47 protein-coding genes, 7 pseudogenes and 1 other annotated feature (2 of these 55 running past the window's edge) are annotated in these 57671 nt (G+C 54.3%); of the genes and pseudogenes, 15 read left to right on the plus strand and 39 right to left on the minus strand.

The window, feature by feature from the left end; translation table 11 throughout:
- The 5 genes from OCY70_RS19175 to OCY70_RS19195 all read right to left on the minus strand — a co-directional run.
- Window positions 1-996: the 5' portion of an amidohydrolase gene (locus OCY70_RS19175; protein WP_213428977.1), read on the minus strand. 294 nt of this gene lie to the left of the window's left edge; the window shows 996 of its 1290 coding nt (coding positions 1-996); its start codon is at window positions 994-996; its stop codon lies off the left edge, out of view.
- A gap of 75 nt (window positions 997-1071) precedes the next feature.
- The gene (locus OCY70_RS19180) at window positions 1072-2109 is read right to left on the minus strand and encodes a UDP-N-acetylmuramate dehydrogenase (RefSeq protein WP_213428978.1); all 1038 of its coding nucleotides are present in this window, start codon (window positions 2107-2109) and stop codon (window positions 1072-1074) included.
- Window positions 2110-2409: 300 nt separating this feature from the next.
- Window positions 2410-2754: a four-helix bundle copper-binding protein gene (locus OCY70_RS19185; RefSeq protein ID WP_213428999.1), complete on the minus strand. Its 345-nt coding sequence runs from the start codon at window positions 2752-2754 to the stop codon at window positions 2410-2412.
- A 183-nt stretch (window positions 2755-2937) separates the two neighbouring features.
- A complete protein-coding gene (locus OCY70_RS19190; RefSeq protein WP_213428979.1) occupies window positions 2938-3261 on the minus strand; it encodes a hypothetical protein in 324 nt (107 codons plus the stop codon).
- A 110-nt stretch (window positions 3262-3371) separates the two neighbouring features.
- The gene (locus OCY70_RS19195) at window positions 3372-4685 is read right to left on the minus strand and encodes a S1C family serine protease (protein ID WP_261945103.1); all 1314 of its coding nucleotides are present in this window, start codon (window positions 4683-4685) and stop codon (window positions 3372-3374) included.
- 226 nt (window positions 4686-4911) lie between these two features.
- On the opposite strand from OCY70_RS19195, the gene OCY70_RS19200 reads away from it, so the two are divergent.
- Together OCY70_RS19200 and OCY70_RS19205 are read left to right on the plus strand one after the other, a co-directional pair.
- Entirely contained in the window at window positions 4912-5358 is a 447-nt protein-coding gene (locus OCY70_RS19200; protein ID WP_213428981.1) for a response regulator transcription factor, read from the plus strand.
- Window positions 5355-6848: a sensor histidine kinase gene (locus OCY70_RS19205; RefSeq protein ID WP_213428982.1), complete on the plus strand. Its 1494-nt coding sequence runs from the start codon at window positions 5355-5357 to the stop codon at window positions 6846-6848. The genes OCY70_RS19200 and OCY70_RS19205 overlap by 4 nt, the downstream gene beginning before the upstream one ends.
- Before the next feature lie 84 nt (window positions 6849-6932).
- Here OCY70_RS19205 and OCY70_RS19210 read toward each other — a convergent pair whose 3' ends face one another.
- The 3 genes and pseudogenes from OCY70_RS19210 to OCY70_RS19220 form a co-directional block, all read right to left on the minus strand.
- Window positions 6933-7103 carry a hypothetical protein gene (locus OCY70_RS19210; protein WP_213428983.1) on the minus strand — a complete coding sequence of 57 codons (171 nt, stop codon included), beginning with the start codon at window positions 7101-7103 and terminating at the stop codon, window positions 6933-6935.
- Between the two features lie 110 nt (window positions 7104-7213).
- Window positions 7214-7897 (minus strand): SMI1/KNR4 family protein, encoded by a 684-nt coding sequence (locus OCY70_RS19215; protein WP_249725256.1) that lies wholly within the window; start codon window positions 7895-7897, stop codon window positions 7214-7216.
- A gap of 57 nt (window positions 7898-7954) precedes the next feature.
- Window positions 7955-8374, minus strand: a pseudogene (locus tag OCY70_RS19220) (GNAT family N-acetyltransferase).
- Between the two features lie 401 nt (window positions 8375-8775).
- Here OCY70_RS19220 and pdxR point away from each other — a divergent pair.
- Window positions 8776-10200 (plus strand): MocR-like pyridoxine biosynthesis transcription factor PdxR, encoded by a 1425-nt coding sequence (gene pdxR / locus OCY70_RS19225; protein ID WP_213429001.1) that lies wholly within the window; start codon window positions 8776-8778, stop codon window positions 10198-10200.
- A gap of 70 nt (window positions 10201-10270) precedes the next feature.
- Here pdxR and OCY70_RS19230 read toward each other — a convergent pair.
- The 10 genes and pseudogenes from OCY70_RS19230 to OCY70_RS19275 form a co-directional block, all read right to left on the minus strand.
- Window positions 10271-11695, minus strand: a pseudogene (locus OCY70_RS19230) (malic enzyme-like NAD(P)-binding protein).
- Between the two features lie 53 nt (window positions 11696-11748).
- Window positions 11749-12069 (minus strand): SCO family protein, encoded by a 321-nt coding sequence (locus OCY70_RS19235; protein WP_306433948.1) that lies wholly within the window; start codon window positions 12067-12069, stop codon window positions 11749-11751.
- Window positions 12066-12443, minus strand: coding sequence for a c-type cytochrome (locus tag OCY70_RS19240; protein WP_249725259.1), 378 nt, complete (start codon window positions 12441-12443; stop codon window positions 12066-12068). Before OCY70_RS19240 ends, OCY70_RS19235 begins: the two co-directional genes overlap by 4 nt.
- Window positions 12440-12769 carry a cytochrome o ubiquinol oxidase subunit IV gene (locus OCY70_RS19245; RefSeq protein WP_213428984.1) on the minus strand — a complete coding sequence of 110 codons (330 nt, stop codon included), beginning with the start codon at window positions 12767-12769 and terminating at the stop codon, window positions 12440-12442. The genes OCY70_RS19240 and OCY70_RS19245 overlap by 4 nt, the downstream gene beginning before the upstream one ends.
- Window positions 12770-13396 (minus strand): cytochrome o ubiquinol oxidase subunit III, encoded by a 627-nt coding sequence (gene cyoC, locus OCY70_RS19250; protein ID WP_213428985.1) that lies wholly within the window; start codon window positions 13394-13396, stop codon window positions 12770-12772.
- Between the two features lie 7 nt (window positions 13397-13403).
- On the minus strand, window positions 13404-15368 hold the full coding sequence (locus OCY70_RS19255) for a cbb3-type cytochrome c oxidase subunit I (protein ID WP_213428986.1): 1965 nt from the start codon (window positions 15366-15368) through the stop codon (window positions 13404-13406).
- Window positions 15369-15404: 36 nt separating this feature from the next.
- On the minus strand, window positions 15405-16313 hold the full coding sequence (cyoA, locus tag OCY70_RS19260; protein ID WP_213428987.1) for a ubiquinol oxidase subunit II: 909 nt from the start codon (window positions 16311-16313) through the stop codon (window positions 15405-15407).
- Between the two features lie 546 nt (window positions 16314-16859).
- Complete coding sequence (locus OCY70_RS19265; RefSeq protein WP_213428988.1) at window positions 16860-17780, minus strand: COX15/CtaA family protein; 921 nt, start codon at window positions 17778-17780, stop codon at window positions 16860-16862.
- Window positions 17781-17811: 31 nt separating this feature from the next.
- Window positions 17812-18889: pseudogene (locus OCY70_RS19270) on the minus strand (bifunctional 3-deoxy-7-phosphoheptulonate synthase/chorismate mutase).
- A gap of 463 nt (window positions 18890-19352) precedes the next feature.
- Window positions 19353-20309, minus strand: a complete 957-nt coding sequence (locus OCY70_RS19275) for a carbon-nitrogen hydrolase family protein (RefSeq protein WP_261945104.1) — start codon at window positions 20307-20309, stop codon at window positions 19353-19355.
- Window positions 20310-20546: 237 nt separating this feature from the next.
- Between OCY70_RS19275 and dapA the strand changes: the two genes are divergently transcribed.
- Window positions 20547-21437 carry a 4-hydroxy-tetrahydrodipicolinate synthase gene (gene dapA, locus OCY70_RS19280; protein WP_213428990.1) on the plus strand — a complete coding sequence of 297 codons (891 nt, stop codon included), beginning with the start codon at window positions 20547-20549 and terminating at the stop codon, window positions 21435-21437.
- Between the two features lie 52 nt (window positions 21438-21489).
- On the opposite strand, the gene OCY70_RS19285 is transcribed toward dapA, so the two are convergent.
- Window positions 21490-22380 carry a LysR family transcriptional regulator gene (locus OCY70_RS19285; protein ID WP_213428991.1) on the minus strand — a complete coding sequence of 297 codons (891 nt, stop codon included), beginning with the start codon at window positions 22378-22380 and terminating at the stop codon, window positions 21490-21492.
- A 145-nt stretch (window positions 22381-22525) separates the two neighbouring features.
- Between OCY70_RS19285 and OCY70_RS19290 the strand changes: the two genes are divergently transcribed.
- Together OCY70_RS19290 and OCY70_RS19295 are read left to right on the plus strand one after the other, a co-directional pair.
- Window positions 22526-23194, plus strand: coding sequence for a DJ-1/PfpI family protein (locus OCY70_RS19290; RefSeq protein ID WP_213428992.1), 669 nt, complete (start codon window positions 22526-22528; stop codon window positions 23192-23194).
- A 142-nt stretch (window positions 23195-23336) separates the two neighbouring features.
- On the plus strand, window positions 23337-23705 hold the full coding sequence (locus OCY70_RS19295) for a GlcG/HbpS family heme-binding protein (protein ID WP_373871476.1): 369 nt from the start codon (window positions 23337-23339) through the stop codon (window positions 23703-23705).
- Between the two features lie 5 nt (window positions 23706-23710).
- Here OCY70_RS19295 and OCY70_RS19300 read toward each other — a convergent pair whose 3' ends face one another.
- Together OCY70_RS19300 and OCY70_RS19305 are read right to left on the minus strand one after the other, a co-directional pair.
- Window positions 23711-24334, minus strand: coding sequence for a LysE family translocator (locus OCY70_RS19300; protein WP_213428994.1), 624 nt, complete (start codon window positions 24332-24334; stop codon window positions 23711-23713).
- A gap of 22 nt (window positions 24335-24356) precedes the next feature.
- Window positions 24357-25268, minus strand: coding sequence for a LysR family transcriptional regulator (locus OCY70_RS19305; protein WP_213428995.1), 912 nt, complete (start codon window positions 25266-25268; stop codon window positions 24357-24359).
- A 119-nt stretch (window positions 25269-25387) separates the two neighbouring features.
- Here OCY70_RS19305 and OCY70_RS19310 point away from each other — a divergent pair, with 119 nt between their 5' ends.
- Entirely contained in the window at window positions 25388-26005 is a 618-nt protein-coding gene (locus OCY70_RS19310) for a histidine phosphatase family protein (protein WP_213428996.1), read from the plus strand.
- A gap of 286 nt (window positions 26006-26291) precedes the next feature.
- Here OCY70_RS19310 and OCY70_RS19315 read toward each other — a convergent pair whose 3' ends face one another.
- The 5 genes from OCY70_RS19315 to tyrS form a co-directional block, all read right to left on the minus strand.
- Entirely contained in the window at window positions 26292-27650 is a 1359-nt protein-coding gene (locus OCY70_RS19315; protein WP_261944512.1) for an IS1182 family transposase, read from the minus strand.
- Between the two features lie 313 nt (window positions 27651-27963).
- Complete coding sequence (locus OCY70_RS19320) at window positions 27964-28227, minus strand: GNAT family N-acetyltransferase (RefSeq protein WP_249725314.1); 264 nt, start codon at window positions 28225-28227, stop codon at window positions 27964-27966.
- A gap of 164 nt (window positions 28228-28391) precedes the next feature.
- Complete coding sequence (locus OCY70_RS19325; RefSeq protein WP_249725312.1) at window positions 28392-28556, minus strand: hypothetical protein; 165 nt, start codon at window positions 28554-28556, stop codon at window positions 28392-28394.
- A gap of 134 nt (window positions 28557-28690) precedes the next feature.
- Window positions 28691-28816, minus strand: a complete 126-nt coding sequence (locus OCY70_RS19330) for a hypothetical protein (protein WP_261945105.1) — start codon at window positions 28814-28816, stop codon at window positions 28691-28693.
- A gap of 294 nt (window positions 28817-29110) precedes the next feature.
- Complete coding sequence (gene tyrS, locus OCY70_RS19335; RefSeq protein WP_213429208.1) at window positions 29111-30370, minus strand: tyrosine--tRNA ligase; 1260 nt, start codon at window positions 30368-30370, stop codon at window positions 29111-29113.
- A gap of 83 nt (window positions 30371-30453) precedes the next feature.
- Window positions 30454-30679 (minus strand) — a binding site (T-box leader).
- A 330-nt stretch (window positions 30680-31009) separates the two neighbouring features.
- Here tyrS and OCY70_RS19340 point away from each other — a divergent pair.
- Window positions 31010-32683, plus strand: a complete 1674-nt coding sequence (locus OCY70_RS19340; RefSeq protein WP_373871481.1) for an alkaline phosphatase — start codon at window positions 31010-31012, stop codon at window positions 32681-32683.
- Window positions 32684-33543: 860 nt separating this feature from the next.
- Here OCY70_RS19340 and OCY70_RS19345 read toward each other — a convergent pair.
- From OCY70_RS19345 to OCY70_RS19355, 3 genes are all read right to left on the minus strand, one after another.
- Window positions 33544-36552 (minus strand): bifunctional cytochrome P450/NADPH--P450 reductase, encoded by a 3009-nt coding sequence (locus OCY70_RS19345; protein ID WP_315973923.1) that lies wholly within the window; start codon window positions 36550-36552, stop codon window positions 33544-33546.
- A gap of 77 nt (window positions 36553-36629) precedes the next feature.
- On the minus strand, window positions 36630-37196 hold the full coding sequence (locus tag OCY70_RS19350) for a TetR/AcrR family transcriptional regulator (protein ID WP_213429201.1): 567 nt from the start codon (window positions 37194-37196) through the stop codon (window positions 36630-36632).
- A 327-nt stretch (window positions 37197-37523) separates the two neighbouring features.
- Window positions 37524-38564: a YkvI family membrane protein gene (locus tag OCY70_RS19355; protein ID WP_213429200.1), complete on the minus strand. Its 1041-nt coding sequence runs from the start codon at window positions 38562-38564 to the stop codon at window positions 37524-37526.
- 79 nt (window positions 38565-38643) lie between these two features.
- Between OCY70_RS19355 and OCY70_RS19360 the strand changes: the two genes are divergently transcribed.
- The gene (locus tag OCY70_RS19360; RefSeq protein ID WP_213429199.1) at window positions 38644-38820 is read left to right on the plus strand and encodes a hypothetical protein; all 177 of its coding nucleotides are present in this window, start codon (window positions 38644-38646) and stop codon (window positions 38818-38820) included.
- Between the two features lie 65 nt (window positions 38821-38885).
- Window positions 38886-39390: pseudogene (locus tag OCY70_RS19365) on the plus strand (MFS transporter); the annotation flags it as partial.
- Window positions 39391-39615: 225 nt separating this feature from the next.
- Here the strand turns inward: OCY70_RS19365 and OCY70_RS19370 are convergent.
- Together OCY70_RS19370 and OCY70_RS19375 are read right to left on the minus strand one after the other, a co-directional pair.
- Window positions 39616-41586: an ATP-dependent DNA helicase gene (locus OCY70_RS19370; protein WP_213429207.1), complete on the minus strand. Its 1971-nt coding sequence runs from the start codon at window positions 41584-41586 to the stop codon at window positions 39616-39618.
- Between the two features lie 213 nt (window positions 41587-41799).
- Window positions 41800-42716 (minus strand): annotated as a pseudogene (locus OCY70_RS19375) (alpha-L-fucosidase).
- A gap of 204 nt (window positions 42717-42920) precedes the next feature.
- Between OCY70_RS19375 and OCY70_RS19380 the strand changes: the two are divergent.
- The 3 genes from OCY70_RS19380 to OCY70_RS19390 all read left to right on the plus strand — a co-directional run bounded on the left by OCY70_RS19380 (window position 42921) and on the right by OCY70_RS19390 (window position 47778).
- On the plus strand, window positions 42921-43961 hold the full coding sequence (locus OCY70_RS19380) for an efflux RND transporter periplasmic adaptor subunit (protein WP_213429198.1): 1041 nt from the start codon (window positions 42921-42923) through the stop codon (window positions 43959-43961).
- A gap of 1 nt (window position 43962) precedes the next feature.
- On the plus strand, window positions 43963-47055 hold the full coding sequence (locus tag OCY70_RS19385; RefSeq protein ID WP_213429197.1) for an efflux RND transporter permease subunit: 3093 nt from the start codon (window positions 43963-43965) through the stop codon (window positions 47053-47055).
- A gap of 246 nt (window positions 47056-47301) precedes the next feature.
- Window positions 47302-47778: a double zinc ribbon domain-containing protein gene (locus tag OCY70_RS19390; RefSeq protein WP_213429206.1), complete on the plus strand. Its 477-nt coding sequence runs from the start codon at window positions 47302-47304 to the stop codon at window positions 47776-47778.
- Window positions 47779-48216: 438 nt separating this feature from the next.
- Here the strand turns inward: OCY70_RS19390 and OCY70_RS19395 are convergent, their stop codons facing one another.
- From OCY70_RS19395 to OCY70_RS19420, 6 genes and pseudogenes are all read right to left on the minus strand, one after another.
- Window positions 48217-48819: an NUDIX domain-containing protein gene (locus OCY70_RS19395; RefSeq protein ID WP_213429196.1), complete on the minus strand. Its 603-nt coding sequence runs from the start codon at window positions 48817-48819 to the stop codon at window positions 48217-48219.
- Window positions 48797-49297: a hypothetical protein gene (locus OCY70_RS19400; RefSeq protein WP_213429195.1), complete on the minus strand. Its 501-nt coding sequence runs from the start codon at window positions 49295-49297 to the stop codon at window positions 48797-48799. Before OCY70_RS19400 ends, OCY70_RS19395 begins: the two co-directional genes overlap by 23 nt.
- A gap of 243 nt (window positions 49298-49540) precedes the next feature.
- Window positions 49541-49783 (minus strand): annotated as a pseudogene (locus OCY70_RS19405) (5'-nucleotidase); the annotation flags it as partial.
- 85 nt (window positions 49784-49868) lie between these two features.
- A pseudogene (locus OCY70_RS19410) lies at window positions 49869-50465 on the minus strand (AAA family ATPase).
- A 343-nt stretch (window positions 50466-50808) separates the two neighbouring features.
- On the minus strand, window positions 50809-52428 hold the full coding sequence (locus tag OCY70_RS19415) for an AraC family transcriptional regulator (protein WP_213429194.1): 1620 nt from the start codon (window positions 52426-52428) through the stop codon (window positions 50809-50811).
- 96 nt (window positions 52429-52524) lie between these two features.
- Complete coding sequence (locus OCY70_RS19420; protein ID WP_249725311.1) at window positions 52525-53007, minus strand: ABC transporter substrate-binding protein; 483 nt, start codon at window positions 53005-53007, stop codon at window positions 52525-52527.
- A gap of 81 nt (window positions 53008-53088) precedes the next feature.
- Here OCY70_RS19420 and OCY70_RS19425 point away from each other — a divergent pair, with 81 nt between their 5' ends.
- Entirely contained in the window at window positions 53089-53334 is a 246-nt protein-coding gene (locus OCY70_RS19425; protein WP_213429193.1) for a hypothetical protein, read from the plus strand.
- Between the two features lie 181 nt (window positions 53335-53515).
- Here OCY70_RS19425 and OCY70_RS19430 read toward each other — a convergent pair whose 3' ends face one another.
- Both OCY70_RS19430 and OCY70_RS19435 read right to left on the minus strand, forming a co-directional pair.
- Window positions 53516-54523 (minus strand): MFS transporter, encoded by a 1008-nt coding sequence (locus OCY70_RS19430; protein WP_213429192.1) that lies wholly within the window; start codon window positions 54521-54523, stop codon window positions 53516-53518.
- 248 nt (window positions 54524-54771) lie between these two features.
- Entirely contained in the window at window positions 54772-55764 is a 993-nt protein-coding gene (locus OCY70_RS19435; protein ID WP_213429191.1) for a helix-turn-helix transcriptional regulator, read from the minus strand.
- A gap of 606 nt (window positions 55765-56370) precedes the next feature.
- Here OCY70_RS19435 and OCY70_RS19440 point away from each other — a divergent pair.
- Window positions 56371-57671, plus strand: the 5' portion of a protein-coding gene (locus OCY70_RS19440) for a lytic polysaccharide monooxygenase (protein WP_213429190.1). Its footprint extends 49 nt past the window's final position; 1301 of the gene's 1350 nt are visible here — the first part of the coding sequence; it begins with the start codon at window positions 56371-56373; its stop codon lies beyond the right edge, outside the window.

The raw sequence follows: 57671 nt of genomic DNA on the forward strand, positions 1-57671 counted from the left end.
CGCCTGGCCGGCAGGCAGCACGGTCGGATCGCCGTAATCGAGCTTTTGCAGCCAAGCGGCCGCTTTGATCTCCTCGAACATGTCGACCGTGGCGGCACTCCCGGCGCCGTCGGTTCCCAAGCCAACCACAATACCCTGGTTCATCATGTCCGCGACCGGCGCAATCCCGCAGCCCAGCTTCAAATTGCTGACCGGATTATGCGCCACGCCGCCGCGCATGCCTCTCAACAGCCCGATGTCTCCCCGCGTCATATGCACGCCATGCGCCAACAGCACATGCGCCTTCTCGAACAGGCCGATATTGTACAAATATTGGGCAGGCGTCTCGTTATATTTTTCGCGGATGGACATCACTTCTTCGGGCGTCTCGGCCAGGTGGATATGGATCGGAAGGCGCATCGACTCGGCAAGCCTGACAATGTGCTTCAGAGGCTCGGGCGGACAGGTATACGGCGCGTGGGGAGCGAGCATCGTCGTAATTCTGCCTCCCGCCTTCCCGTTCCATCGCTCGATGAGTCCAAGCGCTTCCGTCAATCGCTGGCCCCCGTCGTCCTGCAGGAATACCATTCCCCGGGACAAAGAGGCGCGCATGCCCACTTCGTCCACCGCGGCGGCGACTTCATCCATATGAATGTACATATCCGCAAAGGCGGTCGTGCCCGATTTGATCATTTCCGCCATCGACAGCTTGGCGCCCCAATAAATATCTTCGGGCGTCATATTCGCTTCGGCGGGCAGCATTTTCCGCTCAAGCCAATCCATGAGCTTCAGATCATCCGAGAACCCCCGCAGCAAGCTCATCGGGGTATGCTGATGCGCATTGATCAGGCCGGGCATGGCAACCATGTCTTCCCCTTCGATCACTTCGTCGGCCTCCACGTCCAGGGCAGGCCCGATTTGTTGAATCGTATCCCCTGCGATAAGAATATCGCCATGGAACGGAACATCCCCCTCTTTCATCGTCACAATGATCACATTTTTGATTAGCGTATTCATCGGCACAGTCCTCCTCCACATGCAAGATAACTCAAGGATAGACTATGACGTAACGTAAAGGTCAATCCGGTCGTATTATTTATCTTCCGGAACGATCACCACTTCGGGTTCGGGAATAAAACCGAAATGCCGGTAAATCCCCTCAGAGATGAGATCCTTCAAATAAAGGATATCCGACGCCGTCGCATCATGATGGTTCAAAATCATATTGCCATGATACGGCGAAATCATCGCCCCGCCATGAGCGAGTCCTTTTAAATTCAGCCTATCGACGAGTGCGCCGATCGAGGCGCCTGCCGCATAGTTATTTTTAAAGAAAGATCCGCAAGATCGGGACGTAAAATGCCGGTTCCCCGTCCGGTACCGGTCAATATCCGACAATTGCCCAGGTATGGCGTGAGTTCTATGCTGAAGCCCCTTCACTTCATTGGAAAAGAAAGCATAAAACTGCGACAGCGATGACAGCTTGCCGCTCCGTTCCTTATATCTCTCCAGGATGCCGCCGAGTCCGCTCTGTACCGGTTCTTCCGGCTCGGGAACCCGGATCTCCGCACCGACTATGATCCATGGTTTCTGCTGAAAAATCGATTGTTTATAGGAGAACTGGCAATCTTCGGCACGGAGGACTTGCAGAGACAGCGCCGGGTCGGCTATATCCACATAAAAAACCTTCTCTACTTTATCGCCCATCTGATCATCGTGATACTTCGCATTCATGTAAATACCGGCGCCCACGCAGCCCGGAAGCAAATAGGTAAAATGAAACCCGGATGTTCCCCAGATCAAGCCTGCGACGGACAGCATCGACAGCGGCAAACCGGAAGAGATAAACCAAGTGGAGCCGCCAACCTGTCTGATCTCGGCAAAGTTTTTCAAGGAGATAAAGACGGTTCCCCGCCGCGGGCGCTCCGGAAACAGAATGTTCGTCCCCATGCCAAACACGAAATATTCCATCCCGTACGATTTACATCCATCCAAGATAGTCATAAGCTGCTCCGCCGTTTCTGGCATCGCAAAATAATCCGCCTCTCCTCCGATTCCATAAGAAGAATGCTCCGCTAACCGCACTTGACGTTTGCACAAGGTATGAAAAAGCTGATGGCGATCATTCATCGCTGTGAAAAAACCCCTTTCGAATGAGACGCGTAAGATTCACCAATGCAGGTCTTTTCATTATACATTACAAACATTTATGTTTACTATGTCATCCTGTTTTGTTACACCAGCGGATCTGATGGGGGGATGCCCTTTTTGTCTCCCCGACAATCAACATGCTTGACGATACATGTATTGGTTTACTCATGTGAAGAGCAGGCTGCAGAGGACCAAATAAAAAATGCGGCTTCAACCGCCAGCCGGCTGAAGTCGCATTCTTGAGGAGACTGTAATTTATTCAATTTGTTTTTCCTGAACTTACCCTTGCATCATGGCAAATGCCCTGCACTCCTGGGCGCAATTCAGACAGATCCTGCTGCACATTTGCGACATTTGATCCGGGAATCGGGCGCACTCATTCCCGCACATTTCACAAATCTGGGCGCACAGTCCCGCCGTCGCCTTGGAGAACATGCTGCCGCTCGCCAAATAACATGCCATCGTCGCACATATCGTCACGCAATCCCGCAGCAGTTGAATCTGCCTTCTTCTGGCATGGATATCGGGTGTGCCGAGCATAGCGGTCACCATATGCTCGCACATATTCAAGCAGTCCTGCACCGTTTTTAACAACGGCGGAAACATCATCGGATGAGCCATCATTGGTTGCACTTGACCTCACAACCTCCTAAAAGTCAATTTGGATAAAAATATACAGTTATCCTATTTCTATGCCCTGGGCATTTGTCCCCATACTAGGTAAAGGGCTAAGTGATCGCCCCTATTGAAACGGAACAAAAAAAGAACGGCCTGCACAAAACAGACCGTTCTTCGCTGGATTTAAAATTATTTGATTCCGCTTACGACGTCGGTTTTCTCCATTTGAGCTTTCAGCTCGTCCACCGTGATGCCTTTTTCCGCGGCCAATTGCTCCAGCTTCGCTTCGCGCTCCTGTTCCATTTGCGCCTTCAGCTCATCCACGGTGATTCCTTTCTCGGCTGCGAGCTGTTCCAGATTGATTCCGCGATCTTTATGCAGCGCGAATGGCTTTGCGGTTGCTCCTTGCGTTAAGGTTGTATCGGCTTCCGCTGCAAAGGCGGACCCCATTGCACTGACGGCAAGAATAGCTCCAAAGGCGGTGACTGCAAGCGATCTGTTCATTTTTTTCATTCAATTTCCCTCCAAAATGGTTTTTTGTCTTGCAAGAATGAGTGTATACCGTTCACCTGAACTCACCCTGAATGCCGACTTTACACTGCCTGAAAATATAAAGTCACTTCTCATTTCTGCGCTGCGGCCGAGTCGTTCTTGTCCCCTATCTTCACGCGTGCCGCCTGTTGTTGGCCATTGCGCGAAATCGTTATCGTCACCTCTGCCCCGGTCTGGGCAGCCTCGATTTTCTCGGTCAGCTCCTGCAGACTGGAGACATCCGAGCCATCGACGGCCGTGATGACATCGTAAGGGCGGATGCCGGCTGCAGAGGCGGGCGATTGCTGCTGCACGTCCGTCACGAGCACTCCGTTCGCGCTGCTCAGCTTCAAGTCCGCGAGCATATCGTCGGTAATATTGAGCGCGCTGACGCCAATGTAAGGCGAAGCCTCCTTCGGAATCGCTTCGTTATTTTTCAAACGGTCCAGCACCGAGGTTACCGTGCTGGAAGGAATGGCAAAGCCGACTCCCTGCGCATCCGCATTGACGGCCGTATTGATGCCGATGACTTCTCCGTTCACATTAAGCAAAGGTCCGCCGGAGTTGCCCGGATTAATCGCGGTATCGGTTTGCAGCAAATGCTTATAATACCTCGTCCCTTGCTCCTCATCGATCTGGATGGGCCGCTCCTTGGCGCTGAGCACGCCGGCGGTCACCGTGGAATCCAACTCGTATGGATTGCCGATCGCCACGACCGTATCGCCGACATGGCTTGCATCCGAATTCCCGAGAGCCAGCGCGGGAAACGGCTTATCCCCCTCTATCTTGATAACGGCCAAATCCAGATCATAGCTGCTGCCCAGCAGCTTCGCCTTGAACGGCTCATGGTAGCCCTGAACATAGACATCGATCTCATCCGCTCCGTCGATAACATGCTCGTTCGTCAAAATATATCCTTCCGATTCAAACAAAAAGCCGGAGCCTGTGCCGCTAGGCTGCAAAGCGCCGCTATCGTCCCCCTGACCCGAAGCGCCTCTGCTGCCGCCATTGTCAAGCCGCTCCCTGGAGAACGGATTGCCGGACAGCGAGTTGTTGCGGTTCGAGCTTATTTTCGTTTTCGTTTCGATTTTGACGGCCGCCGGACTGGCTTGACTTATGATGCTGGAGAGGCTGCCGGCCTCCGATCCGTTCCACGAAGCGGTTTGAATCCCGGTGCCGGTTGGAGCCTCGGCAGACACCCCGTAGGCAAGCGGCTTGTTCACGCCGAATAGATCCATCCGGCCGGCCGCGAACAGGAGCCCCCCGATAGCCAACGATCCGGCCATAAAAGCCGCAAAGATCGGCCGCCATAAGCCTGCGCTTCGCTGCGTGGCCTCTTGCCGGCTCCCCGCAGCAATCTCCAACGGCATGATGACCTTGCGCGTCTCTCTGATTTCTTCCTTCATCTTATATACCGCCTTTCTGCCTGAAGCATGGGTTTATTATGCCGGCCATGTCTGAAGGAAGCTTGTCCGTCCGCTGAGCATCCGCTTAATCCTTAATTTGGATCGCTGTGTTTCCCTGTTTCTCAGCTTGTTTTCAGATTTTTTTAAGAGCGGCTTCAGCTTCGTCCTCTATACTGGTTGCAGCAATGTCCGCGTGTGCAAGCGGCTTACAGGCAGGAGGATCCATATGGGACAATTGAAAGGCATCAAAATACTGCTCGTCGACGACGAACCGAACATACTGCAGTTTCTCGAACTTGGCCTGACCAATGAAGGCTTCGAGGAGCTGCTTGCGCGCATTCACGCGCGAATTCGCAATCAGTTCCCCCATTTGTTCGGCGAGGTCGTGGCCGGACCGTTCCGGATCGATGATCGGCGCAAGGAGATTACTTACGACAGCCGGGTGCTGGAGCTGTCCCCTACCGAATATGAGCTGCTGAAGTTTTTGGTCCTTAACCAGGGTCTTGTGCTCAGCAAGGCAATGATATTGGACAGAGTATGGGGCTACGATTTCGGCGGGGAGGAAAATATCGTCGAGGTGTACATCCGGTCATTGCGGGAGAAGCTGAACGATCGGGAGCATCGCCTGATTCGGACGCTGCGCGGGGCCGGATACCGGGTCGATCTGCCATGAAGGCGGCGGAACGGATCCGGCGCTTCATCCATCCAGGCTCGCTGCGGTTTCAGCTCTTATCCCGTTCTCTCCTCATTCTCGCCGCACTGTTGATGCTCATCGGCGTATTTCAATATTTGGTTATGCAGCAATTCGTATATGAAAATAAGGCGGAAAGCTTGAAAAGCCAAATTAAATCCTTTCCGCGCGAGGCATGGCAACTGCTGGCGGACAGAGATGACGGCGTATCGGGGCGGCGAGCGATGCTGTTTTTGCCTGCCGATGCGTCGCTCGCCATTATCGATGCGAACGGCGCCATACAGGCCGTTGCCATGGGGGATGAGATGCCCGAACCGCCCGAACTGTCTCCGGAAGAATACCAAGCGGCTATGATCAAGAGCAGGAAGAAGGAAGCCGACTACCGGGTAATGAACGACAGCGAGGGAGAGGAGCAGCTTATCGTGCTGCAGCCGTTCGAATGGAAAGGGCGGATGCTCGGACTCATTCAGATCAATACAAGCACCAAGCCGTTGAAGGAAATGCTCGCCAGTCAGCTTCTGACCTTTCTATCGCTGGCTGTCCTGGCGCTGATCGGCGGCATGATCGCTTTCCTCCCCGTATTGAAAAGAACGCTTATCCCGCTGTCCAATATGGTGCATACCGTCGGAAAAATCGATGCGGGGAATTTGGCGGAGCGCGTTCCATCCCGTCAGGGCCAGCTCGAAATCGATCGGCTTGCGTTATCGTTCAACGGCATGCTGGAAAGGCTGGAATCCTCGTTCGAAGCGGAAAAGGAAGCCAAAGAGCAGATGCGGCGCTTTGTCGCCGACGCCTCCCATGAGCTCCGGACGCCGTTGACATCCATTCACGGCTTTCTCGAGGTTCTGCTCCGCGGCGCGATGAACCAGCCGGAGCAGCTCCGCAAAGCGCTTAACTCGATGTACGGGGAATCCGAACGGATCAATAAGCTTGTGCAGGATCTACTGCTGCTGGCGAAGCTGGACCGGGCTCCGGTCATGGAGCTCTCCGACGGCGACTTGAATCGCGTGCTTCAGGAGCTGGAGCCGCAGCTTCGCCTGCTGGCCGGAAGGCGGCAGGTGACGCTCGCTCTGGCGGGGAATGCGAAGTGCATGTATGATCCGGACAAGATGAAGCAGGTTGTCCTCAATTTATTCCATAACGCCGTTCAGCATACGGATCCGGAAAAAGGAGAGATTCGGATTTCCACAGAATCGGTGCCCGGCGGCGTCGAACTGACGGTGCGGGATAATGGCACGGGGATCGGGAAGATGCATCTCCCCCATTTGTTTGACCGGTTTTACCGCAGCGAATCTTCCCGTACCCGCAAGTATGGCGGCGCCGGCCTCGGCTTATCGATTACGAAATCGATTGTGGAGGCGCACGGCGGATCGATCCGCGTCAGCAGCGCGGAGGGACAGGGCAGCGCGTTTATCGTCACGGTGCCGGCAGCCGTTCCTCCCCTCACGGAGTCAAGGGAGGAACATAGTTAACGCAAAAGGCTCCGTTCGCTGCCGATAGCGATGGAGCCGTTGCCATTTTTTATATTCTATACAAGCTGATGCAACATAAATCTGTTAACGCTCGAATTGTCCGACCACATAACCTGCATAAAACGTATTGGTGCCCGGCACGGCGCGAGCGGCATAAATCCGGTATACCCGGCTGCCGATATACAGATGAAGGACGGGTTCCCCCGCCCGCGCTTCCGGGTTGCTCAGAATGAAGCCTTTTTTGGTCTGCTCCATACTTCCTTTTTTACGTGCTTGACCGCTTATTCCGGGGTGTCGAACATTTTTTCCCGCTCTTTTCCGCCATTGGAGGACGTGATGACTTGATTGCCGTTGCATTGGATGCTTCATGTTTTGCCGCTGCTGCGTTCTTCCAGCATTCGCTTCATCGGGTGCTTCCACCATTCTAGGCTTTTACATAACAGAAGCTGCTTCGCGCGCACAAAAGCTTCCGGAGATCCGCCCGCCGCCACTACCCTTGCCTTCCACTCCTCATCCAGTCCGCCGAACCATTCCCGCGGGTCTAGGGCATCCGCATCGGCCCGAACCGGCTCGAGCACCGGCAGATCCAGCGACCGGATCGCATCGAGAAAATGGACTCGGCTGTCGCGGCCATAGTTGATCACCTGCCCCTTCCTTCCCTGTTCATCGGGATCCAGGTCGATGCCAAGGTGGTTGCCGCCCCAATCCTTGCTTATCGGCAGCCAATAACGGTTAATATACCGTTCCTTAATCCAGGCGGCGGGAACGGAAAAGTGCTCCCCTTCCCAAGCATATTCCTCCTCCAGCTCCGCCCATATTCTCCATTCGGTCAACATGCTGTCCAAGGACAGGAACGGAAGGCCGAAAAACAACCCGGGACCAGCTTCGCTTTCTCCATTATGGATCCGATACAGCTCCCGCAGCTCGGCCGGCAAAGGAAAGCCCAGTTCCTCTTCCGCCTGGCGCAGCTCCATCTCCGTAGCGGGCGGGTGGAGTGATGCGGCCAGTTCCGGCAGCTCTTCCCGAAGCAATTCCGTGATTTCGTTCAACAACGCTCTTAATCTGATGCTTCCTCCTTGACGGCCAGATCTTTTCCCTCTCGCTATTTATGTAAGGTCCTTCTTATAGTAATAGTGCTTGCATCCAATCGGAGCATTTTCGAAAATGGCGACGACCTTGTAGCCATATTTCTTTTAGAATTCGGGAGCTTGAAAGCTGAATGTATTCAGTTTAATGAAGGTACAATTTTTTGCTCTCGCTATTTGCTCGGCTTCTTCCAATAACCGTCTCCCCAATCCTTCTCCTCGATGGTTTTCATCCACCCATAAAATATCAACTTCCATCCAATTCCATAGCAAGGTGCTGTTCAGACCGGCAACAATCTCTCCGTTATCATCCTTCAAGCATAAATTAACCTCTTCGAGCTCGGCGTTGGGCACGCATTTGGCATTGAACTCAATCAATTTGTGCAGGACATGCTTGGATTCTTCGGGTGTGCTGTGAAAAAGCTTAGGTCTGTTTGTCATAATTCTCCTCCTGTAAAGCCTTTATATGAAATAAAACATGTTCCTTTAGTGGACTGTCTGCCTCCACTTTCTGAAATTCTGTCTGTTTCTGCCCAATCGCGCAATTGCAATCTCGATGTTTCTAAATATATCTTTTTTTACACCTTCGAAGGAAGGATGACACTTCGTTGTAACTCTCCTGGGCACGTCGCTACTATACCACATCTTGGCTGATTTTCGTAATTCCGAAATTCATGTGCTATGATCAGCTTACAGACCATCCAATTCATCTCCCGGATCCCCATCCATGTTCAAAATATTGATATTTTTTCGCCAAAGAAGAGCGGAGCTTTTACTCAAGCCAAATGGTATGATAAAAGAATTCTGCGGGACCTTACTACAGCAGGCAGGAGGAGAACATGATGTGGATGCCTGATCGCGGCAGCAGTCAGCCTCTCTATCAACAGATAGCGGATGACATCGAACGGAGAATCGCATATGGCGAGTTCCCGCCAGGCAGTCTGCTGCCCTCCGAACGCAAATTAGCCGCGCAATTGGGAGTGAACCGCAGCACCGTGATTCTGGTTTACGCGGAGCTTCGCGCGTTGGGAATCATCGAGAGCCGCTCGGGAAGCGGAACCCGGGTTAGCAAATATAAATGGGGAGCGACGCCGAAGCATACTCCGAACTGGCACCGGTATTGCGAAGGCGGAAGCTTTCTGCCGAACGTCGCTTTTTTGCGCCGTATCCGGGAAGCGCTGCAGCAGGACAGCGCATTAATCGATTTTGCGAGCGGCGAGCTGGGGGCGGACCTTTCTCCTGTGGAAGAAATCAATGCGCTGATCGATGAAAATCACTATACCGGGTATCTCGGGTATGACAATCCGCAAGGGTTTTTGCCGCTTCGGGAAGCGCTCGTCTCCTTTTTGAGCCAATATCGGGGCATTCAGACGACAGAATCGTCCATCCTCATCACATCCGGCTCCCAGCAATCGCTATATTTAATCACCCAGTGTCTGCTGGCCCCCGGCGATGCGGTTGCGATCGAAGATCCTTCGTACTGCTATTCACTGCCCATGTTCCAATCGGCAGGTCTTCGCTTGTTCCGCCTTCCCGTCGACCAGCATGGAATCCGGCCCGAGGATGTGCGCACGCTCTACAAAAAGCATCGAATCAAGATGGTCTTCCTGAATCCGAATTATCAGAATCCGACAGGCGCCGTCCTCGACGCGGAACTGCTCCATGTGACGAGCGAGCTGGGGCTGCCGATTGTCGAGGATGATCCGTTCAGTCTGACGGCCTATGAAGGCAGCCCGCCGCGGCCGCTCAAGTCCATGGATTCGCTCGGCTCGGTCCTCTATATCGGCTCGTTCTCCAAAATCGCCGCCTCCGGGCTGCGTGTCGGCTGGATGGTCGCGCCGCATTCCGTCGTCGATCGGCTAGCCGATGCCAGACAGCAGATGGACTTCGGGCTGAGCGTCGTTCCGCAAAAGGTGGCTGCCCAGTTCCTGAAGTCCGCCTATACCCGGCCGCATTTGGACCGCTTGCGCATGAATCTGCACTACAAGCGGGATGCGGCAATCGAAGCGCTGCAGCGCGAGCTTCCGGGGCTGGTCAGCTTCCCGGTGCCGCAAGGGGGCTTGCACCTGTGGTGTAAAATCTTGCCCGAGGTCAATGACGGCAAGCTGCTGGAGGAAGCGATCTGCAACGGAGTCATCTTCGCGCCCGGCAGCGTGTACGGCTCCGATTCCGGCTATGTGCGCTTCACTTATGCAAGGCCGAAGGCGGAAGAGATCGCTCCGGGCATAGCCGCATTCGCGGCCTCTCTTCGGGCCGTTCTTGATTAGAGCAAGCAAAAAAGGTGAATGAACGCGCTGTATAGCTGTCCTATACACGTCAATTCATTCACCTTTTTCTTTACTTATCGCGCGGCTCCCGGCTGCGCCGCGCCACCCCGGCTTCATAGGCTGCCGCGATGACAGCCTTGCTCACTTTATCCGCCGCCTGGGGATGGAATACGCTTGGAATAATATACTGCTCCTTCCGTTCCTCGTCGGAAATGACCGAAGCGATCGCTTACGCCGCGGCAAGCTTCATCGATTCCGTAATTCGGGAAGCTCTGCAGTCCAGCACGCCGCGGAACATGCCGGGAAAGCATAATACGTTATTGATCTGATTCGGGTAATCCGAGCGCCCTGTCGCAATGACGCGCGCATGCGGCTCCGCTTCCTCCGGCATAATCTCAGGAGTCGGATTGGCCATCGCAAACACGATCGGGTCTGCCGCCATCCGCTTCACATCCTCCGCCTTCAAGATATTCGGACCGGATAGACCGATAAATACGTCAGCCCCTTCAAGGGCTGCGGAGAGGCTGCCTTCCACCTTCCGCGGATTCGTCTGGCCGGCGATCCCGTTCCAGAGCGGATCCGAATAATTGTATCCGCTCACGAGGGCTCCTTGCCGGTCTACGACGATCAGGTCGGTCACTCCGGAGGCCAGCAATATTTTGGCGCAGGCCATCCCCGCCGCCCCCAGGCCGCATACGACCACTCTGCATTGCTCCAGTTTTTTTCCGACCACTTTCACGGCATTGTACAACGCTGACAGGATGACGACAGCGGTTCCGTGCTGATCATCATGAAAGACCGGGATATCCAGCTCCTGCTTCAGCCGTGCTTCGATCTCGAAGCAGCGCGGAGCCGAAATATCCTCCAGGTTGATCCCGCCGTAGGCCGGGGCGATCGCTTTAATGATGCGAATCATCTCTTCCGTATCCTGCGTGCTTAGAGAGATCGGAAAAGCATCTACGCCGGCCAATTGCTTAAAGAGCACAGCCTTCCCTTCCATGACCGGCATCGCGGCTTCCGGACCGATCGATCCCAGGCCAAGCACGGCGGTGCCGTCGGAGACGACGGCTACCGTGTTCCGCTTGATCGTCAGCGTATGGGCGCGGTCGGGATCTTGATGAATCGCCATGCAGATCTGCGCCACGCCCGGCGTATAGGCACGGGACAGATCGTCCCGATTTTTAATGGGCGACTTGGGATGAATCTCGATTTTGCCGCCCAGATGCATAAGAAAGGTCTGATCCGATACGTTGATTACCGTAACCCCTGGCAGCTGGCCAACCGCGCAGACCATGCGTCCAACATCCTGCGGGGAACGCAGGTGAACCGTAATGTCTCTCACCGTTCGCACAGGCCCTGCGCGATTGATGTCCATCGCGACGATGTCGCCGCCGGCATCGCTTATCGATGAGGCTATCGCTCCAAAGGCTGCGGCATCTTGATCATACTCCAGCCGCAAAATGACACTGGTGTTCATTTCCAACGAGTTGTGCATAAGTTACTTCCCCCTCGCCGCCATATTGTTATCGCTGCAATGCTTTCACATCTTTAATGATTTTGTCGTAGGGCGTATCGATCATCCCGTCGTACTTGGCTACGACGGGGCCTGACGGGTCGACCAAGCCGCTGCTGCAATTGCGCCATATTGGCCGTCATCGACGGACATACCGTGGCACAATAGGTGAACACCATGTCCGCGATCCATACCTTCCCTTTCAAATCGGACAAGGATACCGGATTCCCGTCTTGGTTCATGAACGCAAAAGGCGCCACCTCGTACTGAAGCTGATTCGGCTTCCCGCCGCTGCATGCGGAGCCGAACATCATCATCAGGCCAAGCAAGACGGATAAGACTACTGCTTTTTTCATTGGTCATCGCCCTCCGCTTGTGTGTGGGTAGAGAGCCAGTGCGCCAATGTCTCGATTTCGTCGGCACGAAGCACTTTTTTGAAGGCCGGCATCCCTTTGCTCCCATCCTGTACCGTGTTGATGAGCTGCTGCTCTGACATTTTCGAGCCAATCTCCTGTAAGCTCGGCCCCACCCTGCCGCTCAGATCGGCAGCATGACAGGATAAGCACTGCTTCTTATATAACGTCATCGCCGCGGCCTCCCCCGAATCGGCTGCTCCCGCTCCTCCGGCTTGACGGTCCGTTCCCCCGCCGCACGCGGCGAGGGCAAGCGCCATCGCGCCAACAAGCAGTGCAGCGCCCAACGATGCGGCCCGTGCGGATGCCCGGCTCATATCGCCACCATATTGTAGAGCATGATCCACATGGAGCCGACCACGATCACGAGCAAGATGATCAAGCCCAAAATCAATGTCACCAGGTTATACCGGGGCTTGGGCTCCTCCCGCAAATGCATGAAATATATCAATTGCACGATGAACTGCAGCACGGCTGCCGTCATGAGCACGATGGTGTTCCCCATCCCCTCGGCCCAGCCGTACAGGACGGCCGTAATCGGAATGATCGTCAGCACGATCGAGAACAGAAAGCCGAGCGTATACGAGCGGAAGGAGCCGTGGCTCCCGGTGTCCTGCGGAGCTGTCGTATCATGCTGCGCCATCTATCTCACCCCCATCAAATAGACAATGGTAAAGACAAAAATCCATACGACGTCAAGGAAATGCCAAAACAGGCTGATGACATTCACCTTGCGCTTCGTGACTGGCGTGATGCCATGCTTGGCCAGCTGAATCATTAAGGCAATCATCCAGACTAATCCGATCGACACATGAAGCCCGTGCGTTCCGACCAAGGTATAGAAAGCCGAGAGGAACGCGCTCGTGCTGATCGTGGCTCCCTCGTGAATGAGATGAATAAATTCATTGACCTCCAACATAATGAAGGCGGTGCCGAGCAAGGCCGTGACACCGAGCCACCCGATCAAGGCGCGGAGCTTCCCCCGATGCATGGCCAGCACGGCGAGGCCGCTCGTATAGCTGCTCGCCAGCAGAATGATCGTGCTGGCGATTATACCGCCGAGCTGGAACAGCTCTTCCTGGCCCGGACCGCCGTTCCGGTTCGGCTGCAGGACAATATAGGCAGCGAACAGCGTGCCGAAAATGACGACATCGGTCATCAGGTAGATCCAGAATCCGAATGTGCGCATGTCCTCCATATCCGGATGGTCATGATGATGCGAATGCGGCGCTGGATGGCCGGCATGTACGGAATCGTTGATGTGAGCCATTGTTGGTTTACCCCCTTAGCGCAGCTTCTGTGCGTGTAATCTCCTCTACCGGGATATAATAGTCGGTATTGTAATTGAAGGAATGAACCAGCATGCATAGCGCCACGCCGGCCAGACCGGCCACCGTCATCCAGACCCAGTCAAATACGAACCCGAATCCGGCCGTAAACCAGAACATCGACATGACAAAAGGAATGCCCGAATTGCGCGGCATATGGATCGGTTCCAGCTTCGGCGGTATTGAAGGCTGTTCCCCGCGCGCCCGCCGCTGCTTCTCCTCCCACCATTCATCCTGGGAAGACACTTGCGGCAGCGTGGCAAAATTATAATGCGGCGCCGGAGAAGGAATCGACCATTCCAAGGTGCGTCCGTTCCACGGATCTCCCGTTGTATCTTTTGGCGAGTACTTCACGCTGTACACGATCTGCCATACTTGAAGCAAGAAGGCGATTCCCATCAACGCGGCCCCGATGGTGGATACAAGATTCATCTCCCACCAGCCTTTGTCCCAGCCGTACGTCACAAGCCGGCGCGTCATGCCCATTAATCCGAGCACATATTGCGGCATGAAGCAGACATAAAATCCGATATTCCAGAACCAGAACGCCCACTTTCCGATCCGCTCGTTGAGGGTGAAGCCGAACAGCTTGGGCCACCAATAATACAAGCCGGCGAAATAACCGAACACGACGCCGCCGATGATCGTATTATGGAAATGCGCAATCAGGAAGTAGCTGTTGTGGAATTGAAAGTCGGCCGGGGCAACGGACAGAAGCACCCCGGTCATCCCGCCGATGATAAAGCAGACGATAAAGCCGATCGTCCACAGCATGGGCGTCTCGAAGGTGATTTTTCCCCGGAACATCGTGAACAGCCAGTTGAACACTTTGACGCCGGTCGGGATCGCGATCAGCATCGTCGTGAGGGCGAAAAAGGCGTTGACATCCGCGCCGGAGCCCATCGTAAAGAAATGATGCGCCCAGACGAGAAACGATAAAATACTGATAATCATCATGGCATACACCATCGATTTATAGCCGAACAGCTTTTTCTTCGCAAAGGTGGATACAATCTCCGAAAAAATGCCGAAGGCAGGCAGAATGATAATATACACTTCAGGGTGACCCCACATCCGGATCAAATTGATGTACATCATCGGGTTGCCGCCGCCGTCCAGGGTAAAGAAATGCGCCCCCAAATAGCGGTCCAGAAACAGCAGCGCCAACGTTGCCGTCAAAATGGGGAACGAAAAGATGATCGCGATGCAGCTCGACAGCACCGACCACGGGAACAACGGCATTTTCATCAGCTTCATGCCGGGAGCGCGCATTTTCAGAATCGTGACGATAAAGTTGATGCCGGTCATCAGGCTGCCGATCCCCGAGATCTGGATCCCCCATATATAGAAATCCTGGCCGACGCCCGGATTGAACATTCGCTCCGAATAAGGCGGATACGCAAGCCACCCCGCATCAGGCGATCCCCCGATGACAAAGGACAGATTGAACAGCATCGCGCCCCAGAAAAAGAGCCAGAAGCTCAGCGCATTCAAAAACGGAAAAGCGACATCGCGCGCGCCGATCTGGAGCGGCACCACCACGTTGAACAGACCGAACATGAACGGCATCGCCATAAATAGAATCATAATGACGCCATGGGTCGTAAAGATCTGATTATAATGATCCGGCGTCAAAAAGCTCAGCTCCGGCATCGCCAGCTGCGCCCGCATCAGGAGCGCGTCCACTCCGCCGCGGAACAGCATCAGGAAAGCGGAGAGGATGTACATGATGCCGATTTTTTTATGATCGACCGTCGTCAGCCATTCACGCCACAGCCAGCCCCATTTTTTGAAATACGTCAGTCCAAATAGAATCGCGATAATGGTCAGAACGATGGTGACATCGGCACCGTATATTAGCGGGTCGCCCGTCACAAAAAATTCCGATGCAAAGCTCTTTACTTTCTCCCACATGGAGCAGTCTCACCTTCCCTTTCGATTCGAACCCCGTTACTCTTGGATCTTGATGTTCTGAATGTCTTCCCAGGACAAGCCATGGTTGTGCGAGGAAGCATACTTCGTGACCGTCATATAGAACAGGCCTTCCGGGAACGAGGAAAAGGTCTTCACGTCCGATGCGGCTGGCTCCGCCAACTGCTTGTAGCCTTCCAATGTAAGCGCAGGCGACGCGGCCTTGACCTCGCTCACCCATTGGTCGAATTCCTCCTGGGAAGCGGCCTCCACGTCAAAGTGCATCTTGGCGAAATCTTTACCGGTGAAGTTCGCGCCCGAGCCCCAATATTGACCGGGTTCATCCGCCTGCAAATAAAGCGTCATCGCCATCCCCGACATCGCGTACATCTGACCGCCAAGCTGCGGAATCCAGAAGGAATTCATCGGCGAATCGGCCGTAATCTCGAACCGGATGGGCACATCCTCCGGGATCTTGATGGTATTGACTGTCGCGATGCCTTGCTCCGGATATTGGAACAACCATTTCCAGTCCAGCGAGGTCGCCTGGATGGTCAGCGCTTTTCGGTCCGATTCAAGGGGCTTGGACGGCTCCAGGGCATATGTGCTCTGTACGGTAATAATGCCTAACACGGCAATCACCACGATCGGAATCCCCCACCAGATGACCTCCAGCTTGGTGTTGTGCTCCCACTCCGGCGCATACTTCGCTGTCCTGCCTTCCTTGTCCCGGTAGCGCCACACAATGATCGCCGTAAGTATGAGAACCGGCACGATAACGATAGATGCCAACACGGTGGAGATCACCATGAGATCCCGCTGTTGTTCGGCAATCGGCCCTTTCGGATCGAGCACGATGATATGCTCGGCGCATCCGGTCGTCAGCAAGAGCAGCGACGCGAGCATGGATAGGAACGCCAGCCAGCGGAAGGCGTTGGATCTCTTCATTTTTTCATCTCCCTATCGAATGGTGTGATTTATATCACGCCTTACTTTAAAAGGGAACGGTGCAGGTGTCACCATCCACTCGCAAACTGAAAATACCGACCATGTTCAACAAACTGAAACAATTGTTTTCCTCTCTAGCGCCGTCCCCTTGCAGATTTCGTCCCTTCTTAGTTCGATTTTTGTTCACATCTCTAAAAAAACAGAGGCCGCATGCCGATATAAATAGTACAAGGAACAACACAGTTTCTTGGACATCCGTTCTTGGAGGGATTTATATGACAGTTTTCATAGCAGTTCTCGGATTCCTAGGAGCAGTAATCCCCCCCCTGATTGATTTGCTGAAGCACTTCATAGCTTAGTCCCATTCCCCACACGCACGCCCATGAATCGCGGCCTGATCGCCTTGGTTCATGGGTTTTCCTTGTTCTTTGACCCTCCTGGCAAGAGGCCCGTCAGTCCCGCAATAGACAAAAGACGCCTTCAGCCCCGCAAGATAGCGAGGTTGAAGGCGTCTCTGTGAAATGAGACTTTAAAGTCTGCTCAGCGTTATTGCATGCGATGCTTCCAGGATCGGATGGCGATGTCCGTCAGCACGCCGAACAGCAGCGTTGCCAGCACATTGTGCAGCAGGCTGGCAAATAAATAAGCATTCTCGTCGGCAATCGTCGCCGTGAGCAGTGCGCCGCTAAGTATCTGTGCAATGGCGAGCGCGAGGGCCATCACGGTTCCGGACCTTGAATCGGAACGCAGGCTCTTGAAGGGGGCGCGGCGAACAAGGAGATGCAATCCGGCAAGCAAAAGAAGCAGGACCGCGGCGGCGACGCGATGCGCGAACACAATTCCCGCCGCTCCGGACAGGTAGGGGATCAACTGCCCATTGCATAGCGGCCAGCCCATGCAGGCCCCTTCGGTCCCCGTATGGCGGATGTAGGCCCCCAAATACACGACGCCGTAACAGTAGGCCCAGATGCCCCATGCCGCAACATAAATCGACTTCGGAAGTTGTCGGGAGGAAGCCGGCTCTGTCTTTTGATCCGCCCGATAACACCACGCCACCAGCAGCATGCTGCTGGCGACCGCAAGCAGCGATATCCCGAAGTGAAGCGCCATCACGGCCGGCTGCTGCGGCCATTTGACCGCCGCCGCGCCCATCAAGGCTTGGACGATCGTGAACAACAGCGTCCCCCCGGCATACCCAATCGCCTCGCGGTGATGTCTCAGATACCGCCATGTATACCAGAACGTCACCACGACGATGATGCCCACGATTCCGGTAACGAAGCGGTGGGAATACTCGATTAAGGACTCCAGCGTGTAGGCCGGAACGAACTTCCCGTTGCACAGGGGCCAGTCGTCTCCGCACCCCCGCCCGGAACCGGTCTTGGTCACGAGAGCTCCCGCAAGCAAGACAAGAAACATGCCGACGAAGGAAGACCATGCCAACAAGCGGTAACGAAACGATAACAAAAGACATGACCTCTTCTCTGTGCTGTATTATCTACTGCCGCAGTAAGCCTGACTGCCGCACTTCCGTGTAGAACTGCTTGAATTCCTCGATATTTATCTGCTGTGCGGCGTCGGATAATGCCGTGGCGGGATCCGGATGAACCTCGACCATGACGCCGTCTGCCCCTGCCGCCAGCGCCGCCTTGGCGCAAAGGCGCCATAATATCCTTCCGTCCGGTGGAATGCGTGACATCGACAAGCACCGGAAGATGGCATTCCTGCTTCAGGATCGGCACGGCGGAAATGTCGAGCGTGTTCCGGGTCGCCTTCTCATACGTCCGAATCCCGCGCTCGATCAGCATCACTTGGGTATTGCCCCGCGAGACAATGTATTCCGCCGCATGAAGGAATTCATCGATCGTGGCCGCCAGACCGCGCTTCAACAGGATCGGCGTGCGCACCTCTCCGGCCGCCTTCAGCAGCTCGAAATTTTGCATATTTCTGGCGCCGATCTGGATCACGTCGATGTATTCGCAGGCCATCTCGATATGGGACGGATCCACGATTTCGCTTATCGTCTTCAATCCGAACTCGGTGCCGACTTCTTTCAAAATTTTCAAGCCTTCCACCCCGAGACCCTGGAAATCGTATGGGGAGGTTCTTGGCTTGAAGGCCCCTCCGCGCATGACCGTAATGCCGGCTTCCTTGAGCGCTGCCGCGACTTGGCGGACCTGCTCATAGCTCTCGACCGAGCACGGCCCGGCGATCATGACGGGCATTTCTCCTCCGACCGCAACCGAATCCAGCATGACGATAGTATCTTCCTGCTGATTTTTGCGGCTGACCAACAGATGCTTTTTTTGTTCCTCTTGCTGCAGATTCAGAGATGCCTGAAAAATTTGCTTGAACAGGTGGCGAATCGTTTTGTCGTCAAACGGTCCTTTATTGCTGGCGACTAACCGGTCAAGCATCGCTTTTTCCCGCACCGGGTCGAACTTGGGAACGCCCTGCTTCCCTTTTTCATTCCCGATCTCCTGGGTAAGGCGCGCCCGTTCCGACAGCAGCTCCAGCAGTTGTGCGTTAATCGCGTCCAATTGCTCGCGCAATTGATGTACATTTCGTTGCGTCATGGCAATCTCTCCTTTTCTCTTTCTGCAAAAAGGGGGTGTCTCACAGGCACTGCAAAATGATGGAGATGACGAGGTAACAGAGAATGTGGATGCGGGAAAAACGGCGGCGCGCAAACCGGTCGAAGATGGATGAAGCAGTGAAATGCTGCGTGGATGCATCAATTTCTGCTCTTTAAGCCGCTATTTGATGAAATTCCTGTAAAAGTACATTATTTCCAACGATTTTTGTCTTTTATCGATGGGATAGTCAGAAATTGATGCCGTATTGCAGGATTCCCTGTAACGGAGTACACGTCATAAAGGAAAAGTGTAGTTTTGCAGTTTTTCGGCGAGTCGAGCTTTGAGAATCAGGGGGGCTATCTCACTGTAGTGAAATACTACTTTTGGGACACCCCCCTGGCTTAGGTCGCCCGAGGGCGGCCAAGGCGAGGATCCGCAGCGGTGCGGATCCGCCTTCCTATCATTATGACATGCCTGCAGTTCGTACGACTTCTTGTTTTTTATCGTTCACGATGAATTGAAAGACGTCCGGACGGCTGTAATGTCCGGTCACATCGAAGTCAAAGCGGCTCTGGGCAACCTCGGAAAGATCGAGGGTGGCGATAAGAATGCCTTCCTCGTTATATAACGGCTCTACAACATACTCGCCAAGCGGGCCAACTATCGCGCTTCCCCCTCTGCACAGCAGATCGGGATCTCCCTTGATGTCCTCATGACAGGCCACATCGTCAGGATAGGAAGCCTTGGTCGCGAACTGATTGCAGGCAATGACGAAGCAGCGGCCTTCACAGGCGATATGCCGTATCGTCGCTTGCCACGTGTCGCGGGCATCTGCCGTCGGCGCCAGGTAAATGTCGATGCCTTGCGCATACATGGCCATGCGGGCGAGCGGCATGTAGTTCTCCCAGCAGATCAATCCCCCGATTCTTCCGAATGGGGTCTCGATCGCGGTCAGCGTGCTGCCGTCCCCTTGACCCCATAACAGCCGTTCCGAACCGGTAGGGACAAGCTTGCGATGGGTCCCTAGCAGGCTGCCGTCCGGCCCGATGTATACGATCGAATTGTACAGCGTTCCGGTGCTGTATTCCCGATCCCGCTCCACGGCGCCGATGACCAGATATACGCCCAATTCCTTCGCCAATTCGCCCCAGATAGCGGTCTCGGTCCCCGGGATATCGATGGCGCTGTCCCAGTACCGCGCCCAGTCTTTTCTCCCGTCGGCATTCCGGCTGCCCACGCGCGCGCCGAAGCTTAGACCCCGCGGATAGCCGGGCACGAACACTTCCGGGAATACAATCAATGCCGCCCCTTGTCCGGCAGCCTCTCTTGTCATCTGGTCAATCTTCCCCATGGCGCTTGGCTTATCGAACAACATGGGCGCGGATTGAACGGCAGCCACCTTGATATAACGCTTTTTCATTCCCCTAACCCCCTTCCATGCCGCCTTGAATATAACGGAAATGCCGCAACCCGTAACCATCCAATCGGACGATTACTGCACCATCCGCTTGACTGCGCTAACCGGATTGGCCTGCTCCCTCCCAATTGGATGGTTACTTTCCGGACGCCATGCTTTACATTCTTGATTACATTCATGCGACGAGAAGCATGTTCATGCATCGTTCATCACTTATTTTGAGAAATGGAGTGGATAGCAGTGCTTACCGAAGACCAATTGCGCGGCGTGATGGTTCCTATCGTGACGCCCTTCGATCGCAGCGGAAATGTAGACTTCGACTCATTTACAAAACTGATTGCGCGCTTGCTGAGCAAAGGAATTCACGGCCTGGTCGTGAATGGAACGACCGGGGAATCCCCGGTGATCGAATCCCGCGAGCTCGAAGGCCTCATCCTGGCTGCGCGCCAAGCCATCCCGGCAACCCAAGGCGTCCCGCTTATTGTAGGGACAGGATCTAACAATACGTTGGCTACCGTGAAAAGAACAGCGCAGGCCAAATCGCTGGGAGCGGATGCCGCACTCGTCCTGACGCCCTATTACAATCGTCCCTCGCAGCAAGGCATCATCCAGCATTTTCAGGCGCTGGCCGAGGCGGAATTGCCCGTTATTCTGTACGATATCCCTTACCGCACCGGGGTGCAGCTCGAATTCGAGACAATGAAAGCGATTATGAGGATGGATCATGTGATTGGCCTCAAAGAAAGCACAGGCAATTTGAAGCGGCTCGCCGCACTGGCCCGCTCCATGAGCAAGCCTGTGCTGTGCGGAGAGGATGAGCTCTTTTTTGCTTCCTTGTGCTGCGGGGCGGCTGGGGGAATAGTAGCGAGCGCGAATCTGGACAGCGATCAGTTCGTGCAAGTGTACGAACAGTACCAGGCGGATAACATCAATGAATCGCGCAGAATCTTCGATCAACTGCTGCCGCTTATCCAGTTTCTCTTTTCCGAACCGAATCCCGCTCCGTTGAAATGGCTGCTCGCGCAGCGCGGACATATCCGCTCCGGCCGGCTTCGCCTGCCGATGACCTCGATTAGCAGCGCCGCGAGCAAGAAGGGAACCCGTCTCATCCAAGGGCACACGGGAACATAGCATCGAACACCAAAAGCCTCCTCGCCGTTCTGGTTGCGGAGGCTTTTCCATGTCAGCCAATGGCATGCTCTGTCCATTCCGACAGCAGCAAGCGGGCCGGGAAGCTTAATTCCCTGCTTTTATGAACGATCATTCCATGCGTCGAGCGGATGTCGGAACGGATCGGAAGCACGTCGAATTCACCAGCCTCAAGCTCGGCTTGCACCGCAATTTCCGGAATCAGGGCAAAGCCTGAGCCGCATTTCACGGATTGCTTAATCATGTCAAGGCTTGGGAGCTCCAGCGCCTCCTTCACGGCAATGCCCGCCTCCTGCAGCGCCTGGCTCGCTTGCGTATGATACAGACAGTCGGTTCCGAAGCTGATCAAAACCTCTTCCCTTAACCGCTGAAGCCCCTCCGTCTCCACCTCCCTCATCAGCGCCCGGGAAGCGATAAAGATCAATTTCTCCTCAACCAAGGGATAAAAGACGACGTCATGCCGCTGCGGATCGCGCGGGACCATGCCGAAATCAATCGCATGCTCCAGCACATGATCGAGAATGTCCTGATAAAAGCCCGCTTCAATCCGCAATTTCACCTCGGGATACTTATTCACAAAATACTGCATAAAGGAAGAAAAGCGCGTCAGAAAAAAAGATTCCTGCATGCGAAGATAAACCGTTCCCTTCGGCTGCTCCAGCTCATTCATCGCTTCCTCGATCGAAGATCCGAGATGAACAAATTGATAGGCGTATTTCATTAATTTTTCGCCGGCGGGCGTAGGCTTCACGCCGCGCGGCAATCGATGGAACAATTTCTGCTTGCAAGCCTGCTCCAGAGACTGAATATGGGTGGTTACCGTCGATTGAACATATCCCAGCCTATCCGCCGCGCGGCTGAAGCTTTTTTCCTCCATCACGGCAATAAAGGTTTTCATGACTCTCCCTTCCAGCAATTCTATCATATGATCTCCCTCCTGGTATCGAAAAATGAAATACATCAAATCGCATTTCCTCATGACTGCGATAGCTCATTCCATGATATCATAAATCCCGCAACAACATTACAAATCAATTTCAAAATTCGATAGGAAAGCGAGAGGATGAAGAATGAGTAAAAAACAAGGCTTCCGATTGGGTGTCTATATTTTCAAAGATGCCGAAGTCGTCGATTATGCCGCGCCTTACGGCGTATTTTCGGTAGCGCGCAGACTGGATCCCGGGCTTGACGCCTTTCTGGTCGCCGATGCATTAAGACCTGTCCAGACCCAAGCGGGCCTTACGGTCCACCCCAACTACAGCTTCAACGACATGCCGGATATGGATGCCTTTCTCATCCCCGGCGGGTTCGGAACCCGGCAGGAGACCTACAACAAGCGGCTGCACCACTTTATACGCTCGCTGCCCGAGACGACCTTGCTGACCAGCGTCTGCACCGGCTCCTGGATCTATGGGAAGATGGGACTTCTGGACGGGCTGCCGGCGACCAGCCGCAAAGAACCGGATCGGCTGGAAGCTTCCGACATGGGCAAGGTGCCTATCGAACGGCTTGCCGAACTCGCGCCGGCATGCACGATCAGCCGGGCACGCATTGTCGATGCCGGCCGAATCATTACCGGAGCAGGCATCGCCTCCGGCATGGAAATGAGCTTCCATCTGCTGCGGCGGGCCGGATATGACGAAGCCTTCATCTCGGATGTAGCCCGCGTGATGGAATATTCCGAAGCGTACAGCGTGTACAAAGAGGATATCGAATATTTCCATCCAAGCGGAAAATAAGCGGGCAGACCGCATGAAATCAACAGCGACCGCTCCCTGGTTCGAACCGGGGAGCGATCGCTGTGTCTCGTCTTGACGCCATCCCCAAGCACGAATCTGGGTGAATGACCATACACTACACCAGATGAACATCTGGGAGTGAATGAACTTGATCAAACTGACATTGGAAGCCGCGAAATTGCTGATCGCCGCCGCGGAACGGAAGTCCCGCGAGCTCGGTCTGTCCGAGGTGATCGCCATCGTGGACGAAGGGACGAACCTTATCGCGCTGCACCGGATGGATAATGCCCGGATCTCCGCTATCGATATCGCTATCAACAATGTCAAAAAAGGGATCATCGTCGGGGGGATCGGCGTAAGCGGCGGCACAAGCGCGCAAGACATTGAAGTGGCCAATGCCGCCGTGCAGGCGTTCGAGAGTATTCACGAGCGAGGCGGCTCGCCAATCGGAACGGTACGAATCGGCACGGGCAATTCAACCTATCCCTCGCCTTACTTCATTCGTGAATGAACGGATTACTTTTCACTGAAGGCAATTTGCGCGGCGATAAGCCCCAGCAAAGTACCTTGAATATAGTTCATTTTTCGAGAAATCGACGGGCTCTTTGCTAAAAGGGAACGCAGCTTTTCCGCAAAAAAGCTGATCACGCTAAACAGAATGATGGCCTGGAGTATAAAAACGACTCCCAAAACAAGCATTTGCACCGGGACATGACCGGCTGCTTGATCGACAAACTGAGGCAACAAGGCCAAGAAAAACAAGGATACTTTCGGATTGAGGAGATTCATCAATATTCCTTTTTTGTATAACGCGTAATAGTTTACCGCTGTCTCCTCATTCCATGTGAGCACGGATCCTTTTTCACGAAACGACTTCCAGGCCAAATACAATAAATAGACGGCTCCGGCATACTTCACGACCGCAAATGCGAGCGCGGATTGATAAATAATCGCTGAAATCCCGAATGTCGCGGCGGCAACGTGTACGATCAGGCCCGTACACAGCCCAAGCGCCGTTGCTATGCCGGCTTTTTTCCCCTGGGATAGGCTCTGCGCAAGGACAAACACGTTATCTGGGCCAGGCATCAGCGTAAGAAGTACGGCCACCCCCAGAAAAGATAATACGGCCAGGACGTCCATTCGATCAGCTCCCCTCTTTTGTTCACTGGCTTCCCTTCGCGTAGCCATGCAGATTTCTGCGAATCATCGATATAAATTCGGTAACGTAAGCTTCGTATTTTTGATGTCTGCGCGTACATAAGGCGATCGTATTGACGGGAAGCATCTCGTCCACATGCACTCGGGCCAGCTCTCCCCGATTGACATGCTCCCTGGCTGCCAGAGAAGAGATGAAGCTGGCTCCATACCCGGAAGCGACGGCATGAATCGTCTCGTTCAGGCCGCTAAATTGGAGCGCGACTTGGGGAGGGCTTACCAGGTGCGTCTTGCAGAGGGCGAACAGCCGCTCCCGGATCGCGCTTCCTTCCTCTCTCATGATAAAGGGCTCCTTCATCATTTGACCAAAGGAGATATGCCGATTCGCATACTTGTGGTCAGGGGCGACGACGAACCACACTTCATCCCGAAAGAGCTCCTCCCGCTCCACTTCCGCGGAATGGCTATCGGGCTCTCCTCCGCATATCGCGATATCCGCCCCGTAATTCATAAGCTGCTCCAGCGCATCCTGCGTGTTCGCCGTTGTAATCTGCACCTCAATTTCCGGGTGATTGCTTTTGAATTGGGCAGCCCATCTTGGAATGAGGCAGCTCGTTGCCAAGTAGGTTCCGACGATGCGCAATTTGCCGCCGCGATGCCTGCGATATTCTTCCACCATCGCTTCGATCTGCCCCTCCAGCGCGAAGAGCCGCTTTGTCGGATTCATTATTTTTTGACCAATGGCCGTAAGCGCGACTCCCCTTCCTTTCGCCTCGAACAGGGGGACATCCAGTTCTTTCTCGAATTTCTTAATCTGGGCCGTGATGGCCGGCTGGCTAATCTTCAGCTTCTCCGCCGCTTTCGTTACGCTCCCTGTCAAGGCAACGGTATAACATATTTTGAGGGCATGCAAATTCATGCTTCGCGCTCCCTATTATATATTTTCATTATGAATATCGTTCAAAATATATTATTATTCTATATTTTTCAATAGTATACTCGAGACGAGAACGGTATGTAAAGATGGAGGGCTGCGCCTTGGCAAAGACGACATTATACTTGACGAGACATGGACAGACGGAATGGAATGTGGAAGAGAGAATGCAGGGCCACAAAGACTCGCCTCTTACAAGCTTGGGCGTGCTGCAAGCGGAATGGCTGCAACAAAGATTAGAGCCGGTGCGGTTGGATGCGGTCTATTCAAGCTCCAGCCTGCGGGCTTGGAGAACGGCCCGGATCGCAGCGGGCCATAAGCAGGTCAGCATCAGGCCGATGGATGAATTTATGGAAATCAATTTGGGGCTCTGGGAGGGACAGCATATTGAATTCATCGAGAACCAGTTTGGCCAACAGTATTTACATTTTTTCAACCGCCCGGATTTGTATCAGCCGACAGGCTGCGGAGAAACCTATGAGCAGTTGATAAGCAGGGTAATCCCCGCTATCGACAGCATCATCTCCAGACATCAGGGCGAGACGGTGCTGATTGTGACTCACCGCATTACTCTGAAGACAATTATGGGCTATTACGGAAATAAAACATTGCATGAGCTTGGAAGCTTGCCGGATATCCAATCGGCCAGCCTCAGCAAAATATCGATAGAGAACCGTGTTCCAACCATTGAAATGTACGGGGATACATCTCATTATCAATAGGGAGTGCGGAATTCTCCTATCCCATGGGGAGCGCACAAGACTGCGGGGAACAAGAATATAGAGGGGAGAAGCGGCGGCGGGAAAAGGGGCCGATGATGGGAAGCCATCAAATCCTGCGTAAAGGCAGGAATTTACTTGATTTCGTCTGGTATCTGACGCAATTCCTGCAAAAATCAGGCTGTTGGAAAACCCCTGTTTTTTACGAAGTAATATCATTGTAATATCATTTTGCTGGGAAAAAGTGGTGTTTGGTGAGAGAGAATGGAGGGGGGATGGGGTCTTTGCTTTACCCCACCCTTCTGGCGAGATGTGTGGCTATCTTTTTTATGTTCTGTGCAGTGGCTGTCATTAGCACTTGCTCCTGCACCTTGTCTCTTCCCCGAAACCGGCAATAGCGAAGTCCATGGAGCACTTTGGCATCCGCGAAACTTCGCTCAATGGTTTGGGCGCGTAGGGCATAAACGGCTTTTCCGCTCTCACTCTGGAAGTTTTGAACTACTTTCTCTTTGTGTTCTTCCCAGATATGCCGTTGTATGGTGCGTTGTTTATTTTTGTTCTCGTTACACTTGCTCAATAATGGACAGGCAGCGCATTGTTTGGGATCGGATTTATAATCTCTGAATCCTTTTCGTGTTGTGGTGCGGTACGTGAGTTCTTGCTGGTTTGGACAGATAAAAACATTCTTTTCTGCATCATAATGAAATTTCTCTTTGGGAAATACACCGTGTTCACGGGTCGAACGCTCTGGAATAACTGCCGTGATGTTTAATTTGTTCGTACGGTAACAAACATAGGCCGTCATGTAACCAGAGTCGAGTGCAACGGCCTCCAGCGACTTTTCCCAGCCAAACTTCTCTATTTGATGTAGTAGACGATCCACATAAACAACCGAATCATTCACATTTCCAGGCGTAACGTAGCAGTCCGTAATCACGTTGTATTTATGATCTACGGTGCGGTGATCTAAATAATGAAACCCTTCCGGTTTTCCATCCCGATTCAGGTTTCCGCTATCCGGATCTGTTAAGCTAACTTTTTGTTCCTTGGTTTCGGCCTCCTCTTTGGGAGGCAGTGGCTTTTTTCCAAAAGCGACCCGATCCTCATTCACGGCTTGCTCCAGCTCTTGGAGATATTCATAAGGCGTACAAGTGACTTCTCGTTTCTCGTACCGTCCGTTATTGGCATTTGCCTTGATATGCGTGGAGTCGGTAAAGAGCAGCCGCCCTCCCACCATGTTGTGCTGAATCGCCTGCTGAACGATATTATCGAAGATATCTTGGAAGACGGTAGTATCCTTAAACCGATTTTTCCGGTTCCAGCTAAAGATCGAATGGTCAGGCGCTTTGCCGGAAAGCCCGAGCCGTAAGAACCACCGAAAAGCCAGGGAATCGTTGACGACTCGCTCCAGTTCTCGCTCTGAGCGAATGTTATACAAGTAGCCGATCAGCAGCATTTTAAAGAACACAATGGGATCCACAGATGGTCGGCCGTTCGACTCGCTGTAGTAAGGACGCACAAGGTCCAAAATAAAGGTAAAATCAATATGTTTATCGATATGACGAAGCAAGTGATCAGGGGCAACCATATGCTCAAGACAAACCAGTTCATAGTCCAGTTGTGGGTTGGGATCATTCGTGTAAAGCATACAAACACCGCGCTTTCCATGGATTATGATAAGAACATTATACCAAATTAACGCGGTGAATGGGTAATTAACATAGACTTTCTCAACACTCTGAAAAATGCATCATTTTCCTCGATTTTTGCTTTTCATCTGTAGGCATGACTGACATTGATGCGGTTTTGCAGCAATTCCTGTAACGGAATAAACATCATATAGGAAAACTGCAGATTTGCAGTTTTTCGGCAAGTCGCGCATTGAAAAGCAAGGGGACTGTCTCTCACTGCAGCTAAAAACTGCGAATGGACAGGCCACTGCTTGCGGCTAGTTGCCGATTTTAGCTCCGATATGAATTTTCCGCCGGGCGGCCCATGCTTAAACCTTCCCTTGTATCGTCTTCATTAATAATGGCTAATGTCTGATGATCCTCCCAGCGGCCATGAATTTTCACATTTTGCTTGGCAATCCCTTCCTTGTGGAATCCGGCCTTGAGCAGCACTTTGATAGAACCTATGTTATGCGGCATGACGCCCGCTTCAATGCGGTGAAAATCCAGTTTGTCAAAGGCATGCCGGACAACAAGCTTAACCGCTTCGGTCATATAGCCTTTCCCATTGTGTTCCTGATCCAGAAAGGCCAAGCCAACAGCTTTGCAGGTTGTATCTGACGACTTCGGTCAACATGATTTCGCCAATGACTATTTCCCGATGCTCGCAAGCAAATGACAAAGAAGTATGCTTTGTCTTCTTTGCTTTGTTCCACCGCCTATTTAATTCGATCCGCCTGGCCTTGTAGCGTATAAAAAGACGCTTCCCGCAACCCTGTGAACTGTTGAAAGAAATGCCTGTTCTTTACTTTGAGAGCGAGCAGCATATCCGCATCCGACTCCTCGACAGGCCTGACGTACACGTTGCTTCCGATCAATTTCATGATACCTTCCTCCTTGGGTCTAAAATTAAAAAAACCACAGGCCCCCCCTGCGGTGCAAATCACATTCAATGCAACCACAGGGATGCGGCCTGTGGCTTTTTTTCTCTACTGTATCCTGGCAAGATCACGCGAATCTACAGGAAATAGCCGCTTTCATCCGATTTTGGACATACTTCTCCCGTAATTGCGGCATGATCAAAGAAAACAGCGGTAGAGTACCCTGTACCTGCAGACAAAGACTTCAAAGCTCTCTTCTTCATACGAATACTCCTCCTTTCGCCATTTCCTCGTCATAAGTGCAGATGATGGTACCATGTAAATATCTAACACACATTCTTCACGTACAACTATATAATTGTTTTCATCGTACTTGGAAAAAGAAACAATTGCAAGCCCCGCCCAGGGTGATGAATACCGCGCATGATCGAGCGGCTATCAGGCTATCTGCCGGCCCCAGTCGCATCACTTTTACATGATAAAAAAACGAGGGCGCAGCAGCGATTTCAACATCGCCCTGACCCTCGTTTTGCTTGCCTCTCATTTCGTCCTTACACTTACACCAATTTCACCAAATGATATTTCTTCTTTCCTTTGCGGATAATGATGAAGCGTCCTTCAATCGCATGCTCGGCGCCGACGACGAATTCCAGATCGGTCACCCGCTCGCCGTTCAGCGAAATGGCGCCATTCGCAATATCCTCGCGCGCCTGGCGCTTCGACGGCTCAATGCCTGTATCGACGAGCCACTCCACGATATTATTGGATTCTGTGGAAGCTTCAAACGTCGGCATTTCCTTGAAGCCTTGCTCAATTTCATCCGCAGTCAATGACCGGATATCGCCGCTGAACAGCGCGGCCGTAATTCGTTTCGCCTGAGCCAGCATCTCTTCTCCGTGAACGAATCTCGTCATTTCTTCGGCCAGCGTAATTTGCGCTTCGCGCTTATGCGGCTCGGTGCGCACTTTCTCGGCCAGCGCTTCAATCGCCTCTTTATCGAGGAAAGTGAAGTATTTCAAATATTTCACGACATCGCGGTCATCGGTGTTCGCCCAGAACTGGTAGAACTCATACGGCGTCGTCTTCTTCGGATCGAGCCAGATCGCTCCGCCGGCCGTTTTGCCGAACTTCGTGCCGTCCGCTTTCAGCATCAGCGGAATCGTCAGGCCGAACGCCTTGGCCTCAGGGCCTTCCTTTTTGCGAATCAAGTCCAGACCGCTCGTAATATTCCCCCACTGATCGGAACCGCCGATTTGCAACTGTACGCCCTCTTCCCGGTACAGATGCAGGAAGTCCATAGATTGCAAGATTTGGTAGGAGAATTCAGTGTAGGAGATCCCGCTCTCCAGGCGGTTCGCCACAATATCTTTGGCCAGCATCGTATTAATGCTGAAATTTTTCCCGTAGTCGCGCAAAAAGTCAATCACATTCAACTGATGCGTCCAGTCATAGTTGTTCACCATCCGCAGTTGATTGTCCCCGTCGGTCAGGAACAGCTTTTTCATCTGCGCGGTCAGCGCCTCCACATTCGCCTGCACCTGCTCCATCGTCTGCAGCGAGCGCTCGGATTGCCGTCCGCTCGGGTCGCCGATCGTTCCGGTCGCGCCGCCGATCAGAATGACGGGCTTGTGCCCCGCCAACTGGAATCGCTTCAGCATCATGAATGGAATGAGATGCCCGATATGCATGCTGTCTCCGGTCGGATCCACCCCGCAGTACAACGATATCGACTGTTCTTCCACCAGCTTGCGCAGCCCTTCGGCATCCGTCTGCTGATTAATCGCCTCGCGCCATTCCAATTCATCAATAATATTCAACATTCTCAGCTCCCTGCCCTGTTCTTTGTCTTATAAGCCTGAATATACGTGAAAATAAAAAATCGCCCCTGATCTGCACCAGATCCAGGGACGATTGAATAACCGCGTTACCACCCAACTTGTACAACGACCGGAAGAACCGGATCATCATACCGCTCTCAGCCCGTTATCGTGAGCTATCCCGCTTGGCATTACCCAAGATACTCCAGAGTGTAATTCGCAAGGAAACAGTATGCTGCCAGGTCCCATCAACCCCTGGCTTTCTGTGAACAGTGACTGCCTGCTACTGCGCTCTTTCAACGTATATTCCGTATAAGATTACAAGCCATTATAGTGAATTATGAATCGGTTGTCAAATAGAGGGCAGCCAAATTATGAACCTGCAGCAGGCATTGGATAAATTCATCTTCATTACTCCACTATATAAAAAACCCCTAGTTCATCCCATCTCCAAAAAAATAGTTTAGCCGCTCCCCTTTACAAAACATTTATATTGAATTTACGTCCCGATTACACATTCTTGCCATTCCTTTAACAATTCCCTTCCATAATGAAGGAGGTTAAGTACATATTTGGTTGGAGGGATACCAATTGAGTTTATTCGTACGGAGATCACTGGTTGCTGCGCTGGCACTGCTGATGCTTCCATTTGGCGCATGGCAATCCGACGAGGTACTGGCCGCGGGAGCAGGGAAGCCGCAGCCGGAATCCAAAAACATCATCGTGCTCATCGGCGATGGCATGGGACCCGCGCAAGTATCCGCAGCACGGATTTACTCCAAAAATAAGCTGAAAAAGCCGTCTCTGAACCTGGACAGCATTTACGTCGGTCAAGCCACGACCTTTGCCGACAAAGGCGAAGACGGCGACACCGTCGTGTCCGGCGAAGTTACGGACTCCGCTTCTGCGGGAACGGCCTTAGCGACCGGACATAAAACATACAACGCAGCCATCAGCGTCTCGAACGAGGATATTTCCAAGCCATTCGCTTCCGTCATGGAAGCATCCAAAGCCGCAGGAAAGTCGACTGGACTGGTTACGACAGCGCGCATCACGCATGCTACTCCGGCCGTATACGCCGCACATGTCCGCAACCGTGACAATGAAAATGCGATCGCCTCTCAATATTTGGAGTCCGGCGTGGATGTACTGTTAGGCGGCGGCAAGCGCCATTTCGTCAGCAAGAAAGAGAAAGGCAAGCGTGACGACAAGACGATCATTCCCGATTTTGAGAAAAAAGGCTATAAAGTCGTATACGATAAAAAAGGCTTGCAGGTCCTAACGTCGAAAAATCAAAAAATTCTCGGCTTGTTCCATGATTCCCACGTCGATTATATGCTGGATCGCAAGCCGGAGACCCCGAGTCTTGCCGACATGACGGCCAAGGCGATCGAAGCTCTGTCCGCGAATCCGAAGGGGTTCACGATGATGGTCGAGGGCGGACGAATCGACCATGCCGCCCACGCGAACGATTTCGGCGCCATGATCCAGGAGACGCTCGATTTCGACGCCGCCGTGAAGGTAGCGCTTGACTTCGCGAAGAAGGACGGCAACACTTCCGTTGTCATTACAGCCGACCATGAGACGGGCGGCCTCTCGCTTGCCCGCGACAATATTTACGAGCTGAACGTAGCCGCATGGGACGCACAAAAAATCTCTTCCGAGCTGCTCGCGCCACAGCTTGCGCAGGCAACGTCAACAGCGGAAATCAAGGAGCTAATCAAGAAACATACCGGATTTACAGATATTACGGAAGAAGAGGCGCAGTATATTATGGAGGGAGACGGCACCTCGTACAAGCAGGAAGGCGCCTTCAACCAGGTGATGGCCAAGCGCTACTTGATCGGCTGGTCCGGACACGGCCACTCGGCCGTCGACGTCGGCGTGTGGGCTTACGGTCCGATCGTGCAGCATGTGCAAGGGCAGATTGACAATACAGCAATCGCAACCAGCATCGCGCAAGTCGCCGGGTTGGATCTGGAAAAAGCAACAAAAGCTCTGCAAAGCAAGCACCTGTACCCGAAATATAAAGTAAACGGCGACGGCGACGTTCTATTCCCTGCCGTCAAGCTCGCCCAAGCCCTGCAAATCAAAGTCGCGGATAACAAGGACACGAAGGTCACGACCTTTACGAAAGGCGATGTGACCTTAAACGTGCAGAGCGGAAGCAAAGTGACCGTGAACGGCAAAACCAGTGCCCTTCCGGCCGAGCTTGATGGCAATGTTCTCTATCTGAATCTGGAGGCGTTCAGCCAGTTGACAGGCCAAACCTTGAAGTGGGATGCCTTGTCCGAACGCATCATACTGAAATAAATGATTATCGGGCGGGATGATGCTTATCATCCTGCCTTTTTTAAGGGGGCGGCCCTGTGAGCCGACCGACTCGATCAGCCCTTCTAGTAAAGGCTGACGGCATCCGCGCTATCTAGTCTGGGCTGGCCGCACCGGCGTCTTCTAGCAAGGCTGCCGTACCAGCGCCTTCTTGCAAGGCTGCCGCATCAGCGCCTTCTTGCAAGGCTGACCGCACCAGCGACTTCCCACCTGCAACGCCCTACCCCGCGCTAGAGGACAGCAGCCGCTCATGTCCCCCCGCCGCATCACCAATCCTGTAAAATTACAGTTTTGATTTTTCGGGCAAGTGTACTCGAAGCCAATCCTGCAAAATTACATCATTTTTCCTCTATAATGCTTAGTCCGCCCGTTATTTCACGAAATTGCTGCAGCGCTGCAGCAATTTCCTCTTAACCCACCGGAAATGGCCAAAAATCCTGTACTTTTGCAGCTTTGGTCCAGCCACCATCAAGTTTTGGCCCACCATCAAGCTTAGATCCACCATCAGTTTTGAGCCACCATCAGTTTTGAGCAACCACAAAGCTTTGAGCCACCATCAGTTTTGAGCAACCATCAAATTATGGTCCACCAGTAGTTTTTTCTCCGCCATCAATAAGTGATCCGGAACATGAACGGGTTAGAGAACACGCTGATTTTTCTATAGCCAAGCGCCAAACATGTCCTGCACCTCTTGCTCAGAATAGCCATCCGTTTTCTCCACCTGAACCATAAGCAAAGAAAAGAGCCTTAATCCGCTTGCGCTTCGGACTAAGGCTGCTTTTTTGGAATCTATCTCACTTTGTTTCTTTCCATTTTCGCTTCAATCACATTGAGCCCGGCAATCAATCCTTTCCGCCGGCCCACACGTCTTTGACGTAACGTCCTTCGGCCTCGAGCCGATCGAGCCATGCTTTCGCCTCCGCTTCGCCAACGCCGTGAACCGTCTGATAGCATTGGCGCAAGGCGGCCTCTACATCCGGTGCCATCCTGCTCCCGTCGCCGCACACATAGAACTGGCCTCCCCGGTCCAGGATGCCGATGATTTCCATGTCCCGCTCCTGCATCAGATGCTGGACATACGTTTTCGGCTGCCCCGGAAGCCGCGAAAATGCGGTGTGCACCGTAACAAGCCCCTCTTGCTGGAACTGCTCCAGCTCCTCTCGGTATATATGATCCGCTTCGTCGCGGCAGCCGAAATAGAGATGCGCCCCGCCAAGCTCGGCCCCTTCCCGCTTGAGCGCGCGGCGAGCCTGAAGGAACCCGCGGAACGGCGCGACCCCCACCGTCATGCTGGCCTTCCGCGGCTGCACGCGCGGTGAACTGGAAATCGAATAGTATCGCGCTTTCAGCGGAGGCAGAAGCTCCAAAAACCGTTCAAACGGCATTTCACAGGCTGCGTATTTTTCCAACAAATCAAGCATCGATATCCGCTGCCGCAAAATATCCGACTTGTATGCCTCTTCCTCCAGCAATGCTTCCAGCTCCCGCTGATGGGGCGGGCATGCGGTACGTGCGGCAAGCTCCCGTATCTGCGCGCGGGTCGCCGGCTCCTGCAATTCCACGCTGCGGCCGAGCAGGTCGTACAGCTTGACCGGACGCTCCAGCGGCAGGTGCGCCACGCTCAGTCCGGAGGTTTTCAGAAGGACATGGTCATTGCCATCCAATTCGAAGCGCTTCAAGACACGTTCGACGAGCTCCTTCCGATTTTGCGGGAACACGCCCACATGATCTCCCTCTTGATACACGCTCTCCTCCGGAAGGGCAATTTCAATATGGCGCGTGCGGCGAACGCCTCCTTCCTTTTGAAGCTCGCGATTCTCAACGACCAGGGCATAGCGGGCGTCGTACATTTCGGCAAGCGGCGCTTCCATCATGCCACGAACCACTTCCACGGACAGCTCGGGGGCTGTTTGACGCTCCATCGCTTGGAAGCTCAGTCCTAACGAGCTCATCACGGCAGGCCAGAGCTGATCGCGCCAATTTTCCACCTCGGTCTCGAAATCGCCGCTAACATCGCCGCCGCCCAGCGGTAAAAGCCGCTTCGCCCCTTTCGCCGCCATCTGTTCGTCAATCCATGCCGGAACGCTCTGATACGTGCTGGCCCAGCTGCGGTCGCCGCAGCCGAAGACGCAATAGCGAATCCCTGCCAATTCGCCAGGGCGGGCTTGACGAAGCCACTGCACGAAGCCGCGCGCATTATTAGGCGGCATGCCGTTATAGGACGACGTTACGATGTAGATCACGCCCTCCGTCGGCAGCTTTCCGGCATAATCGTTCAGCGGCGCTACCTTGCTCTGGAAGCCTTGGTAACGCGCCGTATCCGCCAGCTCGCGGGCAATCCCCTCGGCCGTGCCCAGATCGGAGCCGTACAGCACGAGCAGCGGGCTATCATGGCGCTCCGCCGGATCCGAAGCTTCCCGTTCGGCAGCCTGTTTCTTCGGCGCTGTCGTCCCGCTTCCGGCGCCTGCGAAAATAAAGCCGGTTTGTCTGCGGCGGGGACGGATTTTTATCGTAAAGCCATCGGGCTTTATCGTCAGCGTCTCCTTCACCTTCAACTGGTAATGGGCATGATCGATGAATTCGAAATGCTTGAGCAGCAGTCCCAGCACCAGTGTGGCCTCCTGCAGCGCGAATTGCTGGCCGATGCAGGCCCGCTGCCCGATACCGAACGGCTTGTATGCATCATGCGGCACCCGGCTCAGGTCCTCGAACCGTTCCGGACGGAACACCTCCGCATCCTCGCCCCATGCGGAGACGTCCCGATGCAATTGGGGAATCAGGACAACCATCCGGTCTCCTTGGTTCACCGCATATTTTCCCGCCAGCACCGTATCCTGCTTCGCCTGCAAAGAGAATCCGGGAACCGTCGGCCATAGACGGAGCGCTTCATCGAGAATCATGCGGACGTATTTCAAGTTCTTCACCTGGGCGTAAGTGGGAACCGGATCGGTTAACACGCGGTCTACCTCGTCATATCCCTTTTGCAGCTTATCGGGATTATTCAACAGATAGTACAGCGCAAAGGATAATAAACCGCTCGTCGTCTCATGGCCGGCGATCAGGAGCGTAATAATCTGATGCCGAATATTCGTGTCATCCAGCGCCTCTCCCGTCTCCGGATCTTGGCCCTTCAGCATGTGGGCCAGCAAGTCATCCTCTTCCTGCTGACCTTGGGCCTTCCGTTCGGCGATAATTTTATCGACCAAGGAAAACATAAATTCGAGATCCTGCTGGAGCTGGCGTCTCGACTTCACCATCAGCATATCCTGAATGCCGAGGCGCTGCGCTTGGCTCATCGTTTCACTGAGCGCCCGCACCATGCCGGCGACGAACGGATGCGATTGCTCGCGGTAAAAGCTGTTAAACCGGTAATTGAAGCCGCATAATCCGATCGTATCCAGCGCCAGCCGCGTCATATCTTCCGGCACGTTCACGCTTTCATCCGGATTAAGGCGCGACCACTTCTGGACGAGTTGGATCGCGATCTCCAGCATCTTGTCGAAATAACCGCGCATCGCCGTCCGGCTGAAGCTCGGGAGCAAAATATTGTGAGCCTTCCGCCAATTCGGCTCTTCGGTCTCCGAAGTGAACAACCCGTCCCCCAAGATGGCGCGCACCTTTTCCAGCACGGTTTTGTCGACGATTTTGTCAAAACGGGACGGATCGGCAAGCTCCTTCACCGATTCATAGCCCGACACAATGTGCAAATGCCCAAACGGCAGCTTTACACGAAAAAATTCGCCATACTCTTCGGCCAGCTTCATGAACGACTGAATCGGCATTTCCGTGTCAATCTGGGGCAGGTTGCCTAGCGGCCCGTATGTTCTAGGCTGTGGAATCGCAATCGTCATGCTACTACGCCTCCTCATTGGAAATCGCATCACGGAATGAATATTCATTCCGCATTGTGGTATGAAAAGCGACCAGGTCAATGGACCCGTATCGCATTCCAACAGCATTCCTCCACGCCGGCAAGAAGCTCGTCCGTTTCCTCCAATACCTCCGCTCTGATCGTTTCGAACAGTTTGACGAGAGCGCCATAGAAAATGGAAATCAATGCATTCGGCGGCAATGGAGAGATGATTCCTTGCTGCTGTCCTTGGACTAAGAAGTGACGAATAAAATCCATGCCCGTTTGGAATGATTTCAGGCTTTTTTCGTCCAGTAATCGAGGATTCAAGTGTGAATCAATGAACGAGAACGCTTCTCTGTTTCGTTTGGCAAAATGGATCGTTTGCATAAAAATGTGATGAAATTGCTGCCGCACGGTTCCGGATTCGGGAAAACCCTGGGTGACCGTGTGGAAAAATCGCTCCGTGCATTCTTGAAACAATGAATTCAGAAGGACCTCTTTGTTTTCGAAATACCGGTAAATAGTACCGGCTCCCACATTGGCGCTCTCGGCAATCATCGGCACGGTTGTCGCATCGAAGCCGCGCTCCGTAAACAAATGCAATGCTGCCAGTAAAATGTCTTCTCGCTTCGTCGTCGCCACAAATCTCACCTTTCTCACGGAATGAACGTTCATTCCTCTGTATGTTATCCCAATAATTTCAATATTACAAGGCATAAAATTCAAATTTTTGTGAAAAGATCAATCTCTGCCACGCGGATTGGCCGTAAAGGTGCAGGTTGGCATCATCTCCTTGGATAATAGGTAAGACGTTAAGCATGCCTAGCGCCGACTCATCCTTCGTCGATGATTTCTGTCCTGGCTGCGCATGTTCATCTTCCCTTCATCTTCGGCACTACCGCTAATCGATAAGAAAGAACCGTCGGCAAATGACGGTTCCCTTTCTTCAAACTCTTGCTTTTGCCGTTGCTATTCCGGTACTCGCTTTGCCGCCAAGAAAATGAGAAGAATGATTCCCAAATATCCGAATAGCGGATAAAGATACGTGAGCAGGGACGTAAAACCCGCTTGGCTGATGATAAAGCAAGCCAGCAGCACAGCCAATACGATAGCGCTTTTCGGAAGGTTGTATAGACTTTGAATCTGTCTGGTGACCCCGAATACATTGCCTATCAATGTGGTAAAGATTTCCTCATAAATCACCAATAAGAACAACACATGAACGAATGGGCCCAAGCTTCGAATTATCTCGGCCATCGGAAGTTGGAACTGCAGTATTTCCGGCATTCTGGAATTGAGCGCAAAATGGCTGACTAAGAGCATAATCCCGAGTCCAACTCCCCCTAAGAAGCCGCCCCACTTTATTGCGCTTTCATCCTCTACCTCTCGTACTAGCGGCACCATAACGGCTTGAGCAAAAGCAAGATTCAATGCGGCATACATAAACGGACTCAGCATCCATTTCAGGTTGTCCCATAGCTGTGTGTACGATCCGGTCACCCTCCATATCCCATCCGCTTCGATAGCCCGAAAGGCAATGAGCAATATAAATACAAGCATCATGGGCACAACCAGAGAGTTTACGGCTAAAATCCCGTTCAGTTCCTTGCTCATGACCAGATAACTCAGCGCAACACTGACAACAATGCCAATCTGGTAAGGAAGCCCAAGCTGCTCCTCGAAAAGGGAACCCGTACCGGACAGCATAACGGCTGTAACGCCAAATAAGATAAGGAAAGTCAGTGCGTTCGCGACTTTGCCAAACATATTGCCGAACAGGAAAGTATTGAATTCCTGGTAGGAAAATGCCTGGATCCTGCGGGATAAAATCATCATTTTGATGCCAAGCCATATAAACAAGAATGTGGCTATAACAATGCTTACTCCTCCGAATGCTCCATACACGGTGAAAAACTGCATAATCGATTGACCAGAAGCAAAGCCAGCCCCGACAACGGTTCCGATATAGGTTGCGGCAATTTTTAATATCATGCTCACTCTATTTTTCATTGGCTCCCCCGCAAGACAAGTTTTCTAGATACAATCTATTCTATGTCTGAAATGCTAGTATATTCGGAGTAAAGAATACTTGAAGCAAGTTTTTTTAGCCCAAAATATTGCAGAGCAAAGGGTGCGTGCTGACGGAGCCGCAACCTTTCATATTCATTTACAAGAGAGCAGTTTGACGTGGCACCTTTTATTCAATGAAATGGGATTATATGGTGTTGAAGTTGAAATAACATGTTTTTTAGAGGAGCTATCATGATTAAGCCAACAAGAATACCTGAAATTGCCCGGGAAAATGAAGCGATGTCGAGAGAACGGTGGACATTCAGCGTTCTATGGACATCGTTGGTGCTGCCGCTTAGTTCGCCTCCGCTCTCGCTATCCCCCCCCCATCATCGGATCGTTCGGCATCGCCGGCGTGGCAGGTGCATTGGCAGCAGCGCGGGCGGGACGGATCGCAGACCGTGGATTGGGGCAAAAAACGACCGGATTCGCCCTGACACTGCTGCTCGTGTCATGGGCTTTCATTGCATGGCCGAATACCTCTGCCCGCCTTGGTCGCTGGCATTCTTCTACTTGACCTTGCCGTGCATGTCACGAACCAGAGCATGATTCCATATTCGTCCGGAGGCGCGCAGCCTGCTCACTGGCGGATACATGATGATACATGATTATCGATTCTATCGGCAGCGCGATTGGCTCGATTGCCTTGACCGCATCTACGCGCAAGCGGGCTGGAGCGGCATCTGCTTGCTGGGAGCCGCGGTTAGCGCCTTTGGCCCTGCTCTTCTGGGCATTGACCCGCCGCATGACGTTGGCTGCGCAGTAGCGAACCCTGTAGGGATGCGCAATGAGGAAGAGACGTTCCCCCTTCGCTCTCCCTGTAATGGCGGCTATTTCAAAAAAGGCTCTTTCTCCCCACTCGGGAAAAAGAGCCTCCGATTCGTTGATGAATCAACTGAGCACCGGGGAGAATGCCATAAGGCATCGATACGGCTTGCACGTACCCGCAAACAAGAACTGCATAACCTCGTGCCATCGTATCCCCCGCAACTTATAAGCCGCTCAGCCTATCCTTCAATTCGACCCCCGCAGGGAATGCCGCTTGTACCTGGGCCCGGATCGCCTCCGTCCGGTATACGTCTCCGTCCAGTATAGCGACCCGTCCATAATCAGACGACGTGCGGATCAGCCGCCCGATGCCTTGGCGGAGACGAAGCAGCATGTAAGGCATGTCGATCTCGGCGAACGGATCCGCCGCGGCCTCGCGCTTCGCCAGAAATACGGGATCATCCGGCGGATAAGGCAGCGACCAGACGATGACCTTGGTCAGCGCCTCTCCCGGCACGTCGAGACCCTCCCACAGGCTGACGGCGCAGAGCACGCTGTCCGTGTCCGTCTGGAAGGCGGAGATAAGGCGGCTGATCTCCAGATCCCCTTCATACAGGAAGCGCGTGCCGGATTCATCGGGATAGCCGGATGCCTCCACCTCCTGTTTGAAGCGCTGCAGCTCCTCCCGCGTGCGGAACAGCATCAACGCGCCGCCGGAGGTCTGCTCCAGGATGGAGATCGCCATCCCGGTCCTAGCCGCGAAGCTGTCCTGACCGTAAGGAAGCGGCGCCGCCGCCTCCATGACCTTCGCATAATCATAGGGAGACGGCACGGAGAACGACAAGTAGTCCCCCATCCCAAGACTGTCCGCCACGTACTTGAAGGAACCGTCCACCGACAGCGTCGCTGAAGAAAAGACGATCGGCATCCGTGCCGTGAAGAGCCGCTCCCCTAATATCTCCTTGATCGTTTTCGGCATAATGGAGAAGACGAGACCTTCTTCGCGCTCGGTCGTCCAGCATATCGGCTTGTCTTCCCGATCGAACAGAACGAGCGCCTTCTGAATCATATCGAGATGCTCTTCGACGATGCGCAGCTCATAGGCGTTCAATGTGTACAGCTCGCTCTCATAGACGAGCGCTTCCTCGATGTCATCGATAATCCGCCGGAAGCGGCGCAGCTCCTGCAGCAGCGGTTCGTCCAGCATCACCCGGCTGCGGTCGGAGCCGGCGATAGCCTGACTGCGGTCGGCCAGCGCGCGGAACAGATACCCGCTCTGATCAATCGCCCGATCGATAAGCTGCGCCAGGTCCTCCCGCACCTCACCGTTCAACAGGCGCAGCAGCAGCTCCTCGAATACGTCATGCTTGAGCTTGTAGCTGACCGCCTTCAGCGCAGCCGACTCCAACAGATGGCCTTCATCGAAGACGACCGCGCAATGGTCCGGCAGCAGCGGCAATTGCCCTTCCCGCTTCCGGCTCTCCGCCGTCCACAGATGCTCCATGTAATAATCATGCGAGCAAATAATCAGATCGGCAGCCTTGCGATAATCATCCCGGGACAGCGTCTGCCCGCAGCGGTGCCGCTTCTCGCACACGAAGCAATCCTGGAACGTATCCCAGTTGATCCGCTGCCACCGGGCATCGTTCAGCTCGGGATACTCGGTCCGGCCGCCGTACGCGTGGAACGCTTGCCGGGATTCCGGGCGCCGGACGAAGCTTGGCAGCCCTTCATAGATCGCATCATAGAGCGGCGCGTCCTCATCCGTCCACTGCAAGCGGGCCTGATCCAGCTTCACCAGACACAGGTATTGATCCGGCGATTTGCCGAGTCTGGCATCGATGTCCAGGTTCAGATGCGCCGACAGCTTCGCGATATCGCCTTCCGGCTTCACCAGCTGCTCGATGAGCGACTCATCCGCACAAGCGATGACCGCGGGCTTCCGCATATAGCGGGCATAACAGATCGCATACAGCAAATAAGCCATCGTCTTGCCCGTCCCTACTCCGGCCTCGGCAAAGATGGCCTGCTTCTCGGCAAAGGCGCGCTCCAACTGGAAGGCCATATATATCTGCTCATCCCGTATTTCAAAGCCGGCCTCCGGCAATATTTCATAAAAAACGTCCGCCACCCAGTCGCTAACCTGCGGAATAAAAGGGCGGGCCGGATCATAATCAAAGGGGTACCGTTCCAACGTATGTATAGCCTCCATCTTGTTCATGACTTCAAAAGAGGAGCCGAATGGAGAGGTCGCGGCATGCCCGATCTCCGAAGACATGCGCTTCCCCTCGCACCCTGCTCCTCCTGCCGATTGATTCATCCCTTATTCTATCGATTTTCGCGGCATCCATCAACGCCGATGCCTGCCAGCGAGACGACGCAGCGCGGGCTCCCGGATCGGCGCTGCTTAATTGTGCGTGACGACCGCCCCGGAACCGCCGTACATATCAAGTTCTCCGTCAAGCTCCAGCTTCAGCACGGTGACGTTCTCGTGAGTGTCCTCCGGCGTCATATGTATCCAGGTCGTCCCCGGGATGTTGAACCACGGCACGCCACCATGAATCTCATGGGTAAGCTCCTTGCCGGAATGAAGCACGGTTATTTTATTGATTTTGTTCGATAAACCCTTCAGGCATACGCTCTCCTTCGGATTATCGTACACGAACAGATACAACGTCTTCCGGTCCTTCGACACCGCGCTGCCGCCCAGATAATAGCGGGTATGAATGCCTTCGAGAGTGCCGTACACCGCTTCCTCATGGGTGCGGATCCACTCGCCCAATCCGAGCAAAATGTCCTCCTGGCGCTTGTCTATCGTGCCATCCTCTCTCGGCCCGATATCAAGCAGCATGTTGCCGCCCATCGTAATACAGTCACAGAACATGCGGATAATCTGGTTCAACCGGAACACGGCCGCCTTCATAGACAGACGGGTAGTCCGGGTGAGACCAGTCGATCAGGGAATAGTACAGCCCGAGCTTGATGCCCCGCTTCGTGATCGCTTCCGCATACTCCTTGACAATATCCCGCTTCGCCGGAGTCTTGTCGACGACATTCAGATCGCTGAACTCGGTGTCCCACAGCGCCACCCCGTCATGGTGCTTCGTTGTGAGCACGGCGTACTTGGCGCCGGATTTCTCGATCAGCTCGGCCCATTGGCCGGCATCGAACCGGCTGGCGGTGAAGCCGTCCAACTGTCATATAATCTTCATACGAGATTCTCCCATTATAGAAAGACCATGATTCCGCAATGCCATTGACGGCATAAATGCCATAATGGATAAAAATTCCGAGCTTCGCTTCTTCGAACCACTTTTGCCCCACACGAAGTCCTCCCTTTCGCAATCTAGCATGAGCATAACGTTATTATCTCACAGATCAGATGCAAAGACAGGAAAGAAATCGTATAATAATCAAAGTGACCCGCGGTTCATTTTCAGGTTATCATTATGAAACTGTGATGTAATCGACACGTATTGTTAGGTAGGTCATTGACACATCGTTAGTACAAAGGGAGTGAAAGAACACGTGAGAAACCGATGGCTTGCAGGTTGCCTTGTCGCAGCAATGCTCGGGGCTGCGCTGGCGGGATGCAGCAGTCCTCCGAACGAAGAGCCGGCGCAAGGAGCAGAGCAGGAGAAGGAAACCCCCGTTCAGGTCGCCGCAGTAGAGAAAGGCTCTCTCAGCCAACAAAATGAAATTATCGGCACGGCCAATCCGAGCAGAACCGTCGATATCATTCCGAAGCTGAATGGCGAGCTGGTTCGCTTGAATGTCAAAAAGGGCGACATGGTCTCCAAGGGGGCGGCGCTCGGCACCATCGACGCGGATGACCTCGAAATTCAGCTTAAGCTGGAGCAGTTCAGTCTGGAGCAGGCGCAGGACCAGTACAAGACTCTGCATAACGCCCAAGCGTCCGATCTTGAGCTGGATCAGGCGAAGCGCGGCATTGAGCAGGCTCAGCTTCGCGTCAAGCAGGCCGCCAACAGGCTGGCCGATGCGACCTTGAAGGCCCCGATGAGCGGACAGGTCATCCGGGTTGCGGCGGAAGCGGGAGAATTCGTTACCTCAACCTCCCCGCTGTTCACGATCGTATCCACCAATCCGGTGACGTTCTCGGCCAATGTCAGCGCGAATCAGATGCTGCTGCTGCAGAACCGGAAGGAGACGAAGGTCGAGGTGCCGGATGTGGGCAAAACCTTCACCGCCCGGATTACGTATCTGTCCCCCGTCGCCAATGAAGGCGGATTCTACGCCCTGGAGACGCAAGCGGACAATGCAAAGGGCGAGATCAAGCCCGGCATGACAGCGAAGTTCATCGTCGATCAGGAAGTGCTGAAGGACGCTCTCCTCGTTCCTACCGAAGCGATCGTGGAGAAGAACGGGGCATCGCATGTGTTTGTCGTGAAAAATGGACGAGCTGTCGAAGAAGCCGTCGAAGTGCTGGAATCCCAATCCAAAATGACGGCGGTGAAAGGCAATCTCCAGCCGAACGATCAAATCGTCATCAAGGGACAAATGACCTTGTCCGACGGCAATAAAGTGAAAATCATCGAGGGGGCGCGCTAACGTGAAAATTATTGACGTCTCCGTTAAGCGTCCTATCGGCGTCATGATGGTCGTGCTCGCGATTATCGCGCTCGGCCTGGTCAGTCTTCGCAACCTCGCGATCGACCTGTTCCCCAAAATCGACCTTCCGATCGCCGTCGTCGCGACCTCCTATCAAGGAGCGGCGCCCGAAGAGATCGAGAAGCTCATATCCAGGCCGATCGAAGCTTCGTTAAGCACAATCCAGGGAATTGACACCGTGTCCTCCCAATCGCAGGCGAACTCCTCGCTCGTCATGCTGCAGTTCAAGACCGGTACCAATATGGACAATGCCCTGATCGACGTCAGGGAGAAGGTCGATCAGATTAAAGGAATGCTTCCCGAGGATGCCACCGATCCGTCCGTGCTGCGCTTCGACCCGAATCAGATGCCCATCATCACGCTGGGGCTGACGGGCGCTTCCCCGGAGAAGCTGCAGGAGATCGCGGACACGAACATCATCCCGTTCCTGGAACGGGAGAATGGCGTCGCGTCGGTATCCGTTGCCGGCGGCAAGACCCGGGAGATTCTCGTCGAGCTGAACCGGGCGAATCTCGCGCGCTACGGCATCGGGACATCGCAGGTCGTCCAGGCGATTAACGCGGAGAACAAATCCGCCGTTGCCGGCTCGGTGCCGAAGGGCGTGCAGGATGTGCAAATCCGGGTCAAGGGCGAATATACATCCGTCGAAGATATCGGCCGGACGTTGATTCACCTGCCTGGCGGCGGGCAGATTCAAGTCAGCGACATCGCCGATATTAACGATACCTTCAAGAAGCAGAGCTCGCTGACGCTGGTGGACGGAGCCCAGGCGCTCGTCTTGTCGGTGCAGCGCCAATCGGACGCCAATACCGTGGCCGTCGCCGACAACGTCGACAAGGCGGTCAGCCGGCTGCAGCAGGATCTGCCGCAGGGCATCGAGCTGAAAAAGGTATCCGATACGTCGATATTTATCCGGCAGTCGATCGACAGCGTCGTCAGCAATATGCTGAGCGGCGGCTTGCTGGCCGTGTTCATCCTGATTTTGTTCTTGCGCAGCATCCGCTCCACGTTCGTCATCGCGTTGTCGATGCCGATCGCGATCATCTCGACGTTTACGCTGATGTATTTTACCGGCCAGACGCTGAACATCATCTCCATGGGCGGACTCGCCCTTGGCATCGGCATGATGGTCGACAACTCGATCGTCATCCTGGAGAACATCTTCACCTACCGGCAGAAGGGCATGTCCATGAAGGAAGCCGCCATCAAGGGGGCTGCCGAGCTGGCCTCGGCCGTTATCGCCTCGACGATGACGACATTGGTCGTATTTCTGCCGATCGTATTTGTACAAGGCTTGACATCGGATATTTTCCGTCCGCTCGCCTTGACGGTCTGCTTCTCGCTTATCGCCTCGCTCGTCGTGGCGATTACGCTCATTCCGATGCTGTCCTCCAAGATCGTGTCGCAGAAGAAGATCGTGCAATCCGAGAAGAAGGGCTGGTATGTCCGCTTCTTCGGACTTTTCGTCTCCGGCTACAAACGCATCCTGAGATGGGCGCTGGGACACCGCAAGACGACGGTGTTCGCCACGATCCTCCTGCTCGTGGGCAGCTTCTTCCTCTTTCCGTTCATCGGCATGGAATTCATGCCGGGCGGCGACCAGGGACAGATTCAGATCAGCGTCCAGACGCCGAGCGGCACGAGCCTGGAAGAGACGAAAAAAGTCGCCGACGAGGTGGCGGCCCTGTTGAAACCTTATGAGAGCATCATCGATACCGCCTCGGAATCGATTGGCGGAGGCGGTCCGTTCGGCGGCGGGGCCAATTCGGCCACCTTCACGATCCAGCTCATCCGGGCAACCGAACGAGATATGACGACGACGGCGATGATGCAGGAGCTGACGGATGCGGTAACCGATATCCCCGGAGCGGAGATTACCGTGTCTGCCATGGAATCCGGCTTCGGTGCGGGCTCGCCGATTCAGATCAAGCTGAATGGACAAGAGCAGGACGTGCTGGAGGAGGTCGCTTCTCAAGTCGTCTGGCTCATTTCCGATATACATGGCGTCTATAATGCGGAATCTTCGGCGGCGGAGGGCAATGCGGAGCTGAACATCTCGATCGACCGCAGTCTGGCCGCCACGTATGGCTTGTCCTATCAGCAGATCATGAACGAAATCTCGCTGGCGATGAACGGGCAGCTCGCGACGCAGTACCGCGAAGGCGGCAGCGAGTACGACGTGCGCGTGATCCTGCCGGAAGCGGAACGGGACAGCATCTCCGCCTTGAATGCGCTGACGATTCAATCGCAGACCGGCCAACTGGTGCCGCTGTCCGCCGTCGCCCAATTCCAGCAGCTGCAGGGACCGGTCATGATCCAACGGGAGAACCAGCAGCGGCAGATCAACGTCACGGCCGATCTGGCAGGAAGAGACTTGGGCAGCGTATCGACTGAGATCGAACAGGCGCTGCAGAAGATGAACTTCTCGGAAGGGTACACCTACTCGATGGGCGGCGAGACGGAAGAAATGATGAGTGCCTTTGCCGATCTGGCGATCGCGCTCGTGTTCTCCATTTTCCTCGTCTACGTCGTCATGGCGGTGCAGTTCGAATCGCTGCTGTATCCGTTCATTATTATGTTCGCGATGCCGACCACATTCGTCGGAGTCCTCTTCGGTCTGTTCATTACCGGAACGCCGCTCAGCGTGACCGCCTTAATCGGGGTCATTATGCTCGCGGGGATCGTCGTGAACAACGCGATCATTCTCGTCGATTATATCAACATCCAGCGCAGATACGGGCTGGAACGGCATGAAGCGATTATGCAGGGAGCCCCGAGCCGGCTGCGTCCGATTTTCATGACGACATTAACGACGGTGCTCGGCCTGCTGCCGCTCGCCCTTGGCATCGGGGAAGGCGCGGAGATGCAGGCGCCGCTGGCCATCGTCGTCATCTTCGGCCTCTCCTGCTCGACCATCTTCACCCTGCTGCTGGTGCCTGTCATGTATACGTACTTGGATGATTTCTCGAACTGGATCAAGCGTCTGTTCACGAGAAAGAACAAGAGCGAGACCGCGCACGAAGCAGCCGTATAACGAGAGTTAACAAGTTAGCCAGTACAAGAGACAGCCTCCGTTCCGCCATTCGGCAGGACGGAGGTTTGTTGTATCGAGCCTATACATCGGAGCCGATTGCGCATTATATTATAGAAGCGGCAGGATGATTCATCGCGGCCGTGCATTGTTATTCAGGGATAGCCTCATTCGCGCTGGAGAGCCGATGGTTCGGGTCGGCGGAAAGAACAGAACGATAACCGACTGGAGGTAGTGGCGTTGAGCTTTATGGATAAAATGAAGCTTGGTCTCAATCAAGTGAAGGATAAAGCGCAGCAGACCGTGGAGGTTACGCGAATCAGCGCGCAGATTGCGGGGAAAAAGAAAGAAAAAACAGCACAGTTCGCCCTGCTCGGCGAGCTGGTGCACGAGGCGTATGTCAAGCAGGAGCTGACGGAGCAGATGCATCGCATCGGGAGCCTCTCGCAAGCCATCCAGCGGCTGGAAGGAGACATCGCCGCGCTGGAGAAGCAGCTTCACAAGGCCAAGGGCGAGAAACTATGCGCCTGCGGCGCCGTCATCACCATGGAATCCAGATTCTGCAACCACTGCGGGCAAGCCGTGCCGCTGGAGCCGACCGAGATTATCCCCGCTTCCCGCGCCAGACGGGACGATCCTCCGATCTCCGTCAACTGTCCGCAATGCGGAGCGCTGCTGAACGGCGAATCGGAGAGCTGCGTTCTGTGCGGCGAGCCGGCGAAATAATCGAGACAGCAAGGGGGCTGGCCCACAAGTAGTTTTAAGCTACAGTGAGACAGCCCCCCTGATTCTCAACGCTCGACTTGCCGAAAAACTGTAAAAATGCAGTTTTCCCTTATGACGTTTACTCCGTTACAGGAATTCCTGCAAAACCGCCTCAATTTCAGCCATACCAATGGATTGAAAGCAAAAATCGGCGAACTTGATGTACTTTTGCAGGAATCTCATCAAGTAGCGGCTGAAATAGCGTAAATTACTGCATTAACGCAGGATTGCACTGCCTCATCCATCTTCCGCTGCTATTCTCGCCGCTTTATTTCCCTCCTCTTTATACCCGTTCTCTACTCCTGCCTCTGTACTCCTGCCACTGCATTCTCTGTGGTCCCGTCTTGTCCCCGCATCCTTGCGCACTGCCTATGGGTCAGCCTCTTCTTATGCTCCTTATCAACCGTGCTCTCCATACACCGTGCTGGCTACCGGCTCCAGCGGGTTGGCCGCGAAATACTCGCCCAAGAAATCATGCAAAGCCTGCGGGAATACATATTTCCGCTGCCGCTTCGAGAAATAGCTGTGCTCCACGGTTGCGATGACATCGCGGACCGGCAGCCATTCGATCCCGATCTGGCCTTCGTCGGCATGTAATCCGCCGGGAACGTCCCCTGCTTCCTGAAGCCGGCAGATATAGATGAACTCAACAGCATGGATCTCCTTCATGATATGGGAATATTCATGGTTCCCCGATATATACTCCCGCACACAGAGCAGCCGGTGGTCCGCCAGCGCCGCGCCCAGCTCTTCCCCGCATTCGCGCCGCAGCGTCTCCTCCAGCGTCTCGTTCGGCTCATGGGCTCCGCCCGGCAGCACATAATAGACGCCCGCCTCCGGCCGCTCCTTCTTGATGAACAACATCCGGTCATCCTCCATGATCAACGCCCGCACCGCATTGCGTATCGGTCCCATGTCTTGTCTCCACTCCTCCCCGAGATCAAAAGCCAGCCCGGAATCGTTCGTGCCGCAGGCTGGCTCATCGTGAAAATCGATTGTCATGTTCGCATCCATAGCTCCCATTATCGTATGCAGGAAGGCAAGAGACTGCGCGAAATACACCGCGCAATATGCACAGAACGTAGAGTTGCAGCGTGGACGGATGCTCCCATCCTTGCGGCTGCCAAGTCAATCGCAGCTTCTGCTCCGGAATGACGGAGCGAATCTGGCCGCGCGTGCCTTCCTCCGTCACATAGCCTTGCCGAACCTGCAAGGGCAGGGACGGCAGCGTGCCGAGCCAGCAGGGCAGCCCTTCGGGTGACAGCAGGAAGGTCCATACCTTATCCTTCGAGACGGGCATCGTCCGCCGCACTCCAATCTGAACGCCTGCCGAAGCCGTCTGGCCGACAGGGACGCGGCCCAGCTTCTGTCCGTACAACAGGGCGAGCATGTCGCTCCATTCCGGCGAAACGTCATATTCGCCGGCAATATGCCGGACGATGCGTTCATGGGACCAGGCCGGATCCACTCCCCGATCCAACTGCTGAATCCACTCTTCCCAAGCTTGGCCCGTATTGGCTATTATCGCTTCTCTGCATATTGGGAGCCGACCATCGACATTCCTCTCCCTTTCTCGTCGAGAACTATCTGCATTATAGAACAAAAACACTGACATCGGCGGCCAGTGTTTATGATCGCTTCGATAGTATACCAATATAACCATCGTCGTTCACTCTTTCCTCAATCAATGTATCGTATTCCCCATATTGCGCTGCTTCCACGCTCAGCCGCTCCGTCCATTCGTAACGCCGAACGGCACGTGAACCGACGGCACGATGCGGGCCACGCCTTCGATATGCCCCATCTGATCGTCGAAGAAAATATGCGGCTTGAAGATGCGCAGCACCCGGCCCTTGTCGATTCCTCCGAGGAAGAAGGCTTCATCGACGCGAATGTCCAGCTTGCGCAAGGTCGTAATAACGCGCTCATGGGCAGGCGCGTTCCGGGCGGTCGCGATCGCGGTTCTGGGTCAGCAGAATGCGGTTGCGGTCATCGATAATGACCGCCTTCGCAGAATTGCGTATTGGCTTCATGCCGCTGGTCAACCTCCATTAGTTAAAAAATCGAATATGCTTCACTTTGGTGGCGAGCCGATCCCACGATTTCTTGAACGGCCCTCTCTCATCGGGCAATAACGGCAGCCCGCATTCGGAGGCGATGCGGGTCACAACATCTTCCACCGTCATCGAATCGGTATCAAGATGCTGCCGGAACACCGGCTGAGACAAGCCGTCAATGCATCAGTCTATCTGCTGGGCCGCCCACGACTGCCCTCCCTCGCCCCGGGTTTTCAAGCGCTTCAGCAGGACTTCCTTCGACGCACATAAGGCAAAATGATGCACGAGCGCCCCATCTTCCCGAAGCTTCCCTGCGATCTCGTTAAAATAATCGGCATTCACGATCGTCATCGGCACAATGATTGCCCCATCATACTCGGCGTCAATATGGCGGAGCATCGAGTAATTGCACTCCCGCCACATCGGGTAATCTTGAAAGTCGCTCCGCTTCATTTCATGGGGCACGTTTTTTCGTATGAAAAATCCTGCGTTTTCCGGATCATAGACAAAAGAACCCGGTATTCTGCGGTGCAGCTCATAGGCTGTCGTCGTCTTGCCGGAGCCGAATGCCCCATTCACCCATACAATCATTCGCTTCACTCCATCATCTCGTGTAGCCCATAAGCGCGTCAGGCCATTGTATACCAAAGATACACATAGTAATGATCTGCATTGCTTCCGATAATCTGAAGCAGATTCCAATCCTCACAGAGTATGATGCTCGCGGAGAACGCTTGCAACGATAGAATGATCCGTTCCATCCGCTGCCTTCCAAATATTACTCTAAGTAATATAGACTGGAATCGGCTGGCCGTCAACGACTCATCACATGATCGAGCCCCGGCTGTTCCGGGAACGCGGCAAGTCCGCCGCAGAGGAATTCCCTTCTTCGGCGGCCTTGCCTGTCGAAGCCTTTCTGCAGCTTATGGGCGGGCTAGGCCAGCGCGTTCAGCACGTCATCGATTTTGCGGCTGTGCGCGATGATGCCATAATTCATCCACGGCCAGAAATCGACCTCATATACGCACTGGTTCCGTACGGCCGGAAGCTTGCGCCACACAGATGAATCCAATAGATCTCTTTCCTCTCCGGGCGCTTCGGAATGGCGCTTGTCGAACGTAATGAACAGATGGTCGGCATCGAGCCTCGCAAGCCATTCCGCCGTCAGCGCAGCCTTCCGCGTCCGGTTCGCCAACTGCCGCACGAGAGGATGCGGCGTCAAGCCGAGGTCGCGGTACAGAACCGGCCCCGTATACCCCAGATCCGGTCCCCCGTACAAGCTGACGCCCGCAGCCGAGATGCGGAGACACGCGACGGTTCCGTTCCGGACAGAGCGCTGCAGCCGGCTCTTCGCCTCCCCCGCCTGGCTCTCATACTTCGCGATAATATCGTCGACCCTATCCGTCTTCCCCAGCAGGACAGCCGCCATGCGCAGCGTCGTGCGCCAATCTTCGCCAGGGTGATCCAGCAAATGCACCGGCGCCAGCCGCCCGAAGCGTTCCCCGGGAATCCACCGGCTGAAGCCTTCATCGAGCAGAATGATATCGGGTTGGCGGCGGGAAAGGGCGCCGAGATCGCCTTCCGCGACATCGAAGGCGGGCACATGGTCGATCCCGAGATAGTCCTGCTGCCCCCATCCGGGATGGGTGCCCTGCATGACGGGCGTCAGTCCCAGCGCCACCACGAAATCTTCGAGGAACGGCGCGAAGACGCGAGGCTGCTCGCGGTGATTGCGCCGGTAATGCCCAGGCGAGATCCCGACCTCCTGCCGGAAGCGGCGGCTGAAATAATATTCATTATTGAAGCCGACATGCTGTCCGATCTCATACAGCCGATCATGCGTCGTCATCAGCAAGTGCTTCGCCCGCTCGATTCGGATTTTATTCACATAATCAAGGGGGGTAAGACCCGTCATTTTTTTGAATAAGCTGGTATATTTCCAGCGCGCGACAGCCGCCTGCTCCGCCAGCTGCTCCACGGTCAACCGCTCCGTATAATGCTGCTCGATATGCAGAATCGATTTGCGCACGGCATCGGCCTGGCTTGTCCCGCCCGCGGCCGCCTGGTTTTGCCCCAGGATGAACCTCAGCAATTGCTGGAACCGGATATGGTTGTCGAAGACAGCCATCGCATCACTATCATGCCGCCATCGATAAATGGCTTCCACATGCTCGATACACTGCGAGAACGGATGGCATAATACCTCCCCCCGGCAAGGAAACGGCTGCCCCGCCGCAGGCGGTTCGTTCGCCCCGTCGTCCCCGTCCGCCCGCAGTGCATCGAAGGCCAATCGATAACAGCACAAGCCGGCATCCCCGGACACGACGGCGGATACCGAACCGGGAGGCGTGCTGTAGCATTTCCCCCGTTCGAGACGGAATCCCGTCCCGGCCATGTCGATTCTGCCGCTGCCTCTGGTGACGACCCACAGCGAATAAGAACCGTTTTGTTCTTCCTTTTTGTGGCCATTCGCGGTAAGCATGCAGTACCGAATTTCCTTCATTACATATACCCAGGCTGGGCGAGCCGATGGTTCGGCTGAATTCCCCTTCATTCCTTCTCCCCCTGAACCGATCTGACAAGATGGAAAAAGAAAGCCAATCAGCGCGAGGCTGAAAAGCTTTCAACGATGAACGGAGCGCATTCCCGCTTACTTCACGAACCATTGCAAAAGATCGTCGATTTTCTTCATGTTCGCCGGTATCGCGCCGGACTGCCAATGTGTCCGTTCCGCCTTGTACACCTGTCCCTTCTGAACGGCCGGCAGCGACTTCCACAATGGACTGTCCAGCAATTGCTCGGCTTCTTTGTTCTCCTCCGCCGACCAGGAGCCGTTCGAAGGGAAGATAATGATATGATCCGCATCGAGCTCAGGCAGCTTCTCCTTGGAGATAATCGCATGATAATCGGTCATATCCCGCGCGAACGGATGCGGGGTAAGCCCCATATCCCGGTAAATGTTGCCGGTATACCGGTTTTTGATGCCGAATAAAGCCATCGAATTGTCCCCGACATTCAGGCGGATGACAGCGACCGTCTCCCCTTTGGTAGCCTGTGACAGCTTCTCCTTGGCATCGGCTATTTTTTCTTTGTACCGCGCGACGGCGCTCTCGCTTTTTTCCGGAAATTCCAAACAAATCCGCGATTGGGGTCAATACTTTGGCGGGTCATCCAAGATTTCTGCCTTCAGCCGGTAGGTCGGGGCGATTTGGGAATGCGGATGGGCCGGAATCTTCACCTCGCCGAATTCGTCCGTCATCGTTCGCATGCCGTCCGCTTCGCTCTCCGCCCCGGCTTCCCGCTTATCCTGGCTTTCCGCCAGCTGCGCCGACTGGTACCCGGGGGCCGGCGTCCGCCTCCAGCCTCCTGCTGCATGCCGTATCCCGCCGCGCTGAACATCAATACAAGCATTAACGCCGTCTATGCGGCCGTGAATCGAAGAGATGTGGGCATTCCTTAACCACTCCCATGCAAAATATATGTACCGGCAGCATGAGCTTGAGAATCTATCTAATTAATAATGATTCTCATTTTTATCTGCCGGAATCCATTGTAGCGCATGGGATATCGGCTGGCAATGCACATTCGCGACGGATTTCTTACACAGATTCAAGACACGGCGGACGATCAAGCCGCATGATCTAGCTCGTCATGCCCGCTTCCGCTCGCGGGGCTCCCTTTCTCCTCATGGCAAAGACGGCCGAGATGGCGATAAGCAGCACACAGAACGAATACGGCAGCAATAGATGAGCCGTATATAGTGCCGTGCCGGTTACGGGCCCCAGGAATGAGCCTCCGCCCTGAAGCGCCGCGATATAGGAAGCGACAGTCCGCTGCTCCTCATCCCGGACGGCCATCGAAGCCCCGGCGCTGTACCCCAGCAGCGTGAAGCCGATGCCGATGCCCAATACCGCGAAATCGAGATAAGCGAAGCGCAGCAGCATCAGCAGTCCCAGCAGTCCGAGCGCGACGAAGAGCAGCCCGACCCACAAATAAAGCCGAATGCGGCTGTCGGTTGGCGACAAAGAAGCACGGGCGGCTTGCTTCCGCACCTTCCGCACCGGCTCCTCGGCGATAGCTGCCCTGAAGAGCAGGGCCGTGACGAATAACAACGCGGCTGCGCCATACATCGGCGCGGTCAGGCCGATTGCCGCCAAGCCCCCGCTCATCGCCGGACCGAGCACGAAGCCGAGCCCGTTGGCCGCTCCGAACAGGGCCATGCCCCGCGTGCGCGTCTCCGCAGTGGTCCAGCCCATCACATACGCCTGCGCCATGGCCGGAATGCCGCCGAAGAAGAAGCCGGCCGCCGTACGCAGCAGCAACAGCGTCCAGAACAGTCCCGCGCTGGCGGCCCCGTTAAAATGCGACTCCGCGTAATCCGCAAGCTGAGCGAATACCACCAGCGTCGCGACATAGATGACCATAATCAATGCCAGCATCTTTTTCCTGCTCATGAAGGTCATCTTCTCCCAGAAGTACCCTCCAAGAAGCCAGGTCAAGCCCGTGATGGAGACGAGACATCCGGATTGAAGCTCGCTCAGCCCCAGATGGCGGGACAGCGGCCCGATAATCGGATTGAACGCGGCGATCGATATCATCCCGCACAATACAATCAGAAACATAATGCCCATTCTGAATTTCACAAGCATGCCTCCCCTTTCCTGCCCTGTCGCTGCATTGGCCTGCCGCAAGAGCCATGCGCAGCGAGGGCCGTGCCAGCCGCCTATGCGGCTGTTCCAGCTCCATTGAGATTCGTTCTCAACGGTACCATGATACGATCGGGGTGAGGCGGCATGCTACCACCAGCCGGATTCATTCGCTGGTTGTACGGATCCTGACAAGCAAGCTTCGGTGCTCCGGGAGGCAATGAAGCGGCGGGCTCTCTCCAAATGAGCAGCTAACGGTCATGGATGAAGCTGGCCGAAGACCTCCGGACCAAGCTGCCCGGATTGATGCCGTATTTCGCGCGGAACGCTTCCGCGAAATAGCTGGAGTTCGAATAGCCCACCGCGCAGGACACATCGATCACATTCATCCCCCCTTCCGTCAACAGGCGGTAAGCCTTCTCCAGCCGCTGTTCCCGGAGGTAGCCGTATACGGTAGCGCCGTACATTTCCTTGAAGCCGGTCTTTAGTTTGTAGTCGTTCAGCCCGATCAGCCGGGACAGCTCGAGCAGCGATGGCGGCTCCGCCATCCGCTCCAGCAGGATGTCCCGCGCTTCCCGGATTTTCAGCATATCGGTTCGGGTTAGCTTGGAGCGTCCGGGCAAGCCGCCGGCCAGAAAGGATCGGAAGGCCATCGACAGCAGCTCCAATACGCTGCATTCGATCTCGATATTTGTCGCTTTGCCGTTCCGGGCATACTCCATCAGCCGATTAAGAATGACCGTTGCGGCGGGAAGCGTCATCTCCTGGAAGCTCCGGAAGGATCGCCAGCCCATGATTTGCGCAAAATCGGCGCTTCTCGTCCCGTCAGCCGCCTCCATAAAATGCTGAAAGCTGGACACGGGAATAGCGATGCTTACCATCGTGAACGCTTCCTTCCCTCCGAATTCGAAGCAATAATCCGCCTGGTTGATGAATTGGAGCGAGGACATTCCCGGCATCATGCTGTATTCCTCGCCATCGACGCGAATGCCGCGCCCCCCTTGCACCGCGTAACTCAGTTCGACCATAGGCGCTTCCGTAGCGAGCGACAGCACGCAATCGCGATACAGCTCATACTCCGATACGACGACCTCCATATCGTGGCGCGGGAGGAAGCGCCGGATTCCCCCTTCGCCGGCGGTCGCCGGCAGCTCCATCTGCGCGGCATGGACAGCGCTCTGGCTCGTCAGCCTTAGCTCATCGAAAAAGCGGTTGAAATTGAGATGAAAATCGGTCCCGTTCATATGGTGCGCCTCCGGTCGTCAATCATAATGATAATCATTCTCATTATTATAACGAAATCCTGCAATTCTGGCTATCCATTCCGGAAGATCGGATCAATTTTGATGTTCTAAGGGGCAATTTCCACGGCGTATACGTAATATTGCGGTTCCGCGAAGCATTCCGGTCTCAATCAGGCTAAATATTAATGCGGTTTAATTAATAAAAATTATAGCCTGCGCAATTGTAAAAAAATATTCAATTCACACATGTTCTTCTTTTTTCGATATGATAGAGACACACCATTTTCCTTATTTTTCTACCTCATTCTATCTTCCGTTTCAAAGTCTTTCATTTGACCCGCTTTACCTATTCACCGTTTCATCGTTTACCGTTTTGGCCGATTCCGTTGTTGCTGTTCACTGTTTGCCGCAATTCGGTATAAGCTCTATTTTCATAGAGTTTATATAACAACATTCCATAGAAAGGAGGGAATGCCCCGTCTCCCGTCGGATCGTCTTGCAACGTACCGGCAATCTATTAAGGAAGGAGGGTGCGTAATAAAGTTAAAGGAGTTAAACTTTTGACGAAATGCCGTGATCCAATCCAAAATTAAAGGAGGAAATCGTATGAATCAGCTGCGCCTGCCGAATCCATTTCTGTCCAAGCTGCTTCTTTCCTGCGGAGTCATGCTGGCCGCCGTCGTCTGTATGCTGCTGTTCGCCGATAAAGCGTTCGGGCACGGCTATGTCGAAGGTCCGGCGAGCCGGGCCGCCTTGTGCAAATCCGGCCAGAACCAGGATTGCGGAGCGATCATTTGGGAGCCGCAAAGTCTGGAAGCTCCGAAGGGCTTCCCGAATGCAGGCCCTGCCGACGGCAAGATTGCCAGCGCCAACGGCGCCTTTCCGAAGCTTGATGAGCAATCGGCTACCCGTTGGACCAAGGTCAATATTTCAAGCGGGCAAAATACGTTCAACTGGAAATTGACTGCGCCCCATGCGACCTCAAGCTGGAAATACTACATCACGAAGCCCGGCTGGAACCCGGATGCCCCGCTTACTCGCGATTCATTCGTGCTGACTCCATTCTGCTCCGTGGACTATAAGGGAGCGCGCCCGCCGTTCACCTACTCGGATACATGCAATGTTCCGGAGCGCACGGGCTACCACGTCATCCTCGCCGTCTGGGAGATTGCCGATACGGCCAACGCCTTCTATAACGTCATCGACGTCAACTTCAGCGGCACCAATCCTGGCGACACCGAGCCGCCAACGGCGCCGACCGGCCTTGCCGTAACGGGAACGACCGCCACGAGCGTGTCGCTCGCATGGAACGCCTCTTCAGATAACGTAGGCGTGACGGGCTACCGCATCTACAGCGGCAGTTCATTGGCTGCCTCCGTCCCGGGCTCCACGTTGAGCTATACGTTGAGCGGGCTTACCTCGAACACCTCCTATACGTTCTCGGTGCGAGCGGTGGATGCCGCCGGCAACGTGTCGGCGTCCAGCAATACCGTGAGCGTGACGACGCCGGCCGTGCCGGTTGACACGGAAGCCCCGACCGCCCCGACCGGGCTGCATGTCATGGGAACGCCGACATCCTCCAGCGTCTCGCTGATGTGGAATCCATCCACTGACAACGTCGGCGTGACAGGCTACCGCATCTACAGCGGCGGCACGCTCGTGGCGACGGTATCCGGCAGCACGACGGACTATGTCGTGACCGGCTTGAGCGCCAATACGCAGTACACGTTCACTGTGCGCGCGTTCGACGCCGCCGGCAATGTATCCGCGGACAGCAATGCCGTGACGGCGAAGACCGCCGACGGCCCGGCCATTGCCGCCTGGGCGCCGAATACTGCCTATGCGGTTGGCGATCAAGTGACCTATAACGGTTCCGTCTATGAGTGCAGACAGCCGCATACTTCGCT

The sequence above is a fragment of the Paenibacillus melissococcoides genome (genome assembly GCA_944800085.1).
Classification (GTDB): Bacteria; Bacillota; Bacilli; order Paenibacillales; family Paenibacillaceae; genus Paenibacillus_B; species Paenibacillus_B melissococcoides.

Bases quoted from the DNA above. Each gene is read 5' to 3' on its own strand.
- OCY70_RS19285 (WP_213428991.1), bottom strand. From the start codon at position 22,380: ATGATAGAATTGCTGGAAGGGAGAGTCATGAAAACCTTTATTGCCGTG.
- OCY70_RS19200 (WP_213428981.1), top strand. From the start codon at position 4,912: ATGGGACAATTGAAAGGCATCAAAATACTGCTCGTCGACGACGAACCG.
- OCY70_RS19425 (WP_213429193.1), top strand. From the start codon at position 53,089: ATGCGGATGGGCCGGAATCTTCACCTCGCCGAATTCGTCCGTCATCGT.
- cyoA (WP_213428987.1), bottom strand. From the start codon at position 16,313: ATGAAGAGATCCAACGCCTTCCGCTGGCTGGCGTTCCTATCCATGCTC.
- cyoC (WP_213428985.1), bottom strand. From the start codon at position 13,396: ATGGCTCACATCAACGATTCCGTACATGCCGGCCATCCAGCGCCGCAT.
- OCY70_RS19190 (WP_213428979.1), bottom strand. From the start codon at position 3,261: ATGAAAAAAATGAACAGATCGCTTGCAGTCACCGCCTTTGGAGCTATT.
- OCY70_RS19240 (WP_249725259.1), bottom strand. From the start codon at position 12,443: ATGAGCCGGGCATCCGCACGGGCCGCATCGTTGGGCGCTGCACTGCTT.
- OCY70_RS19415 (WP_213429194.1), bottom strand. From the start codon at position 52,428: ATGAAGGGGAATTCAGCCGAACCATCGGCTCGCCCAGCCTGGGTATAT.
- OCY70_RS19275 (WP_261945104.1), bottom strand. From the start codon at position 20,309: ATGAAAAAGCGTTATATCAAGGTGGCTGCCGTTCAATCCGCGCCCATG.
- OCY70_RS19305 (WP_213428995.1), bottom strand. From the start codon at position 25,268: ATGAATTTGCATGCCCTCAAAATATGTTATACCGTTGCCTTGACAGGG.
- OCY70_RS19180 (WP_213428978.1), bottom strand. From the start codon at position 2,109: ATGAATGATCGCCATCAGCTTTTTCATACCTTGTGCAAACGTCAAGTG.
- OCY70_RS19430 (WP_213429192.1), bottom strand. From the start codon at position 54,523: ATGCTTGTGAAATTCAGAATGGGCATTATGTTTCTGATTGTATTGTGC.
- OCY70_RS19435 (WP_213429191.1), bottom strand. From the start codon at position 55,764: ATGAACGGGACCGATTTTCATCTCAATTTCAACCGCTTTTTCGATGAG.
- OCY70_RS19340 (WP_373871481.1), top strand. From the start codon at position 31,010: ATGCTTCCATTTGGCGCATGGCAATCCGACGAGGTACTGGCCGCGGGA.
- OCY70_RS19210 (WP_213428983.1), bottom strand. From the start codon at position 7,103: ATGGAGCAGACCAAAAAAGGCTTCATTCTGAGCAACCCGGAAGCGCGG.
- pdxR (WP_213429001.1), top strand. From the start codon at position 8,776: ATGTGGATGCCTGATCGCGGCAGCAGTCAGCCTCTCTATCAACAGATA.
- OCY70_RS19355 (WP_213429200.1), bottom strand. From the start codon at position 38,564: ATGAAAAATAGAGTGAGCATGATATTAAAAATTGCCGCAACCTATATC.
- OCY70_RS19330 (WP_261945105.1), bottom strand. From the start codon at position 28,816: ATGAAGAAGAGAGCTTTGAAGTCTTTGTCTGCAGGTACAGGGTACTCT.
- OCY70_RS19315 (WP_261944512.1), bottom strand. From the start codon at position 27,650: ATGCTTTACACGAATGATCCCAACCCACAACTGGACTATGAACTGGTT.
- OCY70_RS19295 (WP_373871476.1), top strand. From the start codon at position 23,337: ATGAACTTGATCAAACTGACATTGGAAGCCGCGAAATTGCTGATCGCC.
- OCY70_RS19345 (WP_315973923.1), bottom strand. From the start codon at position 36,552: ATGACGATTGCGATTCCACAGCCTAGAACATACGGGCCGCTAGGCAAC.
- OCY70_RS19235 (WP_306433948.1), bottom strand. From the start codon at position 12,069: ATGAAAAAAGCAGTAGTCTTATCCGTCTTGCTTGGCCTGATGATGATG.
- OCY70_RS19300 (WP_213428994.1), bottom strand. From the start codon at position 24,334: ATGGACGTCCTGGCCGTATTATCTTTTCTGGGGGTGGCCGTACTTCTT.
- OCY70_RS19255 (WP_213428986.1), bottom strand. From the start codon at position 15,368: ATGTGGGAGAAAGTAAAGAGCTTTGCATCGGAATTTTTTGTGACGGGC.
- OCY70_RS19205 (WP_213428982.1), top strand. From the start codon at position 5,355: ATGAAGGCGGCGGAACGGATCCGGCGCTTCATCCATCCAGGCTCGCTG.
- OCY70_RS19390 (WP_213429206.1), top strand. From the start codon at position 47,302: ATGGATAAAATGAAGCTTGGTCTCAATCAAGTGAAGGATAAAGCGCAG.
- OCY70_RS19290 (WP_213428992.1), top strand. From the start codon at position 22,526: ATGAGTAAAAAACAAGGCTTCCGATTGGGTGTCTATATTTTCAAAGAT.
- OCY70_RS19320 (WP_249725314.1), bottom strand. From the start codon at position 28,227: ATGACCGAAGCGGTTAAGCTTGTTGTCCGGCATGCCTTTGACAAACTG.
- OCY70_RS19325 (WP_249725312.1), bottom strand. From the start codon at position 28,556: ATGAAATTGATCGGAAGCAACGTGTACGTCAGGCCTGTCGAGGAGTCG.
- OCY70_RS19195 (WP_261945103.1), bottom strand. From the start codon at position 4,685: ATGAAGGAAGAAATCAGAGAGACGCGCAAGGTCATCATGCCGTTGGAG.
- OCY70_RS19245 (WP_213428984.1), bottom strand. From the start codon at position 12,769: ATGGCGCAGCATGATACGACAGCTCCGCAGGACACCGGGAGCCACGGC.
- OCY70_RS19395 (WP_213429196.1), bottom strand. From the start codon at position 48,819: ATGACAATCGATTTTCACGATGAGCCAGCCTGCGGCACGAACGATTCC.
- OCY70_RS19185 (WP_213428999.1), bottom strand. From the start codon at position 2,754: ATGATGGCTCATCCGATGATGTTTCCGCCGTTGTTAAAAACGGTGCAG.